Origin of the sequence: Pseudoselenomonas caprae, from assembly GCF_008271345.1 — a bacterium.
Taxonomy (GTDB): domain Bacteria; phylum Bacillota; class Negativicutes; order Selenomonadales; family Selenomonadaceae; genus Selenomonas_A; species Selenomonas_A caprae.
This window is the reverse complement of record NZ_VTOZ01000002.1, coordinates 1-57,671: the sequence shown is the minus strand read 5'-3', so window position 1 is coordinate 57,671 and position 57,671 is coordinate 1. Positions and strand designations below refer to the sequence as shown.

Genomic DNA, 57,671 nt, shown 5'->3' with positions numbered 1-57,671 from the left:
GCGATAGAAATCCTCCGTCGTCAGCTGCATTTCCGCATAGATCTTGGGATTGGTGCCCTCGGGGATCGGTGCAGGGAAATCATCGATGAAGACCAGCTTCGTCCCCAGGACGGGATAGATATCCTCCGCCCCGCAGTGGGCGATGATAGCCGTCAGCAGTCCCGCATTCGTCTTGTCGTCGCGCACACTGCCATTATAGACCAGGTACTTCCCCTTGCCGGCCGCATGCTCCCAGAGCAGCGGCTGGCCGTCTGCCGCGCTGATATGCAGCGTGGCATCGCCGCTCAACTGCGCCTCGGTGCAGACCGTATCATAGACCGTTCCCTCGCCAAAGGAAGCCCCCTGGCCGCCAAACAGGAAATCCGTCCAGAGATGGATGCCACGGACTGTCTTGCCGCCGCCCAACCGCGCAACGCCCAGCTCCGCGAGCAAGTCCTGCGGCAGGCTGCCGTCTGCCGCTTCCAGCCGCATCAGAACAGCTACAGTTCCACCTGCCGCCGCATACTGGCGCACCGCTGGCAGGCAGGCCACGCGCTCGAGGCTGCCTGACGCCAGCAGGACACCACGGTAGCCGCCGTCAACGGCCGTATCATCCGCATAGATGGAGGCGATGTCGCAGTCCTTCTTCTGCTGCGCCAAGATCTTTGCCAGCCGATGGCGGGCAAACACGCTGCCCACATCCCGCGGGTCATAGAGGATGAGATATCTGTCCCGCGCCTGTGCCACCGCATCCCCCTGCTCCTCCATCGCTGGCAGCAGCGCCAGATTCCGCAGCGGTGACAGGTGCAGGAAGCCATCCATGCGGCTGAACTGGAAAAACACGCCCAGCACCATGACCAGGGCGAACACCAGCGCAATGCCCCGTTTATCCATTGCTGCGTACCTCCTTATCCCAAAAACGGATCACCTGCAGCGCCTTCTGCGACAACTCCAGCGGCGAAGCCTTCAGCGCCTGGATTGCCCGCTGCAGGTCCTCCGGCCTGTGCTCCGCCTGGTAAAGCTCGATATACATGAGATACGATTCTTCCCGCGCAGGGAAACGCAGCATCATCTGCTCGCAGACCTGCTCCGCCGTGCGGAAATTGCGTATATCGAGGAGCTGCCCGATCTCCTCGCAGTAATAGCCGATATTGTCCGGCCGCAGCGCCAGCAGGCGATCCAGCAAGCCGATATAGTCCCCCTGCTTCTTGCGCCAGGTCACATGATCGATGAACTCCCGCTGCGACAGGTATTCGCGCAGCATCTCCACGTATTCTTCGAGCAGCACCACATCTTCTTCCCGCTGGCCGGAAAGCACGGCACTCTCCTGCTCGAAAAGCTTCGTCTCAAGCTTTTCCATGCGCGTCGTCAGCATCGATACCGCATAATAGGCAATCTCCCGGTCACGGTCATGCATGGCCATCTGCAGGATATTCTGGTTATCGACGACCGACTGCTTGATAGCCTCCGTGAAGAAATGGCGCTTCTGCTGCACATCGCTGACCAGGAAGGCGTCATTGAGCGGGATGATATCACGATCCAATTCCGTGCCGCGGAAGAACGCCTCGCCCGCATCTTCCTGCTCCGGTACCCGCTCCCGATACAGATGCAGCAGCCGGCAGCCAAGCTTGAACAGCAGCAGGATGACCAGCCCGCAGAATGGCAGGCAGAGCACCAGCACAGACTCCGCCAAGGCCCGCGGCAGGGAATGGGCCCGCCAGTCGAGCCAGAAGAACGCCGCTGTGAGCAGCAGATGGCACAGGACTGCCAACGAAAACATACTCATACTATCCCCTCATCGACCTGGGTCTGCAGCCCGCGCTTCTGCAAGCGGCGCTGGACCATCGCCGTCACCTCTTCATCTGCATCCGGCAGCAGCACATAGACGCGATCCGCCCGCAAGCCCACGAAGTCCTCATTGCGGATGGCGCCGGACAGCCGGCTGTCCAGCTCCTGGTAGTCCAGGCCTGTCATGTCCACCCGCAGCATGGCCAGCGGCAGATCGCCCTGCAGCTGGCGGCGCGCCTTGAGCTCCGCGATGATCTTGTCAAACTCCTTGGCCTGCAGGATACGGGTATTCCCCCAGTAGCGCCGCGCCTGGATTTCGCTCTCATACTGATAGGCTCGTCCCATCGACGACGATATCAGGCGCACCGTGATCGACAGCAGATTCTGCTGATGCAGGCTCCACTGCTCGAACCGCATGCCAAAGACTTCTACGACAGCAATGACCCTTCCCTGATGGATGATGGGCGCCGCCATATCTGGCGCATCCGCCGCCAGTTCCCGATTGATATAGACCGCCTTCTCGTGCAGCACGGATTGCAGATAGCGGCAATCCGCCACGCGCAAAGAGCGCGGCAGCTGGTTTGCCAGCCGCCCCAGCCGTACCTTCTGCCGCAGATACCGCTGGTCATTGCCCACCACGTAGACGGCGATGTCCCTGACATCCAGCACCTGCGCCGTGACAGCAGCCGCCTGAGTGAAGATATTCTCGGGCTCCACACTGTCAAGATTGCGGATGATCCGGTAGAGGCGTCCGATACTGTCATCGGAATTCACGATCTGGTGGTACAGATGATTCTTGACCTCCATATTCTCATCGTATAGGCGCTTCAAGACAGCCAGCCTTTCCTCATGCTGGGCTGCCTGCCAATGGGCTGCCTCCCGTTCATACCTGCGGCTGTCAGCCACATAGCCGGTGAGTACCGCAACCAACAGATACGTGATCAGATGCAGGAGCATCGCCGGAACATAGAACAGCCCCACGAGCGTGCTGCCCTGATGCAGCATGGCGCCAAGCAGCAGCACCGACGACAGCGCCATCGCAAGCAGCGCCTGCTGCTTGCCATAGAGAAGCCCCATGGCACCGATATAGACAAAATTCATATCAAAGGGGACAATCGGATTCACCGGCTGCCCCTGCTGAAAGGCCATGACTGCCCCCATCAAGGCAAAGCCAGCCAGGTTCTCTGCCAACGGGATGGCCCGCCGCAGCCTTTGCTGCCACTGCAGCCGCCTGCCAGTGTTTGCCAGCTCCCGCTGCTGGTCAGCGGCTGCTGCCTGCACATACTGCCAGGTGAGCTGCAAGCCTTCGGCCAGCGGATATTTCGGCCGCCAGCCCAGCTCGGATGCCGCTTTCTGCCCTGCCATGCCGCCCATCGCATAATCCTCCGCAGAATCTGCATCGATTGCCAGCGGACAAGCCTTCCCCGTTGCCTGGCGCACCAGCTGCGGCAGCTCTTCCCAGCGGACTGCCTCGCCCGCTGCCAGGCTGATGGTTCCGCCCGTGTAGCGGCGGGCAACGGCCCGGTAAAGCCCATATACCGCATCCTCGCGGTATAGGAACGCCCGCTTCCCCGGCCGCCGGCTCGTCACCACCCCGCCCTGCGCCAGCGAATACAGCGCGCGGCTCAGGAAGCCATCCTGCTTGCGGCAGCCAGGGCCATAGACCTCGGGCAGCCGCACGATAGCAAAGCCGCAGCCTGTGACGTCCGCCCAGCCACGCCCCATGCGTTCCGCCATGGCAGCCACCTCGCTCAAGGGGCGCTGCCCTTCAGCCAGTGGCTCGGCCAGCGTCGACGACACCAGATACACCTGCGTGACACCAGCCTGCCAGCCAGCCTGCAGGACATGCAGGAAATCCTGCAGCGCCTTGATGCCTGGCTCGCCAGTCAGAGCCACATCAAGCGCATAGACGAGCACAGGGATATTGTGGATCTTGATGACCTCTTCGGATGCTGGCTTATCCGCCTCCCACACAAAGGTCTGCCAGCCCTCTTTCGTAAACACCTGCCGCAACTCCGTCTGCCAGAACAGTCCCTGACCGGCAAAAACGATCTTCTTGCGGATATCCTTGCGATCTGCCGCCATGCCGCGCCCCCCTCTCTGCCTATCTCTATCTCTATCTCTATCTCTATCTCTGCCGCTATGCCCTAAGCCTTTTCGCATAGACGGATCACTGTATGCTCGAGTATTTCCTCACCAGCCTGCCCCGTCTTGAGCCAATAATCGGCGTCGATGAGCTCCAGCATCGCCGCCTTGAGCACCGCCTCAGGGAACTGCGCCGCCGCCCGGCCAAGCTTTTCCGCGATGAATGGATTGAGTTCCATTGGCTTGGCCAGCGCTTTGCCGCGTATCCCCTTGGCCTGCAAGGTCTTCGCCTGCCAAAGCTGGCGCACATGACGCGTCAGCAGCGACAGGATCACCGTGAAATAAGTGCCATCAGCCAGCTGCCGCTTCAAAAGCATCAATGCTTTGCGGCTGTTGCGCTCGCTTATCGCATCCATCAGCGAGAAGACCGATACCTCCGGCAGGCCGGCAAAGACCTTGACGAGCTCTGCCTTGGTGATGCGGCGCTCCTCGGCGAACAAGGCCAGCTTATCAAACTCCCGGTCCAAGAACTCCAGGGAGATCTGCTGCATCATGCTGACCGCTCCCTGGAAATACGCGTAGGCATCGCGATCGAGCTCGCGGTTCATCGACTGCAGTTTGCCCTGCAGCCAGTCGTTGATGTTCCAAGCGCGCACAGCTTCAGCCTCCAGCACCAGGCCGTATTTCTCTATCGTCTTGTACAGCTTGCGCCGCTTGTCCGCCTTGTCGCCCGTCACGAAGATGACATAGCTGAACGGCGGCATATCCGCCAGCGTCGCCAACAGGCGCTCCATCTTCTTGTCCTTGGCCGCCGCCTTCTTCTCCCCGTCTTGCTTGGCCTTGTCCTTGAACAGCGCCGTATTGCGGAGCAGCAGCACATTTTTGTCAGCAAAAAAAGGAGCCGTCTCGATCATGCCGATAAGATCATCGGTGTCGATATCAGCCGTGATTTTCTGGACAGACTCCGCAGCATCCTGTGGATGCGAAAACAGCCCCGCCATAATCCGTTTCAGGGCCTTGTCGATATAATAATGTTCTTCGCCAGCCAGCAGGAAAAGATGACAATCCTGCTGCTGCTGGAGTTTCACCATAAACTCGCCAAATTTCACGTCATATCCGCATCTTTCTTTTCATCATAGCTTACATTCTCTCCGTATTCTAATATTATAGTAAAAGGGCATCGCTCAGACAAGCGATGCCCCAGTATTTTTTTGCGTCAAAGCTCAGACCAGCCCATGGGCCAGCATGATATCTGCTACCTTGACAAACGCCGTGATATTGGCGCCCGCCACCAGATCATCCGGGTCAGCATATTTCTCGGCATTTGCTTTCGCGCAGCGATAGATATTGGCCATGATGTCCTTGAGCTTGTTGTCGACCTCGGCAAAGGTCCACTGCAGGCGCTCGGAGTTCTGCGACATCTCCAGTGCCGATACGGCAACGCCACCAGCGTTGGCTGCCTTGGCCGGCGCAAACAGCACCTTGTTCTGCTGGAAGTACTCGATAGCCTCCAGCGACGACGGCATATTGGCACCCTCACCGACCGCGATGACGCCGTTGGCTACCAGAGCCTTGGCACTCTCGATATCGATCTCTCCCTGGGTCGCACAGGGCAGTGCCACATCGCATTTGACCGTCCAGACCCCCGTGCAGCCTTCATGGTACTCGGCCTGCGGATGCGCAGCGACATATTCCTTGATGCGGCCACGGCGCACCTGCTTGATCTCCTTGACCGCATCGAGGTCGATGCCATTGGGATCATAGATATAGCCGTCCGAATCGGAGCAGGTAACGACCTTGGCACCGTATTCCTGTGCCTTCTCGATGGCATAAGTCGCCACGTTGCCAGCACCAGAGACGACGAGGGTCTTGTCCTTGAGGCTGATATTCTTGTCATCGAGCATGTTCTTGACGAAATACATCAGGCCATAGCCCGTAGCTTCCGGACGGGCGAGGCTGCCCCAATAGTCCACACGCTTGCCCGTGAGCACCGCCGCATCATAGGCATTGCAGATGCGTTTGTACTGGCCGAACAGATAGCCGATCTCACGGCCGCCTACGCCGATATCGCCAGCCGGCACATCGACATGAGGGCCGATGTGGCGATAGAGCTCCGTCATGAAGCTCTGGCAGAAATGCATGACCTCGTTGTCTGACTTGCCATGCGGATCGAAATCCGAGCCGCCCTTCGCTCCACCGATAGGAAGGCCCGTAAGTGCATTCTTGTAAACCTGCTCAAAGGCCAGGAATTTGAGGATATCGAGGTTGACGCTGGGATGGAAGCGCAAGCCGCCTTTATAGGGGCCGACTGCGCTGTTCATCTGGACGCGGAAGCCGCGGTTGATATGCGTCACGCCCTTGTCATCCTGCCACGGCACCCGGAAGGAGACGACGCGCTCTGGCTCGACCATGCGCTCGAGAATCTTCTGTTCCTTGTATTCCGGATGCTTCTCCAGAACAGGTACGACAGTCTCCAAGACTTTTGAAACCGTGGTTTTGAACTGTTTCTGTTCCGGGTCACGTTTGCCAATGAGGTCCAGGGTATCCTGGACATACTGTTTCATGTCTGCCAAAGTAATCGCTCCTTTTGCCTAGATATTCTATTCTGCCAGCAAGGGTCCCGAAGTTCCCCTCCAACGCTTCTCAGTATACTATATTTCGTTTAAAATGTACATAGATTTGCATAAGAAACACTTTTGTGACAATTTGCCGTCACCAGCAGCTGGCAGGCAGCTGCAAACGTAACATCTGCCGCACAGCTTACATGTTCTGCACATATTGGCGCGGGATCGTCGCCAGGAACGGGCTCTGATGCACGTAATGTCCATACCGCTGCTGGCACCAGGACACGAATAGCTGCTTGCGGGCACGCGTTATCGCCACGTAGAAAAGCCGCTCCTCCTCTGCGAGCTTGCCCGATTTCTCCGCCTGGAATCCCGGGAACGTCCCCGCCTGCATCCCCGCCAGGAACACATAATCAAACTCAGAGCCCTTGGCCTGATGCACCGTGATGATGGGGATCTGGGGCTTCTTCGTCAGCGCGTCAAGCTCGGTGTTCGAAAGCGTCGTGAAGCGCAGGAAGCGCTCGATGGCATCCAGCGGGCGGATCGATTCATCATCGAGGTCGCGCGCCTGCCGGAAAAGATCCCGCAGGTTCTCCACGCGCTGATACTCCTTGTGCTGTGTATAATACTCGCTGATGCCAGCCTCAACGACGATCTTGCCGAGAAGCTGCCAGGGACGCAAATCCCCGGCCCGCTGCCGGAAGGAATCGATAAGTCCTGCCAGGCCGGCGAACTTTTCCTGCCAGACGGCAAAATACTCGCGGCGCTGCGCGCTCTGCGGCCCGATATCCCTCTGCAGCGCAAACATGAGGATTTCCGCCGTTGCCTTGATATCATCGAGCGCATCATGGGAAGATTTATGGCTGACCTTGCAGTAATCTCCCAGGAACTCCAGCTTGTGGTTCGGCAGGTTCGGATAGAACCGGCGGAAGATATCCAACGTATCGTAATAGCAGATGTACGAAAGCTGCGGCAGTCCCAGCCGTGCCAAGTGGCTGCCTAGGATGCGCAGGTCATACGTCACGTTATGTCCGACGATGACAGAACCTGCGGCAAACTCGCAGAACTCCTGGAGCACCTGCGCGGGATCCTGCCCATGCTGTGCCAGCCATTCGTCGCTCATCTTATGCACGCGCACCGAGTCGCCCACGCGGCGCGTCGGCCGCAATACGCGCTGGAATTCCTGCTTGATGCTGCCATCTTTTCCCAGCCGTATGCCAGCAATCTGGATGATCTCATCGCGCGTCGTGTCCACGCCCGTCGCCTCGACATCAAAGACAACGATGTTTTCCTGCGCCAGCGCATCCTGCAGCAGCTGGAAAGGATCGCCATCGCGCCGGGCAAACGGATCGATGAAATCCGTGAGCCGGATGCCCGCCCGGCGGTACTCCGCAGACGACAGCTTGCGGATGGTCGCCGGGCCGATTCCCTCCCCGAAGCGGTTAAGGATGCGCACCAGGCTCGACACATCGTGCTTATTGGCAATCAGGCGCAGGAAGGCCAGCACATCCTTAACCTCCTGCCGCCGGAAAAATTTCATCTCATCGATGAGCATGAAGGGCAGGCGCTGATTCTCAGGCTGCAGCCGGCCCAGCGAGCGGAAATACGCCGACAGGTCTTTGTTGTAGCGGTTGCTGCGCGTCAGGATGCAGACGCGCGCATAGTCCTGCACAGGCAGCTGCTGGATAGCATAGTAGATCCACTGCGCCTCCTCTGCCATATCCATGACACCTTTGAAGACGATCTTTTCCCCATGCTCTTGGCTCACAGCCTGCAAGCCATCGGGGTAAAGCGCCGACACACGCTCGGGGAACAATGCCTGCAAACTCGCAAACGAAGCATTCAGGAGCACCTGCGTCGATCGGTAGTTCTCGTGCAGCACAATACGGCGCGGGTGATATTCCTGCTGGTAGCTGCGCAATACCTGCTCCGGATGTGACCCGCGCCATTCGTAGATGGTCTGGAAGTAGTCGCCGCATAGCAGCAGGCGGCTGCTGCCAAAGATGCGCGCGATGATTCCATATTCCAGTTCACTGGTGTCCTGCACCTCATCGATATTGATATACGAAAAGCGGCGCGCCCATTTGACAGCCACCGCCTCCTGGGCCAGCAGCTGCCCCGCATTGACGATGAGATCCGTGAAGTCCAGACCATGCAGGCCATGCAGCCGCTGGTCGTACTCAGCCGTAAGCGACGGCCCCCAGTCCTGCCAGCCGCTGAACAGCCGCGCATAATAATGGTACGAATCATCGACAGCCAGCGCCTTGACCGCCCCAGCCTCCTTCTGGATGAGCTGCGCGAGCGTCCGCCGGTAGTCCTCCGCCGCATCCTCCGAATAATACCCATAGGCCGCCCGCTTCTCCTTCAGCTGGGCGACCAGGTTCTGCACGGCCATAAGCGGCCACTCCGCCGCGAGGATATCCTTGAGCAGCCCCCGGCAGTCCGTCTCATCAAAGATCGTGAAATCAGCAAACAGGTCTGAGTGCCGCTTGGCCTCGGTCTTGATGACATCGTAGCAGAACCCATGGAAGGTGCGCACGACCACGCGGCTGCCAGCCTCGCCAGCCCGCGCCTCCACACGCTCCCGCATCTCGCGGCAGGCCTTGTTCGTGAAGGTCAAGCAGAGGATTTCCTCCGGCAGTGCCTTCTCCTTGGCCAAGATGTTGGCGATCCGGCAGGCCAGGGTATTCGTCTTGCCCGTTCCCGCCGGAGCGAGCAGCAAAATATTGGCAGACAGTTCTTCCACTGCCTGCCGCTGCTGCTCATTCAATTCCGAAAAGTCTTCCTCCATTTCGCAGCCCCCATCACTCAAGCGTTCAGGGATGACTCAAACACCTCCACACAGGACTTCTTGCGTATCGCGGCTAGCATTTCCTCATACGAAGCCGGCTGCATGCCCATGCGGACAAATTTATCGTGCATCGCAATCTCCATATCCACGGCCGCCTCGGACACTCCGGCAGCCATTGCCTGCGCTTTGAATTCTTCTGCTTGCATCATATTGTCATCCTCCAGCTAGTCATACTCTACAATAATATATTCGTCCCCTATGCGTATTTTCCCTCCCGTCAGGAAGTCTAGGACTTTCTGCCTATCCTTATTCCTCGACGTTCAGGAACTGGAGGAATCCCGTCATATCCAGCACTTCCCGCACATTGGGATTCACATGAACCAGCGTCATCTTGCCCTGCTTGCGCATGAGCTTCTCTGCCACCAGCAGCACGCGCAGCCCTGCCGAAGCGATGTATTCCAGTGCCGAAAAATCCAGTGTGAGTGCCGTGATGCCGGCAATCTCCTGCTTGACACAGGCATCAAGTTCCGGTGCTGTCGCCGCATCCAGCCGTCCTGCCAGCGCCAGCGTCAATTCCGTCCCGTTTTTTTCTTTCTTGATTTCCATGATCGATTGCTCCCTTCTCAGCCTGCTATGATTCCTGCGGCAAAAGCGTCTTGCGCAAAGCAAGGATATTCTTTCCATCTTCCCGCCGATAGCTGACCTCGTCCATGATCTTCTTGACTAAAAATATCCCCCAGCCACCGATTTCCCGGTCCTTCAGATCCACATCCGTCGCTGGATCATCACGGGCCAACGGATCGAAGGGCCGGCCTGCATCCATGAAAATAAGCTCGATTGCCGCCGGATCCTCTGTGACTTTGCCCGCGACCACGACCTGTCCGGTCTGCGGTGCATAGGCATAACTGGCGATATTGACGAAGATCTCTTCCACCGCCACCTCCAGCTGGCTCCGCTCCCTTGACGAGATTGCAGCCAAAGCCATGAACGCATCCAGCCAATCATTGAGCCTGGCAAGATTCTGTATATCCGCATCGAGGACAATCTCCTCCTGCTTCATGCCGGCTCACCCCCCTTTCCCTTATACACTATGGCCAGCATCGTGATATCAGCCATTGCCGCTGCCCTCAAGCGGACAGCCTGCACGGCCGGAAAATTTCTCGCTGCCTCCGGGGCCTCCCGTCTGCAAGCACTTTCCTGAATAGATTTCTGTGAGAAGGTGCCATTTTCCTGCTTGACGCTTCCCTATTCCGCAAACTCCCCTGCTCCGTAGGCCTCTACCCGCATTTTTTCGCCGTCGGTATGGAATACCACCGCCCCATCTTTGTCTGTGCGGTAGATCGTGACCCCTGCCGTTTCCAGCCGCTTGACGACTTCAGGGCGGGGATGGCCGAAGCTGTTATCCGCGCCCACGCAGAATACCCCCCACTTAGGTGCAACGGCCTGGAGGAAAGCCTCCGACGTGGACGTGTCTGAGCCATGATGCCCGACCTTGAGCACCGTGCTTCTGACTTTCTTCCCCTGGGCCAGCAGCTTTGTTTCATTCTCGGTCACCAAGTCGCCAGTGAACAGGAAGCTGGCCTTGCCATAGCTGACCCGATAGACGTTGGAAGCCTCGTTGCCAGCCCGGCCTTTTGCATCGAGCTGCTTGGGTGCGAAGATGACCTCGAGCTTCACACCATCGATGCAGAAGCTGGCCCCTTCCTCAGCTTCTGCCAGCGTGACTGGCGGCACCGCCGGAAGCTGCAAGCTCCTGCGATAGGCTGCAGCCCCTTCGCTGGCCGTGACGACTTTGCCCACCGGCAGTTTCCTGACGATTGCTCCCGCACCAGCGGCATGGTCTTCATGCGCATGCGTCAGGAAGATGTAATCGAGCTTGCGGACACCGTAGTGCCACAGGTAAGGGATATCCACTCGCGCACCCACGTCAAATGCCCCATCGCGCGTGCCGCCCGTATCGATCATGAAGGCGTGATGTCCCGGCGTTATCACGAGACACGCATCGCCCTGCCCCACGTCGATGAAATGCACGGTCATCTCCGCTGGCTGCATATACCGCCAGCCGGCCAACAGGCAGACAGCTGCCAGCAGGACAGCCAGCAGCTGTTTCTGGCGGAGCAGCGCCGCCTGCCATCGCTGCCGCAGCTCCAGAGGCAGCAAGCAGAAGACCAGCCCGCTGTAATAAAGGCCGCTCCAGAAAGCCCCCAGCGATGGCACCCATACCTGACTGGCAGGCAGATGGGCAATGCCGCGCGTCAGCTCTGCAACAGCCCCCAGCAGCAGGCTGTCTCCCGCAAAGACCAGCTTGCCGGCCAGCGGCAGGAAAAAAGCCACGAGCCCCGCCAGCAGCGCCGCCACGATCATCCACTCCAAGATGGGCACCACGAGAAGATTGGCCAAAAGCGCCGCCAGCGACAACTGATTGAAATACCACGCCAGGATAGGCAAGGCCGCCGCCTGGGCCGCTATCGTGATGGCAAAGCTCCCGGCCAGGAACTCCGGCCATCCCCTCTGCAACAGCCAGCCACGGATGGCCGGTGCCAGGTACAAGAGCCCGGCCGTCGCCAGGAACGAGAGCTGGAAGCTGATATGGAACAGCAGCAGCGGCGATACCACCAGCATTACCAGCCCTGTGAGCACGAGAATGCGGCCGGCTGCCTTTTCCCGCTCCAGTGACAAGGCCAGAAACGCCAGTCCGCCCATGATAGCCGAACGTATCACCGGCGGCACACAGCCCGCCAGGATGCTGTAAATGATGATCACGCCAATGACCAGCACAGCCGTCGCCTGCCGCGGCAGCCGGAAAAGCGTCCCCAGCCAAGCCATGACCGCAGCCAGCAGGCTGATATGCGATCCCGACACCGACAGGATGTGGACGATGCCTGCCGTCGTGAAATCCTCCAGCAGCTCCGGACGGATGCCCTCATAGCCCCCAAACAGCAAGGCAAAGATTGCCGCTGCATCCTCACGGGGCATGACCGCAGACATCGCCGCCCGATAATGCTCCCGGACACCAGTGATCCACCGGGCAAAGGCATAGCCAGCCTGGGGCTCGATCGTCACGCCCCGCTTGCCCGCAGCCAGCGAGGCTGTGATTCCCTGCGCCCGCAGCAGTCCCCGCGTATCCAGCTGTCCTGGATTGCGATAGCCATGCGGCGCCTTTATCTTCCCCACAGCCGTAAGCCTGTCGCCCACCTGTGCCGCTGGCACTTCCCCTTCAGCCACACGCGCATAGACATACAAGCCTCCTGAGCGGATCTGTTCATCACCAGCAAGCCTGGCTTTTGACACGTCAAGGGCATACCTGACTTTCCGCTGGCCGGTCAGATCTTCCGTGACCCGCGGCTCCTCCCGCAACGTCCCTGTGACTTTGACCTCCTGCCCCGCCAGATGAACGATATCGTTCTCTGGCAGTGTCCTGGCCGCATCAAACCGCACCCAGCCCAACAGGAAAGCCGCCAGCAGCAACGCCAGCCAGCTCCAGCGGCTGCTGCGCCATATCAGGATGCCACTGGCCCCCGCTGCTGCCAGCAGGGCAGCCATGCCCCAGCTCCCAGCCTGCCAGCCGCAAAACTTCGCCAGTGCCATCCCCGCACAGAGCATGACCAGGCAGCCTGCCAGGAACGGCTGCTGCTGCTGACCCGTTTCCATCGTGCCTCACGCCTTTCCCCGCACGCCTGTCTCAGATACAGAGCTTGTCCTTCATCTTCGCGAACTTCGCCTCACCGATCCCCCGGACCTTCTTGATGTCTTCGATGCGTTCAAAGCTTCCCTGGGTCTCGCGATATTCGATGATGCGCTTGGCCATGGCTGGGCCGACCCCCGGCAGCGAATCGAGCTCCTTTTCATCGGCCGTGTTGATGTTGACGCAGCCATTTCCGTCTTGGCTGCCGGCGGCAGTTTTCCCGTCACCAGCCTTCTTTTCGGGCACGCGCAGCTGCTGGCCGTCCTGCAGGGGCTGCGCCATATTGACGCGCTCCTGGTCTGCAGTCGGCAGCAGCCCGCCGCAGGCATTAACTGCCTCAGCAGCACGTGCGCCTTCGCGGAGCGTCACGACCCCGGGCCTGCTCACAGCACCGGTCACATATACCGTGATTGCGGCCTTCGCATCCTTCTCTTCCTGCACCTCTGCCGCATCCAAGGCCACAGCCTGCTCCTGCATATGCACACCATACATCGTCCCGCCTGCTGCCGCCAGCAGCAGCACCAGCAGGATGAACATGGACTTCTTGTACATCGGCAATGCACATCCCCTCCCTTTGTCTTCCAATCCTCCTTCTACTTCTCTGCCAATGAAAAAACTCCTGCCCGCAGACAGGAGTTTCCTCGCAATATATTATGATAAGTTGTTGGCTAGATCGGTGCGCTCAGGCAATCGCCGTGCGGAAGAAGTCCTCCACGAGACGGTCCCAGCCCATATCGTAAACGTTGCGCTCACCGAGCTCATTCTGATACTGGGCCAAAGCGATGGTCATCAAGGAATCAGCCACGTAGCCGTCATCATCCATGCCAGCTTCTACATAGCTGTCGTGCACGGTATTGACTACCTCATTGAGCCGTTCCTGCGTCATGGTGTTGATGATGTAATACATAGCCGACAAATACTCAGCAGTATCCTTACGATAGCCGGCCGGAGTCTCCTTGACCGCATCCATAATCTGACGCAGCTGGCTCAGCGCTATGAACTTTATTCTCGTAACGTACATGTCTTGAGTAAACATACATCATTCCCCCTAACGTGGATATATCATATCATACATTTACATTGAATGCAATTTGTATGCATGTATACATGTAATACTGTTAATTGAATAATATGACTTTTCTCATAACCGTGCAAGAATGACCTTGCCAGCCAGGGACAATATGCAGTAAAATAAGAAAGAATATATCATACAAAGAGTAGGGAATCATTGATTTGGGGAGGTTTACTTGATGGAAAAGATCAAGCTAAGCAAGGGACAAGTATTACATAAAAAAGGCGATAGCGTCAGCACGTTGGAAATCCTGCTGGCCGGCGCACTGACCCTGACCGACGGCGATGATGTGGAAGTCAGCCTGGGCAGCGGGTCGATTGTCGGGCCAGCGTATGTACCAGCTGAGACATACCGCTTCGATTATATCGCCCGCGAGGAGTCGACGCTGATTGTCCTCGATTACGAGAGCGAGGACGACATCGTCGAGGCCGTCACTGGCACACCGGCCATCGCACCAGTCATCGCAGCGGCCAGCATGGAGGCTGCTGTGAAAATGCTCAACGCGCTGTCGTCGGCTGCCGATTCAGCGGCTGAGCTTTGCAAAGACATCAAATATAATTACAACGAATATCAATTCATGTGCGTGCAGCTCCAGCAGCAGCCTGAGAACTTCGTCTTCATCTCAGCACTGGCGGCACCTGAGCCGGCAGGAACCACAGCAGGCTGGGAAGCCGACCTCTGCCGGGCCTTCTGCGACCGGCGCGCGCTGTTGGAGAAGGAGTTCTATCCGCTCGACACGACCTTCTGCCTCGCCACTGTGATGCGTGCCGCCAGCATCGAGCGGAAGATCTGCGGGCAGCTTGAGGATATGCTCAGTTTCATCAACAATACCAAGCTGATCGCCAAGCCTTTCACCGAGGCCTTCTACGCAGTGAAATCGCGTGTCGACACGAATGCCCGGAGCGACTCCGACGCCGCTCCGCTGATCCACAATGCACTGGATATGATCCTAGCCTTCTCCGGGGTCGACACCGACATTGCCGATACCTTCCGCAAGGACATCAAGACCTACACCGAGGTTGAAGACCGCTGGGCCAAGTCCGACGAGATGCGCCGCCTGCGCATGAGCATCGCCGATGGCTTCTATCGGGTCTACGAGGCTGCGTTCTTCAAGAGCATGGAGACCTCGCTGATTCCGGCCGAGGTCCGCATGTTCTTCCTCTTCGGCTTCGTCGACGAGACGCTGGCGGGTGCCGCCAACACCGAGTATCTCTACCGCACGGCTGTCGGCTGGGAAAATGACCCCGAAGGCCAGATCCTCTGCCTCTACGATTGGCTGCAGAAAATCTACCAGGGCGAGGCCGTCCCCTCCAAGAATGAATTCGACAACGACTGGCCCGAATCGCTGCGCGAGGATGTCCGGACGGGCGTCCTGACCCAGCAGCAGGCCGATGAGCTCCTGGTCGACAACCGGGCCATGGTCAACTTTGAGATCCGCAACATGTTCACGTCAGCCAACAAGGCCACCTACGGGCGCCTGGCTTCCTTCGTCCCGGTATTCAACGCCCAGGATGTCGTGCGGCCTCTCGAGAAGAGCATCGCTTCGCCGGCACTGGTGCGTGCGGCCTTCGACAAGGTCCTTGCTGTCGACTTCGGCTGCTTCTACCGCCCGACGCTGACCTCGTTCTCCGAGTTCAAGATTCCGCACTTCGTCTACAACGCCGAGGTACGCCCCTATGTCATCCTGATGCCGAATTTCGGCAGCCGCGGCCTCATGTGGCAGGAAATCGAAGGCATGCGGCGCGTGACGCCAGCCCATATGATGCTGTCGATCTTCCACTCCGAGGATCTCGACGCCACGATCGTCCATATGTGTGCCCTGTTCCGTTGGGAAATGTGCCGCCGCATCCAGGGCGTGCGCTACGCCGATATCTCCGAGCCGTCACTTACTTCGGAGTACATGAATTATCTCCAGTTCTACCGCAAGAACGGCTATCTCTCCAGCGATATCAAGGAACGCATCAAGCTCACCCTGCAGAAGGCGCGCAACGACTATAAGACCGTCTTCGTCGCTGATTACGAGAAATATATCCAGAGCGAGGCCTACGGCATGCCCAAGCTCAACAAGATCGCCCGCGAGATCCTGTTCAAATACTGCACATTCTCGCAGCGATTCCGCGCAGAACGCGGCCACAGCCCGCAGTATCAGCCTCTCATGGACCGCTGGAACGTTGCCCACAACACCCGCACCCATAACCTTGACCTGATCCTGCGCAAGATCCAGCGCATGAATCCGGATGCTGTCCCCGCCGAGCTCCTGGGCGAGATCAAATTCGTCAATCTCTGATGACAGCAAAAGGCAGCCGCCTGAGAAAAAACTCTCAGGCGGCTGCCTTTTTATTTCCTATTATATTGATCGCTTAGATTGCGTAGAAGTTGACGAGTCTTGCATCGGAGATGCCATCCATGCCCTTGATGACTTCCATGACAGCTGCCGGGATATCATTATCGACCGTCAGCACCATAAGGCTCGTGCCTTCGATTTCGGTCTTGCCGACCTGCATGGCCGAAATATTGATGCCGTTATTGCCGAGCAAGGAACCGATCGTGCCGATGACGCCTGGGCGATTGATATGCGGGCAGACGAGGATGCGCGCATGGGGATCGACGTCGACGCGGAACTTGTTGATGCGGACGATGCGGCCCTCGCTGCCGAACAGCGTGCCCTGTACCGAAAGCTCCTTGCCAGCGACCTGTGCCTTGACCGTGATGAGATTCGTGAAGTCCTCGACTTCCTTCTCCTTGACCTCGGTGACCTTGATGCCACGCTCTTTGGCCAGACCCGGTGCATTGACGTAGTTGACCTCGTTTTCCATGATGGGGTTGAGCATCCCCTTGACGACAGCCGTCGTCAGAAGGCCCGTATTGACCTCGGTGATCTCGCCGTTGTAGATGACCTCGACCTTCTCCACCGGGCCGTCAGCCAGCGACACGACCGTGCCGCCGAGGCGCTCAGCCAGAGTCAGATACGGCGAGATGACCTTCATGACCTGCGGCGATACCGGCGCCATGTTGACGGCCGTCGCTACCGGCTCGCCCTTGAGAGCGGCCAGGATACCCTCGGAGACATCGAGCGATACGCCGATCTGCGCCTCGACCGTCGATGCGCCAAGATGCGGCGTCAGCACGATGCCCGGTACGCCGACCAGCGGATGGTCAGCACCGACCGGCTCGCTGGTGTAAACGTCGATGGCCGCGCCGGCCACGATGCCCTGCTTGACAGCCTCGGCCAGGTCCTCCTCGACGATGATGCCGCCGCGTGCGCAGTTCACCAGACGCACGCCCTGTTTCATCTTCTTCATCTGCTCCATGCCGATCATGCCCTTGGTATCCGGCGTCAGCGGCATATGAACCGTGATGAAATCCGACTGCGTGATGACATCCTCAAAGGTCCCGATCGTCACGCCGAGTGCCTTGGCTCGCTCCTCATTGATATAGGGGTCATAGGCGATGACCTTCATATCAAAGGCCATCGCACGCTTGGCTACGCCTGCACCGATGCGGCCCATGCCGATGACGCCGAGGGTCTTGCCCCGCAGCTCAACGCCGACATACTTCTTGCGATTCCACTCGCCCTTCTGCATCGTCTCGTTGGCAACGGGGATATTGCGCGACATCGCGAGCATCATTGCCATCGTGTGCTCCGTCGCCGCAATCGTGTTGCCGCCCGGCGAATTGATGACAATGATGCCCTTGGCCGTAGCGGCCGGGATATCGATGTTATCGACGCCGACACCGGCGCGGCCGATGATCTTGAGGTTCTTGGCCCGCTCGATGACTTCTGCCGTCACCTTGGATGCCGAGCGCACCATCAGTGCATCATACGCCGGAATGATTTCGAGCAGTTCTTCTGCCGAAATCTTGTCTTTGACATCGACTTCGAATTCTTTCTGTAAAAGCTCAATACCTTTCGGGGAAATACCATCTGCAGCCAAAACCTTCATGTTCATCGCTCCTCCAATATCTTTCGGGAAAATACTTTCCTCATAGAATTCTACACAGACAGAACAAAAACCTTTCAAGAATAGAAAAAGCTCCGTCCCGATTGGGACGAAGCTGAAAGTTCCGTGGTGCCACCCAAGTGATATACGCATATATCTCTCATTGCCGCTGTATCGGGCGTCCCGTCTGACTCATCGCCAGCCGCTCCAAGGTGGAACAACAGGTTCTCCCTCTGACTCGCACCAGCCGTCAGCTCTCTTGGCGGTTAGTCCCTGCTGCTTCCTCTTCCTCGCGTTATCACGTGCCTATTCTTCTGTGCATAACCGTATTATAGCCTCTCCATCTCTCACCGTCAAGTGTGTTTTTCAGAAAAACAATATTTATTTTCATGCTTGCTTTTCATAAATTTCCGCGTTAAAATATAACAAAACGCTATATGTCCACATTGCATGGACGCTCCGTTTTTGTAAATCTGTCAAAAAAACAGCATGATGATTTGTTATAGGAGGTTATCCCATGGAAGCAGACCGCGTATACAATTTCAACCCGGGTCCGGCAACGCTGCCGCTCGAGGTACTCAAGGAGGCTCAGGCCGAGTTCCTGAATTTCAACCATAGTGGCATGTCCATCCTCGAGATCAGCCACCGTGCCAAGCAGTACGCTGAAGTCCACCAGCAGGCCAAAGCTGACATCAAGGAGCTCATGGGGCTTGGTGACGACTATGAAGTCCTGTTCTGCCAGGGCGGCGCCAGCCAGCAGTTCGCGATGATTCCGCTGAACTTCGCTACCAAAGAGCACCCAGGCAGCTACGTCCTCTCCGGCAGCTTCGCGACCAAAGCCTACAAAGAGGCGGAACTCTTGGGTGTGGGCGAGGTTGCCGCCTCTTCCAAGGCAGTCGACTTCCGTCATATCCCGACCCAGGACGAGCTCACGATCAATCCTGAGGCGGCCTATGTCCATCTCTGCTATAACAACACAATCTATGGTACCGAGTACCACTATGTGCCGGATACCCACGGCGTGCCTCTCTTTGCCGACATGTCCTCCGACATGCTCTCGCGCCCGGTAGACTTCCAGAAGTTCGACTTCATCTACGCCGGCGTGCAGAAGAACCTCGGCCCGGCTGGTGTCGTCCTCGTCGTCGCCAAGAAAGAGCTCTTAGCCAAGAGCCCGCAGACGCTGCCGACGATGCTGCGTTACAGCACGTTCCTCGAAAAGGATTCGCTCTATAACACGCCGCCAGCTTTCTGCATCTACATGGTCGGCAAAGTCGCTGCCTGGATCAAGGCCAACGGCGGTCTTGCCGAGATGGAGAAACGCAACCAGAAGAAGGCCAAGGTCGTCTACGATGCCATCGATAATTCGGACGGCTTCTACCGCGGCCATGCCGACAAGGATAGCCGTTCCTTCATGAACGTCACCTTCCGCCTGCCGAGCGAAGAGCTTGAGAAGAAATTCGTCGCTGAAGCCCTCGAGCATCAGCTCAGCGGCGTCAAAGGCCATCGCAGTGTCGGCGGCATGCGCGCCTCCATCTACAACGCTATGCCGTATGAAGGTGCCCTCCGCCTCGCCGAGTTCATGGAAAAGTTCCGCAAGGCCAACGCCTGACAGCATAAATAATTTATAGGGAAAAGACGTCACCGATAACAGTGACGTCTTTTCCCGTGTCTATGCCTGTGCTATAATTGACATGGACAACAAGAATTAGAATGTCACAGATAGGAATTGATAACATGCACATGCGACACACACACTTACTCAATCTTGTAAACCAAAAGAAACGCGTTGCTGTCACGGAGCTTGCGCAGGCACTGGATGTCTCCGAAGTGACCATCCGCAAAGATCTCAATCTCCTTGAGCGCAAAGGTCTGCTGCGCCGCGAGCACGGCTATGCGGCCATGACGGCCAGCGATGACATCGCCAACCATCTCTCCTTCAACTATGAGCGCAAACGCCAGATTGCCCAGCGGGCCGCTGAGAGCATCCACAACGGCGAGACGGTCATGATCGAGTCCGGCGGCTGCTGCGCACTGCTTGCCGAAGAGCTGGCCACCAACCGCCGTGATGTCACCATCATCACCAACTCGGCTTTCATCGCCGACTATGTCCGCAAACAGCCCAATGCCCATATCATCCTTCTGGGCGGCGAATATCAGAATGAGTCGCAAGTCATGATCGGCCCGATGATCCAGACCTGTGTCAGGGATTTTTCGGTCAACAAATTCTTCGTTGGCACAGACGGGCTCAATGAGCACGGCTTCATGTCCAACGACATCATGCGTGCCGAAGCGGCCCGCACCATGGCCAACAGCGCCAATCAGGTCATCGTCCTGACCGAGTCCAGCAAATTCCAGACGACAGGTGTCGTCTCCCTGCTGCCCCTCGAACGCGTCAGTGCCGTCTACACCGATGGCGACGCCGACAGCCAGTCGCTCACGCTGCTCAACAACAGCGGCATCCATGTCTATCCGGTCTGATACGCTGCTGCATAAAAAATCTTTATATCCATCATCAGTAAAAATTACTTGCAAATATACCTAAAGGTGCTATAATATCATCTTGTGAGTTGGTACTAATACTTGCTCAGAAATTATTGACACAGGAGGTATAGACATGCAGGATTTAGCAAAAGTCCTTGGCCAGAAACTCAACAGCTGGGAGTTCCGTGAAGCTTGGGAAGAAAGCTCGATGGAATACGATTTCCTGGACCGTATTGCAACGGTATGTGCAAAAGTTGCTCATAACGCTGATGAAACCAACAACTGATCCGGTTGCCGACAATAAATAAGACCTCACTTCGCTTGAAGTGAGGTCTTTCTTTATTTTGCTGTTTTTTTCGTCTTTTCTGCCGCCGTATTCAGGAAGTAGCGGAAATCCTTGCGCTCACCGCGCTGGATGTCCGACTCGAACATGCGATTCCAGGGGAACGTGACGTTGATATCCTCGAGGCTCTTGAACGGGGGCAGGTTCTCCTGCACGAACTGCTCCATCAAGCGGGTCGACCGCAGGCCTACCGCCTCGCGCTTGGCGTCGAGGGAGCCATAGAAGCCATCGCCGCGCAGCCAGGTCAGCTGGCGCGCCACGATATTGCGCACATTCGCCTGATAGCCCCAATCGTCCAGATACCGCGTGAGCAGCAGCTCATCGACATCGGCATCCTTCATGTATTTCGTGAGCATGCCTGCGCCGATCACAAAGCCCGAGCTGTTGGTCGGCGTGTTCCATCCCGAATACGCCTTGATCTTGAAGAGCAGGCCGCGTTTCTTGAGCTCCTCCATCAGCGCATTGTCAGCGCCGTTGGCGTAAGCGATATCGGCAATGCCCACCGGATATCCCTTGCTGACGTATTCCTGGACGATATCGGCAAAGTATGCAGTGCCCTCGCGCGGACGCCCGTCATTGGCACGATCATTGGCCTCATAGGTCTTGCCATTCGGATTCGTGTTGACCGTCAGTACCAGATCGGCATTCGCAGGGCTCGTCACCGGCATGCCGCCGCCCGCCGTGATGGCCGAGCTTACCGACGCGCTGATCCGCTCATCTGAGTAAGCAGGCACCGTCGCGGGACCACGGCCCCAATTGTAGCGGACGTACACAAACGGCACATCCTTGCGCAGGTTATTGACAGCACGGGACATCAGCAGCATGCCCATCTCGTCGATGCCGGCCATCGTCTGGAACTCCGTCTTGCCCAGATCCTTGCCCTCTTCATCAAGATGCCGGCTCTCCATATGCGTCCGTGAATACGGCGCATTGTCATCGCGGCCCAGCACCAGATAGTTGAACAGCTTGCCGCGGGTCAGCTTGATGAGCTGCTGATTGGCCGAATAGTTCTTGTCACGGCGTCCCAGCCAGTCCTGCATATGCTTGCGCGGAATGAGCTCCTCCAGGAAGGCTGCTTCCTTCGTCTCCCGGCGGGTCAGCCCTTCAACCTCTTCCTTGTCCTTGAGCACGGTATAGCGGAAGATATCCGCGCCATAACTGCGATAGTATTCAGGCTCTTCATGGCCGGATGCCGCGCCCGAACGCGGCGTGCGCATAATCGAACCAAACACATAGAGCGGCAGCTTGGGATTCTCCTTGCGGAATGACTTGAAGTTCTCGGTGCGGGCCAGGATCTGTTCCTTTGTATAGTTGTGCTTGCGTGAGCCGACAAGGCTGCCATAGATCAGCGAATCCGACGAAACAACCGCTGCATCCGCATCCCGGGCATTCTCCTTCAGCCAAGCCCACAACTCATCGGGATGGCCGAGATCCTGCCGGTTGCCCAATAGCTTGTCCGGCGGAACAATCACCTCATAGCCCAGTTTCTGCACCACTTCAGCCGTCTGCTGATTCGATATCGGCCGATTGTCATGGGGTACGTAGATAATCCTGGGCACCACATTCTGCTTATGGCGTGCGGAAGCCATCGGCAATGCCATGACCATCACGCCCAGCACCAGTACCAGTGCCAATATACGCCGTTTCAAAAAACCGCTCCCTTCAATACCTTGCCGGCTCATTCTGCCGTCCTGCTTTTGACCAGTCCCACCAACGCATCCTTCACCTCATCGGGAATGTTGAGTTTCGTCTGGAACTCCACACCGCCTTCCTTCGGAGAGGCATTCCGGATTTCGATCATATCGATGAGCCGATGCCCCTGATACTGCGTCTGGCCAAAGTCTGACTCCGCGAGTACCTTGCTGTAATCCACCCGGACGGTGTTGCCATGGATTTCCAAGGGCAGGTCATCTGAAATCTCGATATGGCCCAGCATGCGCTCCGCCATAGACAGCGATATGCGGGAAAAGACCCAGGACATGAGCCCCTGCGACGGCAGATTGCGCTCGCGCACACGATAAACCATATACGAGGTATCGCCTTCGTGAACAAATTCCTTGATCTCGCCCGAAAGCTCGATCCGCCCCACTTTTGCGTCCGTGTCTGCCGTGATGTCCAGCCGGCCATTGGCATGCGATCTCACCGTCACTGCCTTCACATGCCCCTCCGCGGGGATGCGCTTGGCCAGTGCCTCGTTGATCACATCGTCCGGCACGAACAGTTTTCCCTGGCTGATTTCCAGCAGCGATTCCTTGGACCAGGTCTGCTGGATGACCTTCAGCGCCGGCCCGTAATCCTTGACCGCCTGCTGCACCCTTGACCAGTCGATATTCTGTATCTGTTCCTGCCAACCAGCTGGTAAATCTATCATCTTGCTTACGCCTCCGCACTTGTCCCCTTGTTCTCACGGATCGTCTGCCAGAGATCCTGAGCACGTTTGTACATCTTGTTATCCGTATTGCGGATATTCTGGTCGCCGATGATGCGGGAAATATACTGCGTCGCTTTCTCGTAATCATTCATGCGATAGTAGATGGCTCCGATCAGATACATCGCCATCGTATCGGTCATACCATTGATCGGGTAGCGCTCCGTCATCAGCGAGCGGTCATAGAGCTCCGCTGCGCGCTGGAGCATCTCCATTTCCTTCTCCGGCTCCTCAGCATCGCGGTAGATCCAGCCCAGCTCGAGATAAAGGCCTGCGCGCTTGGCCAGCGGCTGATCGGTAAGCTCCGCATAGAAAATGGCCAGCTTGAACGAAGCCACGGCATCGGGAACCTGACGCTCCTCGACGAACTGCATCCCCAAGGTGCGCTTCGACAGGAATTCTTCGATCTTGCGTTTGTGCAGTGCCGGCATAGTCCCTAAGAAGGTCTTCTCATCGGCTGCATAGCCGCAATGCTCACAAAACCAGATTTTATAGAAATACGGATTGAAGTCTTTGTAATGCATGCAGAAATCTTCATCCATCTTCTCCATCATCAATTTGGACTTCGTCTTGACAACCCGCGTCGATTCCCCACAGATCGGGCACGTCTTCTCAACAACAAAAGTAAATTCACCCATGATTTCTCCCTCTTCTTCCATTGGATTCCCTTAGACAATATATCTAGGATACCACATTATCCCGGAAAAATAAATGAAAGCTGCGCTTTCCCAGCTTAGAATTGACTGAGAAGAGCCTTTCCCTCTGCGGGAAAGGCTCCTTCTATCCTGTCGCTGCCACTCAGCGTCCATATTTCTGGCAAAGTCTTGCCAACTCATCAGCATCAGCCGTCAGGAGATAATCCGATTTGAGCCGCCATTTCCAGTTAAGGCCCACAGTACCCGGGATATTCATCCGGCTGCGTTCATCCAGCTGCAGGATATCCTGCATGGGAATCATGGCCAGCCGGGCATCAGCCGCATAGGCAAACTCGATGAGCTTGCGCGCGATGCTGTCCGGACGGTCGGCCTTGGCATGCAGCATGCCAGCCACCGCTGCCCGCATCGTATCGTCGATGTCCTGCTTGTACCAGCCGATTGTCGTATTGTTGTCATGCGTACCTGTATAGACGATACTGTTTTCTGGGGTCACGCAGCCCAGGCGCCCCTGTGCATTGAAGTGCAGCGTGAAATGCAGCACTTTCATGCCGGGGAAGCCGCAAGCATCGCGCAGCTGTCCGACTTCATCGGTGATGATGCCGAGGTCCTCGGCTACGATGGGCATCTGCCCGCCCAGATCCTTGCGGATCTCATCAAAGAACGGCTTGCCCGGCCCCTTGACCCAATGGCCGTTGATGGCCGTGTCCGCCTTGCCGTCGACCTCCCAGTAAGACTCGAAGCCCCGGAAGTGATCGATGCGGACGATGTCCACGAGCTCGAACAGCTTGCGGAAGCGCCGCTTCCACCAGCCATACTTCTCTTCCTTCATGGCCGTCCAATCATACTGGGGATTGCCCCAGAGCTGGCCGGTCGCGCTGAAGTAATCGGGCGGTACGCCAGCCACGGTATGGGCCGTGCCATCGGGATTCAGGTCAAAGAGATGCTGGTTAGCCCAGACATCAGCACTGTCTCCCGCCAGGAAGATCGGCATATCGCCCATGATCTGGATGCCCTGCTGTTTGGCATATGCATGCAGGCGCTGCCACTGCTGGGCAAACACGAACTGCTCGAACTTGACCAAGCCGATAGCATCTGCCAGCCGCTTCGACAGCTCCTTGAGCGCCTTCTTCTCATGCTTCTTGACTGCCTCCGGCCACTTGGTCCACTCGACGCCCTTGAATTCCTTCTTAGCCGCCTGGAACAAGGCGAAGTCCTCCAGCCAGTACGCCTCGCGCTCACAGAACGCCAGATACTCGCCATTGCTCTCCGCCTCGGCCTTGAACTTCGTCCAGGCCTTCTTGAGGCATTTGTTCTTGAAATTATAGACCCACTCGAAGTCGATGAACGACGAATTGCTCACATACGGAACGCGCGCTTCTGCCGCTGTCAGCCACTTATGCGCCAAAAGCTCCTCGATATCGATGAGCATCGGATTGCCTGCAAAGGCCGACGAGGACTGGTACGGCGAGTAGCCGACATTGTCCGTGGGACCAAGGGGCAGGATCTGCCAGACATGCTGCCCGGACTGCTTGAGGAAGTCAATGAAGCGCTGTGCTTCCTTGCCGAGATCGCCAATGCCGTATTTCGACGGCAGCGAAGTCGGATGCAGCAGGATGCCTGCCTGCCGCGGATACTTGCGTGGCTGCCGTTTGTGCTCCAGCAATATGCCGGTCAGCGGCGCCAATTTGACTTCGACCTGGCCGCGGACGACTGGATACTCTTTGCCACTGCCCAAAGCATCAACGAAACAACCATCAGCAAAATCGCTGACATCCATATAAACCATCCTGCTCTCACTGCGGCTCCGATTGAAAGCGACCAAAAACGCTCCGTCCTCAGCCTCAGCGCCAAAGACATCCTCGCCGCCACGGATGACACGCGCATAAGCGATCGTATCGCCATCAGCGCTAAGCGGCAGCAGGCTGCCAGTCTGCAAGACCGTATGCTTGTTGCGCAGAGCGATGATTTTCTTATACCACTCACGCAGATAGAGATCCCCGCCATCCCAGGGATATGGCCGGCGGTTATACGGATCTTTGAATCCCTGCATGCCGATCTCATCACCATAATATATACAGGGTACACCAGGATACGTCATCTGCCACAAAGCCGCCATCATGAGCCGCGCAGCACCAAGGTTATACTGTTCCTTGTCGAGCCGCGCCCGCGATTGTTCAACAGCCGGCATGCCATCGTAATAAGCCGCATCGCCAAGCAATGTGATGGCGCGCTGGACATCATGGCTGCCAATCAAGTTCATCATCGCATAAAAATTCTCACGTGGATAATTTTCCCGCAAACTCTCAAAGCGGCGCTGCGCCGTCTGCCCATCGACATGTCCCTTGAGGAAATCAAACAGGATGGTACGGAACGGATAGTTCATCGCCGAATCCATTTCCTGCCCGCAAAGATACTCGCGCGGCACACCATACGCAATCTTATGCGAAGCATCTTCCCAGACCTCGCCGATCATGACAGCCTCGGGATTGCTTTTCTTGAGTTCCGCAAAAAAAGACTGCGAGAAGGGCTCCGGCAGCTCGTCGATCACATCCAGCCGCCAGCCGGCAACACCTTCATTTAGCCAATGATGCAGGACACTATCCGGCGCTGAAATGATGAAATCCATATACGAAGGCGTTGTCTCCGTAACGTTCGGCAGCGTATTAAAATTCCACCAGCTGTCGTATTCATAGGGGAAATTGCGGAAATTATACCACTCGTAATATGGCGACTCCTTGGACTGGAATGCGCCCACCGTATCATATTGGCCCGCACGATTGAAGTAACGGCTGTTGCTGCCCGTGTGACTGAACACACCATCAATGATGATACGGATGCCTTGTGCCTTGGCCGCCTCAATGAGTTCGCGGAAATCTTCATTGGTTCCCAATATGGGGTCTATTTTATGATAATCGCCCGTATCGTAATGATGATTGCTTTCCGACTCAAAGACAGGATTCAGGTAGATGACCGATATGCCTAATTCCTTCAGATAGCCAAGTTTTTCCTTAATGCCCTGCAAGTTGCCGCCAAAGAAATCATACGCCACGATTTCCTTCGTATCGGGGTCCTTATAATAGCAAGGATCGTCTGACCAGTCCGCATGATAGACGGCCCCCTTCTTGGGAATCAGTTTATCGCCCTTACGGTAAAAACGGTCAGGGAATATCTGATACATGACACTGTGTTTGAACCAATCCGGCGTTTTAGCCCCTTGATTGTAGACCGTAATCTGGAACGATGGCGGCACGTGGTCATAGACATTGCCCAGGCCCCCCCATTGCTCCGGATTGTTGCCATAGTAAGTCGTGCCCTGCGCCGTCGTAATGATGAAGTAATACCATAACAGGCAGCCCTTCTCTGGCATTTCCATATCAACACAGTAGAACTTTTCTGCCTTGCTGCTATCATCCTTCGTCGTCAGGTTCACGAGCTTCTCGCCCGATTTGTCATGCCAGAGCCGCAAGAGAACATGGCGGATTTCCTGTTTGGTCTTCAACCGGATTCCCAGCCGAACTTTTGTGCCGGCTTCCGCCGCACCAATTGGCGAGCGGAAATAGATATTCTGGGAGTTATGCTCGACCTCACTTCTATCCAGCATAAAATCTCCTCCTTCTCTTCTCTTACTCAGTCCCGCTTGCATAAAAGGCGGCAAAATCATTGCCGCCCCATGTAATTTGCTTATTCTGCCAACAGCCTGTTATACAGTGCCTTGTATTCCTTGGCAGAGTTCTTCCAACTATAATCGGTATTCATGGCATTCTCTACGATATGCTGCCATTCTTCAAAATTCTCATAAGCACTGAGTGCACGCTTCAACGCATACATCATCTCGTGCGCATTGTAATCACAGAATACGAAGCCATTGCCCTCGTTGGTATACTTATCGTACTGCTGGACTGTATCCTTGAGGCCGCCAGTCTCGCGGACTACAGGAATAGCACCATAGCGCATGGCGATCAGCTGGCCAATGCCGCATGGCTCATAGTTCGAGGGCATGAGGAAAATGTCCGCTGCCGCATAGATGCGTTGTGCCAGCTCATTCGAGAAACGGATATTGGCTTTGACCTTCGTCGGGAAGCGCCATTCCAGTCCCTTGAACCACTCTTCGTACTCCTTGTCGCCTGTCCCCAGGATGACCAGCTGGATGTTTTCATGCTGCAGGATCTCATCCATCATGCGCACGATAAGATCCAGGCCCTTGGCCTCAACGAGGCGGGAAATCAGGGCAACCATAGGCGTACGGCGGCTCATCGGCAGCCCCAGGAAGTTCTGAAGCTCGGTTTTGTTGTCGGCTTTGCGGTCACGGCTGTCCACATCGTAAGTCTCAAACAGGTTTTTATCGGTAGCAGGATTGTAGATATTGTAGTCAATGCCATTCACGATGCCATACAGCGAATCACGGCGGCTGCGCAGCAGTCCATCAAGATTCTCGCCGAAGTAATCGTACTGGATTTCCTGCGCATACGTCCTGCTGACTGTGGAAATATAGTCTGCATAGATGATGCCGCCCTTCATGAAGTTTACGGCATCGTAAAATTCCAAATCGCCATTGTTGAAATACTTCCAGTCCAGTCCCAGGACATCGCTCATGATCTCCTTCGGGAAAACACCCTGATACTTGAGGTTGTGGATCGTATAGAGCGTACGGATTTTGCGGTAGCGCTCATCGTCCATATGCTCGAGCTTCAGCAGGACGTTCACCATGCCAGCATGCCAGTCATTCGTATGGATGACATCCGGCCAGAAATCGACGATAGGCAGCAGGCTCAGCACGGCACGGCAGAAGAATGAAAACCGCTCTGCATCATCATCATAGCCATAGAAACCCTCGCGGTCGAAGTATTCCTGATTGTCCACAAAGTAATAGGTGATGCCGTCCTTTTCATACTTGTCCAGACCGATATATTTCTGACGCCAGGCCACACTCAGTTCGCCATCGTAGATATGCTCCATGGCATTGCGGATCTCAGGTGCGATCTTGCCGTATTTCGGCATGACCACACGGACCTCCACCCCTTCTTCTTTCAGTGCCTGCGGCAGCGTTCCTGCTACATCAGCCAGGCCTCCGGTCTTCGCAAATGGTACTGCTTCAGATGCAACATAAAGAACTTTCATTCCCATTTCCTCCTTAGTCATTGCCAGCAGCTTTTTTCTTTGCCGTGGTCTTCGTGGTTGTGGACTTTGTCGTTTTCTTAGCCGCAGACGTCTTCGTGGCCGCTGTCTTGCGGGTCGTCGTCTTCTTTACAGCGGGCTTCTCTGCTTCCTTCTCAGCCGCTGCCGTTTTTTTCGCAGCAGGTTTCTTGGCTGCTGTCGTTTTCGTCGCCGCCTTGGCTGTTGCCTTCTTGACCGTCGTTTTCGGCTCTGCCTTGGCCGCGGTCTTCTTCGCCGCCGTCTTCGTCTCAGCTTTCACTGCCGTCTTCTTAGCGGTCGTCTTCGCCTTGGCCGTTGTCTTTTTGGCCGGGGCCTCTGCCTCAGCCTTCGCGGCCGTTTTCTTCGCAGCTGGTTTCGCAGCAGCTTTCGCCGTTGTTTTCTTCGCTGCGGTCTTCGTCGCCGTCTTCTTCGCTGCCGTCTTCTTCACGGCCGTCTTCTTGACTTCGGCGGCTTCTGCCTTGCTGGCAGAATCACTTTCCTCATGGCCTCTGGCATCTACTTCCGCCGAAGCCTCAGGAAAAGACGTTCCTGCACCAGACTGCCCTTTGAGACGCAGATATACCGTAGCCAGCGGCGGCACCGTGATCGTGATGGACTGCTCACGGTTATGCCATGGCACATCCTGGCTGATGATCTCGCCATTGTTGAGCACACCGCTGCCACCGAAGGCCTCGTCATCCGAATTGAACACCTCGACGTAATGACCCTTCGATGGCACGCCGATGCGATAGTTCTGACGGACTTCCGGCGTGAAATTGCAGACAGCGATGATGAAGTCATTGCTGTCCTCAGCCTTGCGGACGAACGAGACGATGCTGTTCTCGTTGTCGTTGCAGTCGATCCACTGGAAACCATTCCAATCGAAATCGACCTGCCAGAAAGCTTTGTTATCGCAATAGAACTTGTTGAGAGCCTTCGAATACGCCTGCATCTTCGTATGCATATCGTACTGCTCGACCAGATGCCAGTCAAGGCTGTCATCGTAATTCCACTCGATGAACTGGCCAAACTCACCGCCCATGAACAGGAGCTTCTTGCCCGGATGAGCCATCCAGTAGCCGAAGAAGGTACGCAGTCCGGCAAATTTCTGCCAGTAGTCCCCCGGCATCTTGCTGATCAGCGAGCACTTGCCATGCACGACCTCATCATGCGACAGCGGCAGGACGAAGTTCTCGGAGAACGCATACATGAACGAGAAGGTGACCTTGTCATGATTCCACTTGCGATAGATGGGATCAAGGCTCATATACTTGAGCATGTCGTTCATCCAGCCCATGTTCCACTTGTAGTTGAAGCCCATGCCCCCCATGTAGACCGGCTTGGAGATCAGCGGCCAGGCCGTCGACTCCTCGGCAATCATGAGTGCCTGCGGATGATACTGGAAGATAGCCTCATTGAGCTTGCGCAGGAAATCCATGGCCTCGAGGTTGCCCGTATCGCCGTATTTGTTCGGCTGCCATTCGCCTTCCTTGCGCCCGTAGTTCAGGTACAGCATATTGGCGACAGCGTCGATGCGCAGGCCGTCGATATGGAACTCCTCGAACCAGAACATCGCATTGGAGATCAAGAAGCTCTGTACCTCCGTGCGGCCATAATCGAAGTTCGTCGTACCCCACTCCCAGTTCTCGGCACGCTGCTCGTTGTCCGACTCGTAGAGCGTCTGTCCATCGAAGTGGCGCAGTCCCTGCTCATCCTTGCAGAAATGGCCCGGCACCCAGTCCATGATGACGGCGATGCCATTCTGGTGGGCCTTGTCGACGAGATAGCGGAAATCATCCGGCTCGCCATAGCGGCTCGTCACAGCGAAATAGCCCGTGGCCTGGTAGCCCCAGGAGCCATCGAAGGGATGCTCACAGAGCGGCATGAACTCGATATGCGTATAGTTCATTTCCTTGGCATAGCCGATGAGCTGATCCGCAAGCTCGCGATACGAGAGATACTCGCCCTCACCATTGCGGCGCCAGGAACCTGCATGGACCTCATAAGTCAGCATGGGACGTCCATACGAGGACTCCTTGCGCTTCTTCTCCAGCCAATCGCCATCCTGCCAGTCATAGTGGCTCATATCGTAGACGCGCGATGCCGTCTCCGGTTTCTTTTCCGCATAGAACCCATACGGGTCAGCCTTCATGATGCGCGGGCCGCCCCACTGCGGTTCGATGGCATACTTGTAGACAGCGCCCTCCTGGACATTTTCGATGAACACCGACCAGATTTCCCCATCCTCAAGACGGTTCATCGTATTGACGCGGTCATCCCAAGCATTGAAATCACCGACGACACTGATGGATTTCGCATGCGGTGCCCATACGGCAAAGCGGACACCTTTTTTGCCGTTTTCCTCCACGAAATGGGCGCCCAGCATCTCATAGGCATGATAATTCGTCCCCTGATGGAACAGGTATCGGTCAAATTCACTAATATCTGAAGTCTTCAAAAATAATCCCCCTTATAGATAACCGTAGATTCCAGGCGGGACCCCCTGCCCGCCCAAAATCAGCGGCATACGTGCTTACGACATCATGACAGGCTTGACCTGCCAGATTTCATTGGCATACTCATCGATCGTGCGGTCAGATGAGAAGCAGCCAGAGTTGGCAATGTTCATCGCCGAGGATTTCAGCCAATTGTATTTGTCCTTATAGCGGCGCATGATTTCCTCATGGGCCTCAGCATAGGCATTGAAATCCTTGAGGATGAAGAACTCGTCATTGGCGTGCAGCAGATAGTCATACAGCGAATGGAAATCGCCATAGCTGCCGTCCACGAGCTGATTGACGACCAGGCGTACCTGCGGATTCGTGTTGTATTCATCCCAAGCCGAGTACGTGCCCGTCGCATAGTAGGTCAGTACTTCTTCCGCCCGGAGACCAAAGATGACGCAATGCTCATCGCCACCGACGGCCTCGCGGATCTCGACATTGGCACCATCGAGCGTTCCCAGCGTGATGGCACCATTCATCATGAACTTCATGTTGCCGGTACCCGAAGCCTCCTTGGAAGCTGTCGAGATCTGCTCACTGACGTCTGCGGCCGGATAGACGATCTCGCCGATCGATACGCCAAAGTTCTCGATGAATACGATCTTGATCTTGCCCTTGATGCTGGCATCGTTGTTGACCTTCGCCGCCACTGCATTGATGAGGCGGATGGTCTCCTTGGCGATGTAGTAGCCCGGGGCAGCCTTGCCGCCGAAGATATACGTCGTCGGCAGCATATCGTAGCTCTTGTCTGTCTTGAGCTTGTTGTACTGGTACATGATATGCAGGATATTCATAAGCTGGCGCTTATACGAATGGATGCGCTTCACCTGGATATCGAAGATCGAGTCAGGATCGACCTCGATGTGATTGTGTTCTTTGATGTATTCGGCCAGAGCCACCTTGCGCAGGCGTTTGACCTTGCCGAGCTCCGCCAAAAACGGCTTGTCATCGACATAATCGTTGAGCAGGTCGAGCTGCTCCGGATGACGGTGCCAGCGGCGGCTGCCGATGGTCGCATCGATGAGGTTCGCCAGCTCAGGATTTGCGCCCATGAGCCAGCGGCGATGCGTGATGCCGTTCGTCTTATTGTTGAACATCTTGGGGTTATACTCGCAGAAATCACGCAGCGTCGTGGTCTTGAGGATATCCGAGTGGATCTTGGCCACACCGTTCACGCTATGGCAGCCGACAATCGCCAGGCGGGCCATATGCACCATACCGTCCTCGATGATCGAGAGCGCGCGTACCTTGCCTTCATCCTGCGGATAGCGCTCGCGCACTTCCTCCAGATGGCGACGATTGATCTCGTCGATGATCATATAGACGCGCGGCAGCAGTGTGCGGAACATGTCAACCGGCCATTTCTCGAGGGCCTCCGGCATGATGGTATGGTTCGTATAAGCAATCGTGCTTCTCGTGATGACCCAAGCCTCATTCCACTCCAGTCCCTCTTCATCGACCAGGATGCGCATAAGCTCAGCCACTGCCACTGCCGGATGGGTGTCGTTGATATGGATGGCGATCTTCTGGCCGAAGTCATGGATGTCCATGCCCGTCTTCTTGTAATGGCGCACGATGCTCTGCACGCCAGCCGACGTCATGAAGTATTCCTGGATCAGGCGCATGCGACGGCCATCATAGGTGCTGTCATCCGGATAGAGATAGCGCGTGATGCTCTCGACGAACAAGCGGTACTCGTTCTTCTGCCGCATCTGTTCCTGCGTCAGCATGCCATAGTCAGAGAAGTCGCGGTTGACCTCAGCATTCCAGAGACGCAGCGTGTTCACCGTATTGTTATGATAGCCGACAATCGGTACATCATACGGTACCGCCATGACCGTCATCGGATTCTCATAGACCAGCTTGAGGCTGCCGTCTTCCATCTCTTTCATATATGCATGGCCGTTGAACTTGACATCGACAGCCTTATCCGGCTTGCGGTACTCCCAAGCGAAGCCATCGCGCAGCCAGTTATCCGGGATCTCAACCTGGTTGCCATCGATGATCTTCTGCTCGAACAGTCCGTACTGGTAACGGATGCTGCAGCCATGTCCCGGCAGGCGATGCGCTGCCATCGAGTCGATGAAGCAGGCTGCCAGTCGGCCAAGGCCGCCATTGCCCAGGCCGGCATCAGGCTCCTCTTCATACGTCTTGAGCAGGTCGAGGTCGAAATCGTCCAGGACTTCCTTGACGGCTTCCTCGATGCCCAGATTGATGAGATTTGCCTTGAGCAGACGGCCCATCAGGAACTCGATGGAGAAATAATAAACCTGTTTCTCCTCGCGCTCCCCGTAGGTACGGTTCGTCTTGATCCAGTTATCCGAGATATACTGCTTTGCCGTTGCGGCCACCGTCTGGTAGATCTCCGTCGGTGTCAGTTCATTGAGGTCGCGCCCCCACATGATATGTGCCGTATTGACGAAGCGGTTCTTCAAGCCTTCTTTGAGCTTTTCAAATTCTTTGTTCTTGGGACTCTTCTGTTTCTTTTCTCTGGCCAAATCCAAACACTCTCCTTTGGCAGTATTCTTCCTCATGGAATAGCAAACAACAACAGCCGTTGTAACCGCCACTGCCCGTTATAAGCAGTGGTGCCTCGTTACAACGGCTGACCTTGACATCAGATGACGACATTCTTCGTGACAATCAACGGATAGTTCTGTGCACCTTTAAGCCACTTCTCCTTCGTGATGACCACGTTCTTGTCGCAGATGACATTCTCGATGAGCGAGCCATCCTGAATGTCACATTTCTGCATTATGATAGAATTCTTGATCTTAACGTCCTTGCCGACCTTGACGCCGCGGAACAGGATGCTGTTCTCGACCTCGCCGCGGACGACACAGCCGTTAGCGATCAGCGAATTCTTGACCTCTGCCGTTTCCTTATACTGAACCGGCACTTCATCCTTGACCTTCGTATAGATGGAGTTCTCCCCCATGAAGAGCTCTTCCCATACTTCAGGTTCCAGGATATCCATATTTGATTTATAGTATGCTGCCGTGGAATCCACATGAGCAACGTAACCATCGTGTTCACAAGCATAGATGTTGTATTCCGAGGCACGGCGGATGATGCCATCCATCAGCAGATCCTGACCACCATGCTCATAGGTATAGCGGACCATCTCGACAAAGATACGCTTCTCCATGAGGTATACGTTCATGGAAACCTGCGAACCATCATAGACGGCTGGCTTCTCGGCAATATCCGTGACGAGCCCATTCTCTGCCGTCTCGATGACGACATTCTTGCCCGTGGTTTCTTCCGAGACCGTGTGATACACCATCGTGATATCAGCACTGGTATTCTGATGGAAGCGCAGGAGCTGGCTGAAGTCTACATTGTAGACAAAGCTGCCGCTCGTCAGCAGCACATATTTCTGCGTGCTGTGCTCGAAGAAATCCAGATTGTGATAGAAATTCTTCAGATCGCCTTTGCGGGTCGTGCTTTCCTGCTGCGGAGCTGGAAGATAGAACAAGCCATCATGGCGGCGGGCCAGATCCCAATCCTTGCCGGAACGCAGATGGTCAAGAACCGAGCGCGGCTTGTCGGGTAGCATGACTCCCACATTGGTGATGCCGGAATTGACCATGCTCGAGAGGGTGAAATCGATCAGCCGGTATCTGCCAGCAAATGGCATGGACTCCACGGCCCGTCGATCCGTCATCTCCCGAATCAGGCTATTCTCTTCCTGAAGATTGATAATCCCCATTACTGTTTTCAATTTTATTCACTCCGATCCAACTATGACTAAGGTTGCTGTGTAATCTTGTGTGTATCAGCCAGCCTGTTTGCTGCCTGCCTCCGTCAATACGGTCTCGCCCTCGGCTACTACAGTAATGGCGCCTTTCTCTCCGGCTACTTTCGCCCCCTCAGCGATCTCGCAGTTCTGCGCGACGATCGCGTAGTCGACGACAGCATTATCACGGATGACCGTCGACGGCATGATGACCGAGTTCGTGACCTTCGCGCCTTTGCCGATGCGCACGCCCGGGAAGATGACCGAGTTCTCGACCTCGCCCAAGACCATCGACCCCTCACTGATCATCGAGTTCTTGACCTTGGCATTCGGGCCTACATAATGCGGCGGCATGGACGGGTTGCAGGAGCAGATCTTCCAGTCGCCGTTGATCTCAAACGGCGGCACATCCTGCAAGAGATCCATGTTTGCCTGCCAGAGGCTCTCGATCGTCCCGACATCCTTCCAATAGCCATCAAAGGCATAGGAGTACAGACGTGCCTTGTCGGCCAGCATCTTCGGGATGATGTTCTTGCCGAAGTCATGGCTGCTCGTCTCATCCTTGGCATCGTCTTCGAGATACTTCTTGAGGAAGCTCTTATTGAAGATGTAAATGCCCATCGAAGCCAGATTGCTCTTCGGTTTCGCCGGTTTCTCCTCGAATTCTTCGATGCGTCCATCTTTATTCGTGTTCATGATACCAAAGCGCGGAGCCTCGTCCCAAGGAACCTCAATGACACCGATCGTAGCCTCGGCCTTGTTCATCTTGTGCGCCTCAAGCATCCACGAATAATCCATCGTGTAGATGTGGTCGCCAGACAGAATCAGTACATACTCCGGGTCTGCCAGATCGATGAAGTTGAGGTTCTGATAGATGGCATCAGCCGTACCGCGATACCAGTCAGCACCCTTCTCGCGTGCATACGGCGGCAGGATGAAGATGCCACCCTCTTTCTTATCCAGATCCCAGGCGCTGCCCGAAGCCAGATAGTTATGCAGTTCCAGTGGACGGTACTGCGTCAGTACGCCTACCTTATCAATGCCGGAATTCGCACAGTTGCTCAACGGAAAATCAATGATACGGTATTTGCCACCGAACGGCACAGCCGGTTTTGCGATTTTCTTCGTCAACGCCCCCAGCCGGCTACCCTGACCGCCAGCCAGAATCATTGCTAAGCATTCTGTCTTTCTCATAAAAAATCCCCCTTGGATGTGTAGAAAGCAAATTCCCCTTTTTTATGATTGCTTTCCATATATGTATCTATAAAAACAGATTTCTCTGTTTATATACATGAATATCCATTTTCAACGCAAAACCATAATTTTCCATCAAAAACGTTCTTCTTTCTCAAGCTGCCCGCGAGAGATTTCCACATCTGCTGCCCCACGGCAAACTCGCAGCCCTTGAGAAAATCAATTTATAATCTAGTAAATTCGCCAAAATTTTTCTTTTTCCTGCTTCAAAAGAAAAAAATTACCATAAATTTTATTTTTTATTTGATAAGTATAAAATATGATATTGTGTGCAAAAAAAGGACGCTTTTATGACATAAAATCATAAAAACGTCCAAACCAACGCGCCAACGAACAGCGCGATGCTGAATCCCCGCATGGCATTGCTGACTGCCTTGCCATGTTCCCCGAAAAACAACGGCGCCAGCGGCCGCATCTCATGTACCAGGAACGATACGCAGATCATGATCAGCGGGCCGTCGTCTGTCACCCACTCGTAGAGCAGGATGAAGGCGACAATGACAATGGCCAGCAGCTCGCCACGGGCATAGCCGGTTTTCTTCGGCTGCAACGCCTCATCATGGACCGCACGGCTGACAGGATTGCCAAACTCATCCGTACGGTCCTCTTCACGGACAAACCAACGGTAGCGCATGCCAGCCCTCCTCTAATCTCAATACAGTTCCGCAGTATCTTCGACCAGGCCATCGAGCATATTATACAAGCTGCGGCCCGGGCAATCCGTCGAGTTGTACTCGCGGTGTCCCTTGATGTGCTCGCGGTCGGGATTGATGCCATAGAAGCGACAGAGAGCAGCCAGCAGCTTGGCTGCAGACTTCATCTGCGCCGATGTCGGCACGGCCTCCATGAAGTTGCCGACCACATTGACGCCAATCGTGTGCCAGTTATGCTGATAGCAATGTGCCCCGAGCATATCCATCGGCCGCCCGCGCTCGATCGTGCCATCCTTGCGGATGAGGAAATGGTAGCCGATTCCCGACCAGCCATTGTTCAGATGCCACTGATGGACTTCCTCTGCCGATACGTCACGGTTGGTACCGCCGATGTGATGGAGGACAATGCCATCCGTCGTCGTGCGGTTCTCCAGCGAGCGGAACTGCAGATCCGTCTCGCGGATTGGCAGCCCCAGCTTGGCATCGCGCCTGACGCCGCTGCCATCTGCATTCCAAGCCGCCTCTGCCCGTGCCTGTGGCCAAAGCTCCTGCGTCAGGACAGCGCCAGCCCCCATGCATATGATGTTTTTCAAGAAATCCCTGCGATTCATGTATATCTACCTTACTTTTTTACAATAACAGTCCTTATTTTAATCCCCCATTCTGAAAAAAGGCGGTAAGTCCTAAAATCATGCCTGAACAGGGCGCAGCTGCCAGCTGCCATCACCAGCCAGATGAAGCTCCGTATCATGCTGGGCAAACAAAGTCGAACGATGGCCAACACTTACAATGCTCACCTGTGGCAGCTCCCGCTTGATGAGCGCATACATCTCCTGCTCTCGCGGCTCATCAAGCGCCGAGCTCGCCTCATCGAGGAAAATCCAATCGGGCTTTACGAGCAGCACCCGGGCAAAGGCCAGACGCTGCTGTTCGCCCAGTGACAAAATGCGGCTCCAATCATCAATATCATCAAGACGGCTGGCAAATTTCGCCAAGCCGACCAATTCCAGCACTTCCTGCAGCCGCTCTGGGTTACCTTCGGTCGTCAACGGATAGTAAAGCGCACGCCGCAAACTGCCCAGCGGCAGATACGGCCGCTGAGGCAGGAACAGGATGCGGCTGCCCGCCGGAAACGTAATCCCGCCCTTGCCATAGGGCCAGATGCCAGCCAGCGTCCGCAAGAGCGTACTCTTGCCGCAGCCCGAAGCCCCTGTTACCAATACGCGGCTGCCACTCGGCAGTGCCAATGTGCAGTCCTGCAGCAACACGCGCTCATCCGGCAGCTGCACATGCAAAGCCGTAAGCGAAAGTTCCTGACCTGCCTGTTCGCCACGCTGCACACCATTTTTGATGGCGCTGACTTCCTCGATATGCTCCGTAAAGCCAAGCAGTCGGCGAATCACAGCCAGCAGCTGCGCGATGGTATCGTAGGACGTGACAAAAAAAGACAGCGCATCCTGTACGCGGCCGAAAGCCGACACCGTCTGCATAAGCCCGCCCAGTGCCATACCACCCGCAAAGTACTGCGGTGCCGCCAGTACCAGCGGCACGATGATTGCCAGCTGGGCATAGCCATTGACGTAAAAATTCAATATCTTTGTCTGGCGCATGAGCTGCCAGTAATTCTTGATGACATGGGCAAAACGCTCTTTGAAGCCAATACCCTCAGACGATTCGCCGCGATAGAAAGCAACGCTCTCACTGTTCTCACGCACACGCATCATATTGAAACGGAAATCCGCCTCATACCGCTGCTGGTCGAAGTTCAAACGGATAAGCTTGCGGCCTGCAATATGCGCGCCGACAGTGCCCAGTACCGAATAGATGAGTGAAAACCAGAACATATAGCCATAGATGACAAATTCATGGCTGCCTAATGGCACCGTAAAAGCTCCTGACAGATTCCACAAGACGACGCCGAATGCCGCCAGCGTCGTAAACTGCTTGAGGAAGCCAATCAAAAGCTGCAGTGTCAAAAGCACAAACTGATTGATATCCTCACTGATTCGCTGATCGGGGTTATCGGTGTCGCTTTTCAAGACTTGCAAGCGATAATAAGATTGCTCGCGCAGCCACTTGGCCATGTAGTCATTGGTCAGCCAGGTACGCCAATTGATCTGGACCATCTGGCGCAGATAGATGGCGTAAACAGCAATAAAGATATGCAGGGAAGCCAGGCCCGTGAATTCGCCGACCAGCGGCCAAAAGCTATCTGCCTGATACTGCTGCAGGGCATTGTAGAATTCATTGAACCAGCTGTTAATGCAGACGAGCAAGTATACATCAAAAAAGTTCAGTCCAATGACAAAGGCCAATAATCCTCTGGCACGCCATTTATGCTCAGAATTCCAATAGCCGCGGAACAAGCGCCAAAAATCATACATAAATCTTCTTTTCACACCGTTCACATCCTCTTCTATAATAGGCTAAAAGGCCATTGTATTTTAGTATAGACGTTTCTCCAGTTTCCCGCAAGGCTTGATTATGATAGAATAGAAGTGGCCTTGGGCCATAACAACAGGAGGTTTGTACACGAATGATTCTATATATATTGGGCTTTACCGCCCTATTCTTGCTGTTTTTGCTCTACCGTTATCTGCCGAGCAAGAAAATTTTCTGCTACTTCTGCCTGACGCTCCTAGCCGCCGGCGGCATCGTCTACTTTCTCTGGCCGGCCAAAGAGCCTGCCCCAGCGGCCATAAGTGCTGAAGACCTGAACTACCAGCTTGAGCAGCAGCAGATATTCGCCGCCTGGTATGCTGGCTATCAGCGTGACATCAGCGAACTTGACCGCAACTGGCAATGGTACCATCAGATCCTCGAAAGCTTCAAAGAGGACTCCATCAGCATCCAGACGACTTACGTCCGGCTTAAGCAGCTCGACCAGGACAGCTTGCAGCTGCGTGACCGCATCAGCCATAATGCACCGCCAGTCACGCTCAACGACGGCTGCTACGACCTGCTGATCGAAGTCATGAAAAAGACCACCAGCTATGCCGACGCGCAGTATCGTACCATCGCGCTCACCAAGGCAGCTGCCGATCCGGCCAACCTGCGCTCCAACGATCAAACCGAACAGAGCCGCATGCTCCAATCAATCATGATCCGCGAATCGCCAGCCGGTCTCTACACAGCCAAAGAGATTGCCACCATCCGCGACTACCTCGACGTACAGGAAGATACATCTCCTGCCCAAAAGCAGTAACTGCATATGGATACAAAAATCCCCCGTAAACCAGATTGTCCATCCAGTTTACGGGGGATTTGCTATCCAATGAACCTTGCCTTATGTTTTTTATATCAATGCGCTGCCCGCGCTAAGGCCGCGCGGCGTTTTGCCCGCAGATGATACCACGCCATCGGCAGCACCAGCATCGGGATGCCGGCAAACAGGGCTTCCTGCAGCTCTGGCGTAAAAATCATGACCACCAGGCAGAAGACCTGTGCCCAGATGCCAAACAGCGTGACATACGGGAACAACGGTGTCTTGTAGCGCAGCGTGTCCACCTTGCCCTCAGCCATCAGCTGCTTGCGGAAACGATACTGGCTCCAGCAGATGGAAATCCAGGCAATCGCACCGGTAAAACCTGAAACAGCCAGCAAATAGGTGTAAATCACAGAATCCGGATTGAATGCATAGAGCAGGATAACCGCCCAGCAGGCACAGATGGAAACGAGGATGGCCCGCGATGGCATGCCATTGTCGTTGAGCTTGCCCAAAGCCTTGGGAGCCATATCAAGCTTTGCCAGCGCATGCATCGCCCGTGCCGCGCCATAGAGACCCGAATTCGAGCACGAAATGGCCGCCGTCAAGATGACAAACGCAAAGAACGCACCAAACCCCGTAAAGCCATACTGATTGACTGCTGCGGCAAATACGCTCTCTTCCAGCGTTGCCTTGTCCCAGGGCAAAATCGAAATCAGCAGCAAAATCGGAATGATATAGAGCGCAATGATGCGCCACGTCACATTGCGGACAGCAGTTGGAATGCTCTTAGCCGGGTCCTTGCATTCGCCTGCGGCCAGGCCGATGATTTCCGTTCCCTGGAAATTGACCAGGATGATGACCATCGTCAGCACGATAGCCCAGTAGCCATTCGGTGCAAAACCACCGCTGCCCAGGAGCACGCTGGTGCCGATATAGCCCTGATCGCCGATGAGGCCAAGGCAGATGAGCCCAGCCACGATACTGAAGGCCACGAGAGCAACAATCTTGATGAGTGCCAGCCACGACTCGCTCTCGCCGAACTTATCGACATGAAACAGATTGATACAGGTCACGATCAGACTGAAGAGCACCGCCCACCAAAGCTGACTGACCATCGGCAAGAAATTATTCATGATGATTCCCGCGGCGATCATCTCCGAGGGAACATACGCGACCCAGGTGATCCAATAGGCCCAGCCTACGCCGCACGCCCAGGTTGAAGAGATATGCTCCTGCGCATAATTGACGAATGACCCCGATATCGGCTTTTCGACGGCCAGCTCCGCCAGGCAGAGCATCACGCAGAGCACGATGAGACCGCCTAAAAGATACGCCAGTATCGACGCTGGCCCGGCCTTTTCGAGGACATACCCCGTACCGAGGAAGTAGCCACTGCCGATGACTCCGCCCAGCGAAATCAGCTGCAAGTGCCTGTTCTTCAACCCTCTGTTCATTTTCGATTCGTTCATGACCTTACTAACACAACCTTCCCAGTACCGCTGCCTGTTTGTGATTTGTATAGCATCTGCCATCCGCGGCACTTCATTTATTACTTCCTAAAGGATACTACAAACGCCAGGGAAATACTATAGGCTAAGAAAAGTTTTATAAAATAAATTTCCCGTTCCGCCGTCACAGATATTACGCTATAATAAAGCAAGACAATTCCTGCCAAGAGGTGAAACTATGAACGCATACCGAACCATCCAGGAGACCGATGACTCCATCGAGACGCTCTATGAGATACAGAAGTCGAAATTCATCACACATCTGCGCCATGTCGACACCGAAGAAGAAGCCCGCGCCTTCATCCAGTCGATGAAGAAGAAATACTTCGACGCACGCCATAACTGCTCGGCCTATGTGCTCGGCGAGGGCGCCGACAAGCAGAAATCCAACGACGACGGTGAGCCCGGCGGCACGGCCGGCAATCCGATACTCGAAGCCATCAAGAAAAACGAGCTCACGAATATCGTCGTCGTCGTCACGCGCTACTTCGGGGGCATCAAGCTCGGCGCAGGCGGACTGATACGCGCCTACAGCCACGCGGCCGTGCTCGGCATCGAGGCCGCCACGGTGCTCGCGATGACTCCCTTCCAGCAGCTCGATGTGGCCGTGGGCTACGACCTGCTCGCCACCGTCGAGCACTGGATGCGCCAACATGAAATCCGCAGCCTCGAAGCCGACTATGCAGATAACGTCAGCCTGCACCTGCTCATCGAGCCTGCTGCCATCGAACATGTACAGGCAGAGCTTACCGACCTCACGGCCGGGCGCGCAAGTATCACCCCCGGCGATGAGCAGCTCATCGCCATTCCCGCCTCGTAAATACCGCCAACGACAAAAGAGGTGTTGCCCGCAAAAACCTTGGGCAACACCTCTTATTTTATAACATCTTATCCTGCTGAGCTGACAGTTCCCTATCAGACGCCAAGCCATACATGGCCTGTGCCTCGGGGCTGATACTTACCGTATACGCCTCACCAAAGAAATGATCGCTCGCCACATCTTTGATTTGGTCTTCTACCTGTTTCAGCTGTCCACTCAGATCGCTGATTTTCTCCGCATTCGCATCCGCACTGATACGGTCGAGCTCAGCAATCTGTGAACGATAATTGAATTTCTGCGCTCTGAGTGTCTCCAAGCTGCCATCGTTTCCTTCCGGACTAGCGACACCTGCTTTTCCCATGAGATAGGGCGAAATCCGATCCGTGGGATTGTAGAGCACATTGGGAATCGATACGACTTCCATATACTCACCTCATTCCTACCATAACCCTATCTTTATTATACCGAAAAAAAAGGCCCGCTGAAATAGGCCTTTCTTCCTCATATCATTAAATTCAGATTATTTTTTCACCATGGTAGGTCTCACCGGCAATGTCCGGCTTGACGCCATAATCGATGGCCCACTCGCATTTATATTTGATGGCCTGCGCATGGATGCTTGCCAGCCTGTCCTGCGTGCGCACCACCTTGCCCGGCACGCCGACCACTAGCGAGTTCGGCGGGATCACATCATTCTCACGGACCAACGCTCCCGCCGCAATGATGGAGCCACGGCCAATCTTCGCTCCAGTCAACACCGTAGCATTCATGCCGATGAGCACATGATCTTCGATCTCGCAGCCATGCACGACAGCACCATGACCGATTGTCACATAGTCGCCGATGATGCACGGATGATCGTCAGCCACATGCAGGCAGGCCAGGTCCTGCACATTCGAGCACTCACCGACCGAGATATAGTTCACATCCCCGCGCGCCACGACCCCCGGCCAAAGACTTGCAAACCGCGCAACCCGCACATCGCCAGCCACGAATACCTGCGGCGCGACAAACGCTTCCTCATCAATCTGCGGGCGGATGCCCTTGAACACATTATCTTTAAGCGTATACATAGAAACACTCCTTTGACCGGTCAAAATAAAAGAGCCTCGCCATTGTCCTCAAACTGCGAAGCCCTTTTATACAAGGAACGTTGTCTTCAACTACGACCCTTGTAAATCGTAATTGAGAAAACGATTACGAGTGGGATGCAGCTCATACGTCCGCCTATCCCTGCGCATATCATAGCACCACACCAAGAAAAAAGCAAGCGCTTTCCCTATTTTTTGCTCGTCTTTTATCTTTTTCTTTCTTTTTATGCCGCTTTTAGAACAATTTACCGCGCACATTGCCGGTGAAAAGCTCAATCTCATGGATGAATTCCTTCCACTGCTCAGGCATCTCCTTGCCTCGCAGCGTGTAACTGCCGCTGTCCTCTGTGCCATCGTGCCAGATGAGCTTCCATTCCACCTGCGGCAGATAGTCATCGGCGATCGTATCCGACTGCGCGCTGAACCGCGCCGCCTGCGCTGCAATGCGCTCCAGCAGCAGCGGCACATTGCGCACCGAGTCGAACGCATGGCGCTCCGTGCCCAGCCCCTGCTTATGGCGCGTGAATACCACGATATGCTTGCCACGATTGATGATCAGCTTCTCCACCAGCTGGATCTGCTTCTGCTTCGGCAGATAGATGCTGCCACCGCTGTTCTCGATTGTATCATGCAGGATAAGCGACACCTGCTCCAGCTGGCGCACCTTGTGGATCTCGACCCCGGGCAGCCGGTTCATGAGATCGACAAACGCAGCCCAGCTGCCAGGATATGCCTGATCGCCCACGATGCGACGCATGCCGATCTTCGAATCCTTGAACGCCAGCCGCCACAGATGATGCTGCTCCGGCGGCGTCTCCGGCTGGTAGCTCGCCCGCCAGGACTCCAGATGCAGCTTCTCCAGATGGCGCAGCCAGCGGCGGCCACCCTCCAGCACCTGCATCTTCGCCGTATCGCCTTCCTCACCATGCGTGACACGGTAATACAATTGACGCTCCTTCACGAGCAGTTCCACTTTCAGCGGATATTCTTCCATCTCAAAAGTCAGTTTTTCCAGCAATCCTACCTTTGCCTCCCATCATCCCCAAGTTTCGTCCTCTACTACCATCATACGCATAGGAACTGTTTCCGTCAAGGAATATCCTCTACATAAACCTCTTCCGTCAGCCTGCAGCTGACACCTTCCCCAAAGGGGAAGGCGATACCACAAGAAGTCCACGCTCTCTGCCAGCGTGGACTTCTTGCCCTGGTATAGAAATGTACTTATTTTTTCAGGCTCTCGCCATTGCTGGCTATGACATCTTTGTACCACCAGAAGGATTTCTTGCGGTAGCGCGCCAGCGTGCCTGAACCGTCGTCATGGCGATCGACGTAGATGAAACCATAGCGTTTGGCCAGCTGTGCTGTCGATGCACTGACAAGGTCAATGCATCCCCAGGTCGTATAGCCCATGACTGGCACGCCATCTTCGATGGCTTCGCCGACCTGCACGAGATGGTCATTCAAATACGCGATGCGGTAATCGTCGTTGACCGTCTTGCCCCCCTTGCCATCATCAACGAGCTCGTCTTTCGCCCCGAGCCCATTCTCGACAATGAACAACGGTTTCTGCCAACGGTTATAGAATCGGTTGAGCACAAAGCGGAGCCCCTGCGGGTCAATCTGCCAGCCCCATTCGGATTCCTGCAGATAGGGATTCTTTACACCACCGATGAGATTCCCTTCGCCCTTGGTCTTGGATTTATCCGCCGTTTCACAAATGCTGACATAGTAGCTGAATGAAACAAAATCTACTGTATGTTCTTTCAGCAAGGCCAGTTCTTCGGGCGTGGTCTTTATCGTAATGCCATTTTCCCGGAAATAACGCTTCATATAGCCGGGATAAACACCGCGGACATGCATATCGCCAAAGAAATCATTGAGATTATTGGCCTGCATGGCAGCAATCACATCATCCGGCTTTGGCGTCAAGGGATAAGTCGGCATAGACAGGACCATGCAGCCAATCTGCGCCTGCGGATCGATCTCATGCCCAATCTTCGTAGCCAGTGCCGAAGCCACGAGCTCATGATGGCATGCCTGATAAAGGTCGGACTTGCTGAGCTCTGCCAACGGCGTCATAATGCCGCCACTCATGAGCGGCGCATGGAGCACGGAGTTGATTTCGTTGAAGGTCAGCCAGTATTTCACCTTATCTTTATACCGCGCGAATATCGTGCGTACATAGCGCTCATAGAAGCCTATGAGATCGTGGCTTATCCAGCCATTGTATTCCTTTGCCAGATGCAGCGGCGTCTCATAATGGGAAATCGTCACGAGAGGTTCGATGCCATATTTATGGCACTCGTCAAACAGGTCATCGTAGAATTGCAGGCCCTTTTCGTTGGGCTCTGCATCATCGCCATGCGGATAGATGCGGCTCCAGGCAATCGAGGTGCGGAACACCTTGAACCCCATCTCGGCAAAGAGCTTCACATCCTCCTTGTAGCGATGATAGAAGTCGATGCCGACAAGTTTCATATTGTCGGCGGTCGGCTCGGCCGTCGGCGCCCCCTTGATGCCGCGCGGCATGATATCCTGGATATCGATGCCCTTGCCATCTTCGTTGTACGCACCTTCGCACTGATTGGCAGCTACCGCGCCGCCCCATAAAAAATCCTTAGGAAAAGCCATTGTGCAAAACTCCTTTATGCGATTACCGTCAGAAGATTTTCTTCTTCTTTGATTTCCTGCCCCGTGACCGTGACGATATCCATATACTGATCCGTATTCGTGACGAGCACCGGCGTCGTGACATCATAACCCGCCGCCCGGATAGCTGCTGCATCGAACTCGATAAGCGTCTGCCCAGCCTTCACATGCTCACCCTGCTTGACCTTAGCCGTGAAATGCTGGCCCTCCAGCTTTACCGTATCCATGCCGATATGGATGAGCAGCTCCGTGCCCTTGTCGGTGATCAGACCGATCGCATGAGCCGTCGGGAACAGCGTCATGACCGTGCAGTCGGCCGGAGCGACCACGCGGCCATCCGACGGGTCGATGGCGATGCCCTTGCCGAGGACGCCCGTGGCGAACGCCTCGTCAGCCACATCTTCCAAAGCAACCAGCAAACCAGCCAGCGGTGCCTTGATGACCTCACGCTCCGCCGTCCGGCCGTCTTTTTCCTCGATGACCGTCAGCTTTTCCGCTGCCGCAGCCGGCTTGGCATCCTTATAGAGGACTGCCGTGACGATAAGGCCAAAGGCAAACGAGACAGCCGAGGCGATCATGCCGCCATACATACCGGAAAGATCTCCCGTCTGCGTGTCGATGAAGGTCGGATAGCCAAAGATGCCAAGACCGCCGAACATGAACAACTTGACGGACAGCAGGGCCATCAGCGCACCGCCGATAGCACCACCGATGCAGGAAATGATGAAGTATTTCTTACGGGGCAGCGTGACGCCATAGATGCATGGCTCCGTAACACCGAAGATGCCCGAGATGAAGGCCGGCAGGGAAAGACTTTTTAATTTTGCATCCTTTGTACGCAGGAAAATGCCGAGGACAACACCAATCTGCGCAAACGAACAGCCAAAATACGTAACGACAAGCGGATCGAAGCCATATACCGTGATGTTGTTGATCATGATGGGGATAAGGCCCCAATGCAGGCCGAACATGACGAAGACCTGCCAGAAAGCACCGATGAACAGTCCCGCAATGGCTGGGCTGACGTTGTAGATAGCCATAGCTGCGGCGCCGACGATCTGGCCAGCCCAGGTTGCCACCGGGCCAATGACCATGAAGGTCAGCGGCACCACAATCAGTATGGTGAAGAACGGCGTCAAGAAGCTCTTGAGCATGGTGGACATGACCTTCGCCACTGCCTTTTCCACCTTGGCACCGAACCATACGGCCACGATGATGGGAATGACGCTGGAAGCGTAATTCATCAGGATCACAGGCAGGCCCAGCAGTTCCATATGAATGGCCGACTGGAAAATCGTGCCGTCAAAGAGGGTGTACAGCGTTTCCCCCTTCATGATGGCAGAAACCGTGGGATAAACCAATGCCGCGCCGATAGCCATACCCGTGAATTCGTTCATCTTGAACTTCCGGGCTGCCGTAAGGCCAAGGAAAATCGGCAGGAAATAGAAGAACATATCCCCTAGGATATTGAGCATCTGAGCCATGCCGCTCTTGGCGTCCACCAGCCCCACGGCCATAAAGAGCGCCGTGAAGCCCTTGATCATGCCGGTTGCCACCAGCACGCTGAGTACCGGCTGGAACACGCCGGAAATCAAATCAATGAACCGGTCCAGGGGGCTGAGGTTCTTATCCTCTTCTTCCTCACCGCCCTTAGGAGCGTTGCCGGCGATTCCCGACACTTCCAGCACCGTATCATAGACATCGGCCACTTCATTGCCGATGACCACCTGATACTGCCCGCCGCTCTGGATGACGGTCACGACACCTTCGCGAGCCTTCAGATACTCCGTATCTGCCTTGCTCTCGTCCTTGAGCTTGAACCGCAGCCGCGTGATGCAGTGGGCCAAGCTGATGACATTTGTCTCGCCACCCACGTGACGGACAATGTCTTTTGCTAGTTCTTCATACTTCTTCATCATGAATCCCTCCAAAATTAAACAACTTTGAAGGTTTGGCCAACCTAATGTAACCATCCTAAACATAAAAAAAAAGCGTGGATCAACCGTGAGAACAGAAAAAGCCCTCAAGGTTTGGCCGCTCGCGCGTAACCATCCCGCTTAACTCGATTACAATAATAACAAATCAGCGAAGAAATGTCAATAAAATCCTCACCGTTTTCTTTAGCGATACGATAAATCCATGTGGAAAAAGAGAGGCTATGAAATAACCTCCCTCTTTTTTCCTGCCTTTATTTACGCTTCTGCGCGGCCATCCACTGGAAGAGTTTTACAGTCTTGCCTCCAATGGTATCCTCGCATTCATCGTTATAGACGTAGATCCAGGACCAGTGGCCCATGTACTCATACGGAGTGCCATCGGCTTTCTTATACTTGCCGCTGGTGTCCACCACCTTGTCAAAGAAGCTGAAATGCACATCGGCACCAGCCTTTTTGAGCCGTGCTACCGTCGGTACTGCATAGTCCTTGGGCGGCAGCACCGTATCGGTCTTGGCCGCCGTGAACCATATCGGCGTCTTGGCGATATTCTTGAGATCCTTATCGGAAATCAGGCTGTCCTTGAGCCCTTCGCAGGTCGGGAAGGCCGCAGCAAAAAACCCTGGATTGTCGCGCACGAGCAGCATGGTCATATAACCGCCGTTGGAATCCCCGCCGACGTAAATGCGGTTCTCGTCCACATGGGGATGCTTGGCCACATAGGCCTTGATGCATTCCATCAGCGACTCGGAATAGATGGATGTGCCATCGGCAAAGCCCTTATAGCCATGCATCCAATAGGTTCTGGCCTGCGGAGCCAGCACATAGGCACCGCCAAAGTATTTCTGGATGGATGCATCGGCAAACTGGGTAGCCTTATTGCCCATAATGGGCAGGGACGGGGAATTCCCCCCTTCTCCCATGCCATGGAGCCAGATAATCAAGGGCTTTTTCTCGTCCTTATTCTTCAGCTCCGGCTCATAGCTGGCATAGGGGAAGGAGTTGCGCACCACCAGTTCATGGTTGTAGTGGAACTTATCAGCCTGCGGACGGATATCCCCCTGATTGTTGTCCACCACCAGCTTTCTGCCATCGGTGATGGTATAGTGGGGCTTCACCCAGTTGTTCAACATGGTATGCAGATCGAAGTTCAGCGCAGCCCCCAGCGTGTCCGTGGGGCTTACGGCCATTTCCAAGGTCACATATCCGCCACTTTCCACGGGATTGCCCTTAGCATCCGATACATAGGCCTTCGTTACCTGACGGTCACCCTCCAGATCTTTGTCCGAAGTCGATTCCGCCCCTAAAGAAATCGTCGCCCCCTGCTTTTCCCGCATGGCTTCGGCAGGAGTGATGGCCCCTTCGGCCAATTCCCGGCGCACATGTACCTTGAAGGTTCCCGTATTCACTTCGCTAGCCTTGACCGTGCGGCCCAGATCCACGATGACCTTGGACACGGACGGTCCCCAGTCAAAGGTTTCCGTCACGGTCTTATAGGACGGCTGCTGCGCCGGCACGGCCGCCAATGAAGCAGGCGTCCCCAACGCGAATACACCGGCGGCCATGACACCGCAAAGACTCAAACGTATCATCTGCTGAAGCTGTTTCCTAGTCATATCTTTCTCCCCCTCATAAAACCATTGCTCAACGTTTCAAAACCGGCACATCGTATTTAGCCGTGCGGCCATCCTTGATGACGCCCTTCCAGTTGAGGCCATAGGCGAAGTCATAGCTGTGGCCCTCGCTGTCCTTATAGCACTCCATATCGCGCGGGACATCCTCGCACTGCCCCTCGACCGTCACCATATCCTTCGGCTGCTGCATCGGCAGCAGGCCCTGCGGCTCAGCCTTGCCCGTCACGATGTCGAAATACGCAGCATCGCTTACACCATAACCGACAACGATTGCATCAGACAGCGGCTCTATCTCACTGAAAATCATGGGCTTCAACGCATGAACCATCGTGATGACCGGCATTTTCTTGCCAGATTTTTCCGCACATTCGCGGCCGTATTTGACGCTGTCAAGGTCTGTCGCATTCGTGATGCGGGCTGTGCGGCCAAAGTAGCTGCGGTTCTCCCCCTCATCGTGGGCGATGGACTGGCGGCGGACAGCAGCCGAATCAGCCGTATACTTGCCATACTGCAGCGACAGCGGGATAAAATTGCCCTGTTCATCGCAGCCTAATCCATCAAACTGGTTGCCCGCATTCGTCGGATTGTCGATGACTGCCAGCACCATATCGGCTTTCGCGGCCTCAGCCGGTGCCAGCCGCTTGATATCCGTGACAGCAGCCATCGGCCTGCCATCGCGGTCAACAGCTGTGAGCTCTCCCACCGTATCGGTAACAACATGGAAATACTCTTCTGCCGTCTTTAAATCCACAGGCAGGCTCCACTTAGCCGGTGTATACGTATGGAAGGTCTTGTTCTCCGCAGCCGGGCGGTAAATCATCGGAATGTAGACCGTCGGCTTGGCAGTCCCGGCCACTGCCTTATGGATTACACGGTCCTTGTTCTTGAGCATGACGATGGACTTTAATTGTGCAGCATAGCCCTTCGCCTTGTCCTGCGGATTACCGACCTCACGCACGGTCCTTGCCACATCAAGGTACGGATTCTCGAACAGGCCTATCTGGAAGATATTGCGCAGCAGACGCACTGCCGACTGCTGAAAGCGCGCGTCCATGAAAGCCTTGCCGTGTTCCTTGACGCCCATTGCATAGGCAGCAAGCACCGGCTGCTTGTCATTGTTGCCGCCGAACTGGTCGACACCAGCCATCAAAGCCTTATAGTGACGCACGACCTCATTATCGTGCTCAACACCCCAGGCCGTCGAAATGCCCTTGCCCACTTCCTTCGGGATATCATGCGTGACACACCAGTCCGTGCAGATGACGCCATCGTAATGGTACTTATCGCGCAGCAGGCCGATCTTGAACTTGCTGAAGGCACTGCCGACTTTCTCGCCCAGTGAGCCATCATCGCTCCAGGCGATCGAATACGAGCTCATGACCGCACTCGGCATCTTCGTCTTGCCCGCGAGTCTGAGGCCGCCTTCCACGAAGGGAATCAGCTGTGCGTTGAACTGCCCGCCTGGATAGACCGCGTACTTGCCGTACTTCGAATGCGCCTCACGGCCTCCTTCGCCAACACCGTCACCTGGCCAATGCTTCATCATCGCATTGACGCTGTACTTGCCCCAGCCCATGTCCTTGCCATTCACGATAGTCGACTGCACGCCGTCCATCATCGCCTGGGCCATGTCGCGGGACAGGGCCGGATCTTCGCCGAAGGTGCCATAGTAACGCGTCCAGCGCGGGTCGGTCGCCAAATCGATTTGCGGCGAAAGCCCCGTGCCGATGCCGAGCAGGCGGTATTCCTTCGAGGAAATCTCGCCAAACTCCTTGGCAATCGACGGGTCAAAGGTCGCCGCGATGCCAAGATTGCTGGGCCAGCGCGATACGCCCCCCGTCACATCCTTGAGATACACACCGTTGCCGCGGGCATCGCTGCGCGGATCTGAGCTCGTGTTGGCGGGGATGGCAAAGGGCAAGCTTTCCGCATAGGCCTGCATGGCGTTATTCCACTTGGCCGTAACCTCATTGCTGGCCGTGCTGTCAGCATTGAGCACCGTACGCACATGGTCGTCCCGCAGCATCTTCCGCTGTTCGTCGTTGAGCTCTGGTTTGAGATTGCGCTGATGCATGCTGTAAAGCATCAGGCCGGCAATATCCTCCGTGCTGAGCTGGCGCGCCAAATCCTCCGCCCGCTCCTGGGGCGTCAGCCGCCAGTCCTCATAGCGGTCCAGCTTGCCATTGCGGTTCATGTCCTTGAAAGCCTTGCCATCGACAGTCAGTATCTTTACGCCAGAATCCGGCATAAAGCCCAGCTCAGCACCATCCTTGTTCTGGATCAGCGCATAGCCATCGGCCGTCTTGGTCTCTGTATACTCCACTGCCGAAGCTGCCTGCACCTGTGTACCAGCCATCGCCAGCATCAGGGCCACGGCCAAAGCTGCATTGCGTTTCTTATTCATGATTGGATTCCCCCTATCCCCTTAGAAGAACAACTGCGCCTGGAAGCGATAAAGATCCGAGCGTTTATCCGTATCGATTTCACGGCCCCAGGTGTAGAATGTGTCGAGCATGATGTTCTTGGCCGGCACGTAATTCACACCGAGGCGGATGAATTTCTCGTTGAGCCCGCACCAATCCGTGACCGTCGGCCAGGAAAGCGCTGGCTCATAGCGATAGGTTGCCGTGATGCCATAGGAGCCCGGCTTACTAAGATCTGCACCCTTGTACTGGACCTGCAGCCAGCGGCCCGGCTGTTTCGTTTTGGTACCCTCATCCGGATTGCTGCTGTCCCGTTTGGCATTGCTGTTGATAAGGCCAGCGCATACCTGCCAGTTCTTGTCGAAGACATGATGTCCATGGACGAAGTAGTAGAGGACACGGCCCTGATCCGGATCTTGATAACGGCTGGCCATAGCCGAACTCGAGGAGAGACCGAAGTTGATGTCGTTCTTGTCATCAAACGGATAGAAGAAACGCAGGCTCGTGACCTGTTCATCCTCGCGATTGCCGCCCATTGCATAGTCCCAAAGATCCATCTTGCCCGTCGTGAAGAAGGTCTTGAATTTCTTCTTGCCCTGGACGAGCTGGATGCCGGCGAAGTCGCAATCGATGTCCATGCCCCAGCCATAGATGTTCCACTCGTTCCATTTGCCGACCTTGACGTCAAGGCCCAGCTTCGGGAAGCGGCCCGTGACATACGGATCGATCGTGACGCCTGCATGGTCCTCATCGGGCGATATGCTCTTGCTGTCCTTGTTCAGCGCGCTGAAAGTGCCACGATAGCCCACATCCGCATGCGCCTGCCAATCCTCATTGATCTTATAGGTCGAGTTGACCGCAATATGGACCATATTGGCCCGCGTCGAGCGTGCCGTACCGCCCGCTCCATTGTCCTTCAGGTAATGGTCATTGCGCAGGCGCGCATAGCCGCTGATGGAAAGCTTGTCTGCCAGTGCTGCCGCTTTCTTGAGTCCTTCCCTCTCCTCCGGCGTGAACGACGCTTCACCCTTTCCGCTCGTTTCGCTCATGTCCATGGCATCGAGCTTGGCCAGCATACGGGCCTTCTTGATGTCATAGTAATACGCCTCATTGAGCTTCTTGAGCTCGGCCTGCTGGGCCTCGGTCATCGCCGCCTGATTCTGCATGGCGGCATCGACGATCATGGCCATCTCCATACGGCTCATGATGCGGCCCTCAGGAATCGCCAGCGTATAGTCCGGCACAACGCCGGCAGCAATCAAATCATTGACCGCGCCATAGGACCAGTCATTTACCGGCACTTCTGCCAGAAAACCATTGGCAGCGGCCTCGCCAGTCACACCATTGCCCAGTGCCAGCGCTGCCGCGACGACAGCTGCCCCAAACGTTCTCCTGCTTTGCTTCGTCCAATTTTTCATCTGTCTTCCTCCAAAATTTGAATTTCATGATACTCACTACATTAAATCTTGAAGGTTTGGCCAACTTAATGTCACCATCCAGCGGGGATTACCTGCTGCTTCCGTGTCACCTCTCTCTGCGCTTAAGCCTTGCCTGCGCTCTCCCCTAAAAGTTCCGGCTCAGCCCTTGCCTTTATTTATATAGGACAGGATTACTCCTGGCTTTTGCGGATAATCTTAGCGATATGGATCATCAGATAGAACTGCTCATCGCCGCTTACCGCATAGCGGTACTTGCGCGCCAGGAAGGCTGCAATCTTCTCGACACATTCATGGGCGCGCTGGTATTTCTTCTGTACCATCGCTTCCATCTCTTCGTCCACGTCGTCCTGCGGCGGATTCACTCCACTGAACATCCGCTGCGCAAAGAATTTCAGATGTGTGACAAAGCGGTAATAGGGCAGGGAATCCTTGTCTAACTCGATGCCGCAGGTCCGCCGCACGATGTTGGATATCTCCTCGATGAGGTGGAGGATCTTGTCGGCCATCGGCTGCTTGAGATCCAGCTGCGCGTCGATGAGATGCATGGCGATGAAGCCAGCCTCATCCTCGGGCATATCGACGTCAAACTGCGCATCGATCATCATCACGGCTTTCTCCGCCAGGGCAAATTCCTGCGGATAGAAGCGCCGTGTCTCCCAAATATACCACGCCCCATAGCCACAACTTCGCAGCCATCCTCATCGCTAGTCACGATCACGTTATTGTTCAATATCTTTTTTATCAGCACGTCAAATTCCCCCAAGAGCCCTACGCCAGACAAAACAAAAAGGCAAAACAGTATAGCAATCCCCATTGCTAGATCTGTCTTGCCTTATCCATACCTATCATACTGAATCCCTCCAAAAATAGCACACGTATTTTCGAAGGTTTGGCCAACTTAATGTCACCATCCATACCACGGTCAAAAAATACAAAGTAATTCCAAACTAGAACCAAGTATATCACAGTCCACCAGCCTTGTCAAAATTTATTCTATAATGATTCTCAAGCCTTCTGCTCAACGGAACCGGTTGGGCCGCGGATGGAACAGATGCCAGCCGTAATACAGGGCACTGAACCGCAGGCCGACCACAATCACAAAACAGAGCCAGGCCATGCCTGGCAGGCCGATATACGGATAGAGCAGGCATGAGATCAGCGCGCCCACCAGTGAGGCCGTCGCATAGATGTCCTTATAGAGCACCACCGGCATACGCTGGGCCATGATGTCGCGCAGGATGCCGCCGCCCACGGCCGTGATGACGCCGAGCAGCACCGGCAGCAGATACGGATTGCCATTTTCGTGGGACAGCCCCGTGAGCATGCCCGTGATCGTGAAGGACGCCAGCCCGATCGTATCGCAGATATTGTAGAGCCATATGATATGGCGCTTGCCGCGATGCGAAACCCAGCCGGCTGAATACAGCCAGCTGACAAGCGCCGCAGTCAACATCGCGAGGACAAAATCCGTGATATTGCAAAGCGTCACCGGCGGCGTGATGCCCGCCAGCACATCGCGCACCATGCCGCCGCCCACAGCGGTCAGCAGGGCCAGCACGATCACGCCGAACACATCCATGCGCTTCTCGATAGCCACCATTGCTCCCGATACAGCAAACGCAATAGTGCCCATGATATCAAAAATCTCCCAAGTCAAACTCTCCAAAATCCTGCCATCCTCTCGCTTTTATCTCCCCACTATCGTACCGCAGCGGCTCCGCCGCCGTCAATACAGCCGGCAACTCTGCTGGTAAAAAACCGAAATATTCCTTGCGCTCTGCTGCTTTCGCAGCAGGATTTCATCCCTTTTTAACGAATACGTAAATATGCTTGTTAGGAAACGATCACTAGACAAATTGAAAGAGGGATACGTATGGGATTAAAACAAAAATTCATGATACTATCTGGTATCATGGGCCTGCTGATGGCAGCCGTCTCAATCATCGGTTACTTCATGGCCAGCAGCGATCTGCAAAAAAGCGTCGACAGTGAGCTGCGGGCCACCGTTTCGCGTGAAGCCATGACACTTGACGGCTGGCTGCGCGAAAAACGTGCCTTCGGCGAAGCCACGACCAACTACATGACCAGCCTCAACGGCAATTACGATGTCATGCACAACAAGGAAACGCTGGGCACGACGATTTCCGATAAGGAAATCCTCGAAATGACCGGTGGTACCGAAGACGGCTGGTGGATGGGCTTCTACACCGGCGACAAGACCGGCAAGCGCGACCCGCGCGAACGCCCCTGGTATAAAGAAGCAAAAGCGCAGGACAAAGTGTTATTCACGGATGCCTATATCGCGGCCAGCACCGGCAAGCTGGTCGTATCCGTAGCCGCACCTGTCAAGGCTGATGGCAAATTCATCGGCGCTACCTGCGTCGATATCGCACTGGATGCCCTGGCAGAGCAAGCCAACAAGATGAAATACCACGGCGAAGGCGCAGGTATCATCATGGAAAAAAGCGGCAACATCCTCGCCACCTCCGGTGCTGGCGAGCAAATGAAGAGCTTCAAAGATATCGACGGTCTTGGCAGCCATTTCGACGAAATGGTCAAGAACGGCGAGGGGTATTTCGAAGCGACGATTAATGGCGAGTCAAAAGTCTTTGCCTACCAGACCGTGCCCTCCACCGGTTGGATCATGGGCATTTCGGTGCCGACTTCCTTCGTCTTTGCCTCGCTTAGCCACCTGCGGCTGGTATTTGGCATCCTTACCATCATCGGTTTGCTGCTGGTCTCTCTGATCTGCCGCAGCTTCGCCCTGCGCATCACCGAGCCTGTGAGCAAGCTCGAATCTCATGCCTCGCAGATGGCCGAAGGCAATCTGGCCATCGATTCCCTGCCGGTAGAGTCGTCCGACGAAATCGGCTCGCTGACAAAGGCCTTCAACACCATGAGCACCAATCTGCGCAAGCTCATCGCTCAGATGGCAACAACAAGCGAGCAGGTCGCAGCTTCGTCGGAGGAGCTCACAGCCAACGCGCAGCAATCGGCTGACGCCTCCGTGCATGTAGCGGAAACCGTCGGCGAAGTTTCCATCAGTATGGAAAAGCAGCTTAGCGATATCGACGGTGCCAAGAAGAACGTCGATGAGGTCTATGCCGATGTGTCGGCCATGGCCGACAAGGCCCGCACAGTCACCGAAACCTCGACCCAGACGGCCGAAGCCGCCCAGAAGGGTTCCCAGCTCATGGAAAACGCCGTGAAGCGCATGGGCAACATCGAGCAGAGCGTCATGGCCTCGGCAGAAGTCGTCCAGAAACTCGGCGAGAACAGCAACCAGATTGGCCAGATTGTCGAGGCCATCTCCTCGATTGCCGAGCAGACCAACCTGCTGTCGCTCAACGCCGCCATCGAGGCTGCACGCGCAGGCGAGCATGGCCGCGGCTTTGCCGTCGTCGCAGAAGAGGTACGCAAGCTGGCTTCCGAGTCGCAGGAATCAGCAGAGCAGATCAAGGCACGCATCGCCTCCATCCAGAATGATACCTACGAAGCTGTCAAAGCCATGCAGAACGGCAAGGACGAAGTCCAGTCCGGCACGATGGCCATCCGCGAAGTCGGCGAGCAGTTCGAGGGTATCCTCACGATGGTCAACGGCATCAAGACCCAGATGGATGAGATCAACCGCTCGGTAGAAACCGTTGCCCAGGGCACCGGCAACATCGTCAACGCTGTCGACTCCATCGACACCATCAGCCGCAAGACCTCGGAGAATACCCAGACCATATCGGCAGCCACCGAAGAGCAATCCGCCTCGAACGAAGAGATTGCCGCTGCCTCCCAGGCCCTGGCTCATATGGCTACTGACATGCAGACAGCCATCGGCAGATTCAAGATCTGATATGGCCTTCCATCAATGACAGAAA

44 protein-coding genes (1 of these 44 running past the window's edge) are annotated in these 57,671 nt (G+C 55.4%); 7 read left to right on the top strand and 37 right to left on the bottom strand.

Translation table 11 applies throughout. The annotated features are described in order from the left end of the window. From FZ041_RS01230 to FZ041_RS01175, 12 genes are all read right to left on the bottom strand, one after another. Positions 1-873 carry the 5' end (the start) of a DUF2194 domain-containing protein gene (locus FZ041_RS01230; RefSeq protein WP_149188268.1) on the bottom strand. The gene continues 951 nt to the left of window position 1, outside the view, so 873 of the gene's 1,824 nt are visible here — the first part of the coding sequence; the start codon lies at positions 871-873; its stop codon lies off the left edge, out of view. Continuing rightward, positions 866-1,765: a hypothetical protein gene (locus FZ041_RS01225; protein WP_075442188.1), complete on the bottom strand. Its 900-nt coding sequence runs from the start codon at positions 1,763-1,765 to the stop codon at positions 866-868. Before FZ041_RS01225 ends, FZ041_RS01230 begins: the two co-directional genes overlap by 8 nt. Further along, on the bottom strand, positions 1,762-3,852 hold the full coding sequence (locus FZ041_RS01220; protein WP_149188267.1) for an NAD-dependent epimerase/dehydratase family protein: 2,091 nt from the start codon (positions 3,850-3,852) through the stop codon (positions 1,762-1,764). Before FZ041_RS01220 ends, FZ041_RS01225 begins: the two co-directional genes overlap by 4 nt. Before the next feature lie 62 nt (positions 3,853-3,914). Further along, entirely contained in the window at positions 3,915-4,961 is a 1,047-nt protein-coding gene (holA, locus tag FZ041_RS01215) for a DNA polymerase III subunit delta (protein ID WP_149188266.1), read from the bottom strand. Between the two features lie 114 nt (positions 4,962-5,075). After that, positions 5,076-6,425, bottom strand: a complete 1,350-nt coding sequence (gene gdhA / locus FZ041_RS01210) for an NADP-specific glutamate dehydrogenase (RefSeq protein ID WP_075442194.1) — start codon at positions 6,423-6,425, stop codon at positions 5,076-5,078. Between the two features lie 187 nt (positions 6,426-6,612). After that, positions 6,613-9,207, bottom strand: coding sequence for a 3'-5' exonuclease (locus tag FZ041_RS01205; protein ID WP_149188265.1), 2,595 nt, complete (start codon positions 9,205-9,207; stop codon positions 6,613-6,615). A 17-nt stretch (positions 9,208-9,224) separates the two neighbouring features. Further along, entirely contained in the window at positions 9,225-9,416 is a 192-nt protein-coding gene (locus FZ041_RS01200) for a hypothetical protein (RefSeq protein WP_075442197.1), read from the bottom strand. A gap of 97 nt (positions 9,417-9,513) precedes the next feature. Further along, complete coding sequence (locus FZ041_RS01195; protein WP_075442199.1) at positions 9,514-9,813, bottom strand: STAS domain-containing protein; 300 nt, start codon at positions 9,811-9,813, stop codon at positions 9,514-9,516. 25 nt (positions 9,814-9,838) lie between these two features. Continuing rightward, positions 9,839-10,267, bottom strand: coding sequence for an ATP-binding protein (locus FZ041_RS01190; RefSeq protein ID WP_075442201.1), 429 nt, complete (start codon positions 10,265-10,267; stop codon positions 9,839-9,841). 185 nt (positions 10,268-10,452) lie between these two features. Beyond that, positions 10,453-12,858 (bottom strand): DNA internalization-related competence protein ComEC/Rec2, encoded by a 2,406-nt coding sequence (locus tag FZ041_RS01185; RefSeq protein WP_149188264.1) that lies wholly within the window; start codon positions 12,856-12,858, stop codon positions 10,453-10,455. Positions 12,859-12,889: 31 nt separating this feature from the next. Continuing rightward, positions 12,890-13,450, bottom strand: coding sequence for a ComEA family DNA-binding protein (locus FZ041_RS01180; protein ID WP_149188263.1), 561 nt, complete (start codon positions 13,448-13,450; stop codon positions 12,890-12,892). A 124-nt stretch (positions 13,451-13,574) separates the two neighbouring features. Beyond that, complete coding sequence (locus FZ041_RS01175) at positions 13,575-13,928, bottom strand: hypothetical protein (RefSeq protein WP_143092089.1); 354 nt, start codon at positions 13,926-13,928, stop codon at positions 13,575-13,577. A 214-nt stretch (positions 13,929-14,142) separates the two neighbouring features. On the opposite strand from FZ041_RS01175, the gene FZ041_RS01170 reads away from it, so the two are divergent. Then, entirely contained in the window at positions 14,143-16,251 is a 2,109-nt protein-coding gene (locus FZ041_RS01170) for a cyclic nucleotide-binding domain-containing protein (protein WP_149188262.1), read from the top strand. 73 nt (positions 16,252-16,324) lie between these two features. Here FZ041_RS01170 and serA read toward each other — a convergent pair whose 3' ends face one another. Next, positions 16,325-17,908, bottom strand: a complete 1,584-nt coding sequence (gene serA / locus FZ041_RS01165) for a phosphoglycerate dehydrogenase (protein ID WP_075442211.1) — start codon at positions 17,906-17,908, stop codon at positions 16,325-16,327. A 514-nt stretch (positions 17,909-18,422) separates the two neighbouring features. On the opposite strand from serA, the gene serC reads away from it, so the two are divergent. The 3 genes from serC to FZ041_RS14395 all read left to right on the top strand — a co-directional run bounded on the left by serC (position 18,423) and on the right by FZ041_RS14395 (position 20,672). After that, complete coding sequence (gene serC, locus FZ041_RS01160) at positions 18,423-19,514, top strand: 3-phosphoserine/phosphohydroxythreonine transaminase (protein WP_075442213.1); 1,092 nt, start codon at positions 18,423-18,425, stop codon at positions 19,512-19,514. Positions 19,515-19,639: 125 nt separating this feature from the next. Continuing rightward, on the top strand, positions 19,640-20,383 hold the full coding sequence (locus FZ041_RS01155) for a DeoR/GlpR family DNA-binding transcription regulator (RefSeq protein ID WP_082336123.1): 744 nt from the start codon (positions 19,640-19,642) through the stop codon (positions 20,381-20,383). Positions 20,384-20,519: 136 nt separating this feature from the next. Next, the gene (locus FZ041_RS14395) at positions 20,520-20,672 is read left to right on the top strand and encodes a hypothetical protein (RefSeq protein ID WP_173370936.1); all 153 of its coding nucleotides are present in this window, start codon (positions 20,520-20,522) and stop codon (positions 20,670-20,672) included. A 53-nt stretch (positions 20,673-20,725) separates the two neighbouring features. On the opposite strand, the gene FZ041_RS01150 is transcribed toward FZ041_RS14395, so the two are convergent. The 12 genes from FZ041_RS01150 to FZ041_RS01095 form a co-directional block, all read right to left on the bottom strand. Further along, positions 20,726-22,336 carry a DUF4127 family protein gene (locus FZ041_RS01150; RefSeq protein ID WP_149188328.1) on the bottom strand — a complete coding sequence of 537 codons (1,611 nt, stop codon included), beginning with the start codon at positions 22,334-22,336 and terminating at the stop codon, positions 20,726-20,728. Positions 22,337-22,407: 71 nt separating this feature from the next. After that, complete coding sequence (locus tag FZ041_RS01145) at positions 22,408-23,100, bottom strand: hypothetical protein (RefSeq protein WP_149188261.1); 693 nt, start codon at positions 23,098-23,100, stop codon at positions 22,408-22,410. A 5-nt stretch (positions 23,101-23,105) separates the two neighbouring features. Beyond that, entirely contained in the window at positions 23,106-23,795 is a 690-nt protein-coding gene (locus FZ041_RS01140) for a DUF2225 domain-containing protein (RefSeq protein ID WP_075442221.1), read from the bottom strand. Between the two features lie 160 nt (positions 23,796-23,955). After that, positions 23,956-27,414 carry a 4-alpha-glucanotransferase gene (malQ, locus tag FZ041_RS01135; RefSeq protein WP_149188260.1) on the bottom strand — a complete coding sequence of 1,153 codons (3,459 nt, stop codon included), beginning with the start codon at positions 27,412-27,414 and terminating at the stop codon, positions 23,956-23,958. 80 nt (positions 27,415-27,494) lie between these two features. Next, the gene (gene glgA / locus FZ041_RS01130; protein WP_075442225.1) at positions 27,495-28,931 is read right to left on the bottom strand and encodes a glycogen synthase GlgA; all 1,437 of its coding nucleotides are present in this window, start codon (positions 28,929-28,931) and stop codon (positions 27,495-27,497) included. Between the two features lie 13 nt (positions 28,932-28,944). Further along, entirely contained in the window at positions 28,945-31,404 is a 2,460-nt protein-coding gene (gene glgB / locus FZ041_RS01125; RefSeq protein WP_149188259.1) for a 1,4-alpha-glucan branching protein GlgB, read from the bottom strand. A 75-nt stretch (positions 31,405-31,479) separates the two neighbouring features. Beyond that, complete coding sequence (locus FZ041_RS01120; RefSeq protein WP_075442229.1) at positions 31,480-33,984, bottom strand: glycogen/starch/alpha-glucan phosphorylase; 2,505 nt, start codon at positions 33,982-33,984, stop codon at positions 31,480-31,482. An 83-nt stretch (positions 33,985-34,067) separates the two neighbouring features. After that, on the bottom strand, positions 34,068-35,174 hold the full coding sequence (gene glgD, locus FZ041_RS01115; RefSeq protein WP_075442231.1) for a glucose-1-phosphate adenylyltransferase subunit GlgD: 1,107 nt from the start codon (positions 35,172-35,174) through the stop codon (positions 34,068-34,070). 54 nt (positions 35,175-35,228) lie between these two features. After that, a complete protein-coding gene (locus tag FZ041_RS01110; RefSeq protein WP_075442233.1) occupies positions 35,229-36,383 on the bottom strand; it encodes a glucose-1-phosphate adenylyltransferase in 1,155 nt (384 codons plus the stop codon). A 361-nt stretch (positions 36,384-36,744) separates the two neighbouring features. Beyond that, the gene (locus FZ041_RS01105) at positions 36,745-37,077 is read right to left on the bottom strand and encodes a hypothetical protein (RefSeq protein ID WP_149188258.1); all 333 of its coding nucleotides are present in this window, start codon (positions 37,075-37,077) and stop codon (positions 36,745-36,747) included. Between the two features lie 18 nt (positions 37,078-37,095). Continuing rightward, the gene (locus FZ041_RS01100) at positions 37,096-37,689 is read right to left on the bottom strand and encodes a peptidoglycan recognition protein family protein (protein WP_255449188.1); all 594 of its coding nucleotides are present in this window, start codon (positions 37,687-37,689) and stop codon (positions 37,096-37,098) included. 96 nt (positions 37,690-37,785) lie between these two features. Further along, complete coding sequence (locus FZ041_RS01095; protein WP_149188327.1) at positions 37,786-39,480, bottom strand: ABC transporter ATP-binding protein/permease; 1,695 nt, start codon at positions 39,478-39,480, stop codon at positions 37,786-37,788. Between the two features lie 152 nt (positions 39,481-39,632). Here FZ041_RS01095 and FZ041_RS01090 point away from each other — a divergent pair, with 152 nt between their 5' ends. Next, entirely contained in the window at positions 39,633-40,301 is a 669-nt protein-coding gene (locus FZ041_RS01090) for a hypothetical protein (RefSeq protein ID WP_149188256.1), read from the top strand. Positions 40,302-40,396: 95 nt separating this feature from the next. Here the strand turns inward: FZ041_RS01090 and FZ041_RS01085 are convergent, their stop codons facing one another. Beyond that, on the bottom strand, positions 40,397-41,773 hold the full coding sequence (locus FZ041_RS01085; RefSeq protein ID WP_149188255.1) for an amino acid permease: 1,377 nt from the start codon (positions 41,771-41,773) through the stop codon (positions 40,397-40,399). Between the two features lie 217 nt (positions 41,774-41,990). Here FZ041_RS01085 and FZ041_RS01080 point away from each other — a divergent pair, with 217 nt between their 5' ends. Next, positions 41,991-42,632 (top strand): YigZ family protein, encoded by a 642-nt coding sequence (locus FZ041_RS01080; RefSeq protein ID WP_149188254.1) that lies wholly within the window; start codon positions 41,991-41,993, stop codon positions 42,630-42,632. 58 nt (positions 42,633-42,690) lie between these two features. Here FZ041_RS01080 and FZ041_RS01075 read toward each other — a convergent pair whose 3' ends face one another. From FZ041_RS01075 to FZ041_RS01030, 11 genes are all read right to left on the bottom strand, one after another. Further along, on the bottom strand, positions 42,691-43,056 hold the full coding sequence (locus tag FZ041_RS01075; RefSeq protein ID WP_149188253.1) for a hypothetical protein: 366 nt from the start codon (positions 43,054-43,056) through the stop codon (positions 42,691-42,693). A gap of 91 nt (positions 43,057-43,147) precedes the next feature. Further along, a complete protein-coding gene (locus FZ041_RS01070) occupies positions 43,148-43,705 on the bottom strand; it encodes a gamma carbonic anhydrase family protein (RefSeq protein WP_149188252.1) in 558 nt (185 codons plus the stop codon). A 253-nt stretch (positions 43,706-43,958) separates the two neighbouring features. Then, positions 43,959-44,741, bottom strand: coding sequence for a hypothetical protein (locus FZ041_RS01065; protein ID WP_149188251.1), 783 nt, complete (start codon positions 44,739-44,741; stop codon positions 43,959-43,961). 203 nt (positions 44,742-44,944) lie between these two features. Beyond that, entirely contained in the window at positions 44,945-46,354 is a 1,410-nt protein-coding gene (locus FZ041_RS01060; protein WP_149188250.1) for a glycoside hydrolase family 1 protein, read from the bottom strand. A gap of 14 nt (positions 46,355-46,368) precedes the next feature. Further along, positions 46,369-48,291 carry a beta-glucoside-specific PTS transporter subunit IIABC gene (locus tag FZ041_RS01055; protein ID WP_149188249.1) on the bottom strand — a complete coding sequence of 641 codons (1,923 nt, stop codon included), beginning with the start codon at positions 48,289-48,291 and terminating at the stop codon, positions 46,369-46,371. A 269-nt stretch (positions 48,292-48,560) separates the two neighbouring features. Continuing rightward, complete coding sequence (locus FZ041_RS01050; RefSeq protein WP_149188248.1) at positions 48,561-49,922, bottom strand: prolyl oligopeptidase family serine peptidase; 1,362 nt, start codon at positions 49,920-49,922, stop codon at positions 48,561-48,563. 28 nt (positions 49,923-49,950) lie between these two features. Further along, positions 49,951-52,344 (bottom strand): glycoside hydrolase family 3 protein, encoded by a 2,394-nt coding sequence (locus FZ041_RS01045; protein WP_149188247.1) that lies wholly within the window; start codon positions 52,342-52,344, stop codon positions 49,951-49,953. 21 nt (positions 52,345-52,365) lie between these two features. Further along, positions 52,366-53,781: a TonB-dependent receptor gene (locus tag FZ041_RS01040; RefSeq protein ID WP_149188246.1), complete on the bottom strand. Its 1,416-nt coding sequence runs from the start codon at positions 53,779-53,781 to the stop codon at positions 52,366-52,368. A gap of 191 nt (positions 53,782-53,972) precedes the next feature. Further along, the gene (locus FZ041_RS01035; protein WP_439653957.1) at positions 53,973-54,464 is read right to left on the bottom strand and encodes a BglG family transcription antiterminator; all 492 of its coding nucleotides are present in this window, start codon (positions 54,462-54,464) and stop codon (positions 53,973-53,975) included. After that, positions 54,407-54,616, bottom strand: coding sequence for a CAT RNA binding domain-containing protein (locus FZ041_RS14675; RefSeq protein WP_255449186.1), 210 nt, complete (start codon positions 54,614-54,616; stop codon positions 54,407-54,409). The genes FZ041_RS01035 and FZ041_RS14675 overlap by 58 nt, the downstream gene beginning before the upstream one ends. Positions 54,617-54,820: 204 nt before the next feature. After that, positions 54,821-55,468: a trimeric intracellular cation channel family protein gene (locus FZ041_RS01030; RefSeq protein ID WP_255449185.1), complete on the bottom strand. Its 648-nt coding sequence runs from the start codon at positions 55,466-55,468 to the stop codon at positions 54,821-54,823. A gap of 207 nt (positions 55,469-55,675) precedes the next feature. On the opposite strand from FZ041_RS01030, the gene FZ041_RS01025 reads away from it, so the two are divergent. Continuing rightward, complete coding sequence (locus FZ041_RS01025; RefSeq protein ID WP_149188245.1) at positions 55,676-57,646, top strand: methyl-accepting chemotaxis protein; 1,971 nt, start codon at positions 55,676-55,678, stop codon at positions 57,644-57,646. Positions 57,647-57,671: the final 25 nt, after the last annotated feature.

Excerpts from the sequence above, each read along its gene's own strand:
- FZ041_RS01225 (WP_075442188.1), bottom strand. The coding sequence starts at position 1,765 with ATGAGTATGTTTTCGTTGGCAGTCCTGTGCCATCTGCTGCTCACAGCG.
- FZ041_RS01220 (WP_149188267.1), bottom strand. The coding sequence starts at position 3,852 with ATGGCGGCAGATCGCAAGGATATCCGCAAGAAGATCGTTTTTGCCGGT.
- FZ041_RS01205 (WP_149188265.1), bottom strand. The coding sequence starts at position 9,207 with ATGGAGGAAGACTTTTCGGAATTGAATGAGCAGCAGCGGCAGGCAGTG.
- FZ041_RS01200 (WP_075442197.1), bottom strand. The coding sequence starts at position 9,416 with ATGATGCAAGCAGAAGAATTCAAAGCGCAGGCAATGGCTGCCGGAGTG.
- FZ041_RS01195 (WP_075442199.1), bottom strand. The coding sequence starts at position 9,813 with ATGGAAATCAAGAAAGAAAAAAACGGGACGGAATTGACGCTGGCGCTG.
- FZ041_RS01190 (WP_075442201.1), bottom strand. The coding sequence starts at position 10,267 with ATGAAGCAGGAGGAGATTGTCCTCGATGCGGATATACAGAATCTTGCC.
- FZ041_RS01185 (WP_149188264.1), bottom strand. The coding sequence starts at position 12,858 with ATGGAAACGGGTCAGCAGCAGCAGCCGTTCCTGGCAGGCTGCCTGGTC.
- FZ041_RS01175 (WP_143092089.1), bottom strand. The coding sequence starts at position 13,928 with ATGTTTACTCAAGACATGTACGTTACGAGAATAAAGTTCATAGCGCTG.
- FZ041_RS01170 (WP_149188262.1), top strand. The coding sequence starts at position 14,143 with ATGGAAAAGATCAAGCTAAGCAAGGGACAAGTATTACATAAAAAAGGC.
- serA (WP_075442211.1), bottom strand. The coding sequence starts at position 17,908 with ATGAAGGTTTTGGCTGCAGATGGTATTTCCCCGAAAGGTATTGAGCTT.
- serC (WP_075442213.1), top strand. The coding sequence starts at position 18,423 with ATGGAAGCAGACCGCGTATACAATTTCAACCCGGGTCCGGCAACGCTG.
- FZ041_RS01155 (WP_082336123.1), top strand. The coding sequence starts at position 19,640 with ATGCACATGCGACACACACACTTACTCAATCTTGTAAACCAAAAGAAA.
- FZ041_RS14395 (WP_173370936.1), top strand. The coding sequence starts at position 20,520 with ATGCAGGATTTAGCAAAAGTCCTTGGCCAGAAACTCAACAGCTGGGAG.
- FZ041_RS01150 (WP_149188328.1), bottom strand. The coding sequence starts at position 22,336 with ATGGTCATGGCATTGCCGATGGCTTCCGCACGCCATAAGCAGAATGTG.
- FZ041_RS01145 (WP_149188261.1), bottom strand. The coding sequence starts at position 23,100 with ATGATAGATTTACCAGCTGGTTGGCAGGAACAGATACAGAATATCGAC.
- FZ041_RS01140 (WP_075442221.1), bottom strand. The coding sequence starts at position 23,795 with ATGGGTGAATTTACTTTTGTTGTTGAGAAGACGTGCCCGATCTGTGGG.
- malQ (WP_149188260.1), bottom strand. The coding sequence starts at position 27,414 with ATGCTGGATAGAAGTGAGGTCGAGCATAACTCCCAGAATATCTATTTC.
- glgA (WP_075442225.1), bottom strand. The coding sequence starts at position 28,931 with ATGAAAGTTCTTTATGTTGCATCTGAAGCAGTACCATTTGCGAAGACC.
- FZ041_RS01120 (WP_075442229.1), bottom strand. The coding sequence starts at position 33,984 with ATGAGGAAGAATACTGCCAAAGGAGAGTGTTTGGATTTGGCCAGAGAA.
- FZ041_RS01110 (WP_075442233.1), bottom strand. The coding sequence starts at position 36,383 with ATGAGAAAGACAGAATGCTTAGCAATGATTCTGGCTGGCGGTCAGGGT.
- FZ041_RS01105 (WP_149188258.1), bottom strand. The coding sequence starts at position 37,077 with ATGCGCTACCGTTGGTTTGTCCGTGAAGAGGACCGTACGGATGAGTTT.
- FZ041_RS01095 (WP_149188327.1), bottom strand. The coding sequence starts at position 39,480 with ATGTATGATTTTTGGCGCTTGTTCCGCGGCTATTGGAATTCTGAGCAT.
- FZ041_RS01090 (WP_149188256.1), top strand. The coding sequence starts at position 39,633 with ATGATTCTATATATATTGGGCTTTACCGCCCTATTCTTGCTGTTTTTG.
- FZ041_RS01085 (WP_149188255.1), bottom strand. The coding sequence starts at position 41,773 with ATGAACGAATCGAAAATGAACAGAGGGTTGAAGAACAGGCACTTGCAG.
- FZ041_RS01080 (WP_149188254.1), top strand. The coding sequence starts at position 41,991 with ATGAACGCATACCGAACCATCCAGGAGACCGATGACTCCATCGAGACG.
- FZ041_RS01075 (WP_149188253.1), bottom strand. The coding sequence starts at position 43,056 with ATGGAAGTCGTATCGATTCCCAATGTGCTCTACAATCCCACGGATCGG.
- FZ041_RS01070 (WP_149188252.1), bottom strand. The coding sequence starts at position 43,705 with ATGTATACGCTTAAAGATAATGTGTTCAAGGGCATCCGCCCGCAGATT.
- FZ041_RS01060 (WP_149188250.1), bottom strand. The coding sequence starts at position 46,354 with ATGGCTTTTCCTAAGGATTTTTTATGGGGCGGCGCGGTAGCTGCCAAT.
- FZ041_RS01055 (WP_149188249.1), bottom strand. The coding sequence starts at position 48,291 with ATGATGAAGAAGTATGAAGAACTAGCAAAAGACATTGTCCGTCACGTG.
- FZ041_RS01050 (WP_149188248.1), bottom strand. The coding sequence starts at position 49,922 with ATGACTAGGAAACAGCTTCAGCAGATGATACGTTTGAGTCTTTGCGGT.
- FZ041_RS01045 (WP_149188247.1), bottom strand. The coding sequence starts at position 52,344 with ATGAATAAGAAACGCAATGCAGCTTTGGCCGTGGCCCTGATGCTGGCG.
- FZ041_RS01040 (WP_149188246.1), bottom strand. The coding sequence starts at position 53,781 with ATGAAAAATTGGACGAAGCAAAGCAGGAGAACGTTTGGGGCAGCTGTC.
- FZ041_RS14675 (WP_255449186.1), bottom strand. The coding sequence starts at position 54,616 with ATGGGGATTGCTATACTGTTTTGCCTTTTTGTTTTGTCTGGCGTAGGG.
- FZ041_RS01025 (WP_149188245.1), top strand. The coding sequence starts at position 55,676 with ATGGGATTAAAACAAAAATTCATGATACTATCTGGTATCATGGGCCTG.